Annotated in this window: 44 protein-coding genes; 16 read left to right on the top strand and 28 right to left on the bottom strand. The window is 40.8% G+C overall.

From position 1 onward, the window contains the following. Nucleotides 1-271 precede the first annotated feature (271 nt). The 4 genes from KI659_RS17015 to KI659_RS17000 all read right to left on the bottom strand — a co-directional run bounded on the left by KI659_RS17015 (nucleotide 272) and on the right by KI659_RS17000 (nucleotide 1,392). On the bottom strand, nucleotides 272-514 hold the full coding sequence (locus tag KI659_RS17015; RefSeq protein ID WP_213946580.1) for a hypothetical protein: 243 nt from the start codon (nucleotides 512-514) through the stop codon (nucleotides 272-274). A 101-nt stretch (nucleotides 515-615) separates the two neighbouring features. Continuing rightward, a complete protein-coding gene (locus KI659_RS17010) occupies nucleotides 616-813 on the bottom strand; it encodes a helix-turn-helix domain-containing protein (RefSeq protein WP_213946579.1) in 198 nt (65 codons plus the stop codon). A gap of 60 nt (nucleotides 814-873) precedes the next feature. Further along, complete coding sequence (locus KI659_RS17005) at nucleotides 874-1,074, bottom strand: helix-turn-helix domain-containing protein (protein WP_213946578.1); 201 nt, start codon at nucleotides 1,072-1,074, stop codon at nucleotides 874-876. 42 nt (nucleotides 1,075-1,116) lie between these two features. After that, entirely contained in the window at nucleotides 1,117-1,392 is a 276-nt protein-coding gene (locus KI659_RS17000) for a helix-turn-helix domain-containing protein (RefSeq protein WP_213946577.1), read from the bottom strand. A 782-nt stretch (nucleotides 1,393-2,174) separates the two neighbouring features. Between KI659_RS17000 and KI659_RS16995 the strand changes: the two genes are divergently transcribed. From KI659_RS16995 to KI659_RS16980, 4 genes are all read left to right on the top strand, one after another. Further along, on the top strand, nucleotides 2,175-2,423 hold the full coding sequence (locus tag KI659_RS16995) for a hypothetical protein (protein ID WP_213946576.1): 249 nt from the start codon (nucleotides 2,175-2,177) through the stop codon (nucleotides 2,421-2,423). A 50-nt stretch (nucleotides 2,424-2,473) separates the two neighbouring features. Next, nucleotides 2,474-4,075, top strand: a complete 1,602-nt coding sequence (locus tag KI659_RS16990; RefSeq protein ID WP_213946575.1) for a TlpA family protein disulfide reductase — start codon at nucleotides 2,474-2,476, stop codon at nucleotides 4,073-4,075. A gap of 91 nt (nucleotides 4,076-4,166) precedes the next feature. After that, complete coding sequence (locus KI659_RS16985) at nucleotides 4,167-7,391, top strand: SusC/RagA family TonB-linked outer membrane protein (protein ID WP_213946574.1); 3,225 nt, start codon at nucleotides 4,167-4,169, stop codon at nucleotides 7,389-7,391. A gap of 144 nt (nucleotides 7,392-7,535) precedes the next feature. Next, nucleotides 7,536-8,882: a RagB/SusD family nutrient uptake outer membrane protein gene (locus tag KI659_RS16980; protein ID WP_213946573.1), complete on the top strand. Its 1,347-nt coding sequence runs from the start codon at nucleotides 7,536-7,538 to the stop codon at nucleotides 8,880-8,882. A 240-nt stretch (nucleotides 8,883-9,122) separates the two neighbouring features. On the opposite strand, the gene KI659_RS16975 is transcribed toward KI659_RS16980, so the two are convergent. Both KI659_RS16975 and KI659_RS16970 read right to left on the bottom strand, forming a co-directional pair. Continuing rightward, nucleotides 9,123-9,374, bottom strand: a complete 252-nt coding sequence (locus KI659_RS16975; protein WP_213946572.1) for a DUF6520 family protein — start codon at nucleotides 9,372-9,374, stop codon at nucleotides 9,123-9,125. Nucleotides 9,375-9,722: 348 nt separating this feature from the next. Then, entirely contained in the window at nucleotides 9,723-10,172 is a 450-nt protein-coding gene (locus KI659_RS16970; RefSeq protein WP_213946571.1) for a MauE/DoxX family redox-associated membrane protein, read from the bottom strand. Between the two features lie 309 nt (nucleotides 10,173-10,481). Between KI659_RS16970 and KI659_RS16965 the strand changes: the two genes are divergently transcribed. Then, nucleotides 10,482-11,111 (top strand): cyclic nucleotide-binding domain-containing protein, encoded by a 630-nt coding sequence (locus tag KI659_RS16965; RefSeq protein ID WP_213946570.1) that lies wholly within the window; start codon nucleotides 10,482-10,484, stop codon nucleotides 11,109-11,111. Between the two features lie 365 nt (nucleotides 11,112-11,476). On the opposite strand, the gene KI659_RS16960 is transcribed toward KI659_RS16965, so the two are convergent. The 5 genes from KI659_RS16960 to KI659_RS16940 all read right to left on the bottom strand — a co-directional run bounded on the left by KI659_RS16960 (nucleotide 11,477) and on the right by KI659_RS16940 (nucleotide 20,078). Then, nucleotides 11,477-12,718 carry an ROK family transcriptional regulator gene (locus KI659_RS16960; protein WP_213946569.1) on the bottom strand — a complete coding sequence of 414 codons (1,242 nt, stop codon included), beginning with the start codon at nucleotides 12,716-12,718 and terminating at the stop codon, nucleotides 11,477-11,479. Between the two features lie 88 nt (nucleotides 12,719-12,806). Then, nucleotides 12,807-14,192: a Gfo/Idh/MocA family protein gene (locus KI659_RS16955; protein WP_213946568.1), complete on the bottom strand. Its 1,386-nt coding sequence runs from the start codon at nucleotides 14,190-14,192 to the stop codon at nucleotides 12,807-12,809. Nucleotides 14,193-14,202: 10 nt separating this feature from the next. Continuing rightward, nucleotides 14,203-15,027 (bottom strand): endonuclease/exonuclease/phosphatase family protein, encoded by an 825-nt coding sequence (locus KI659_RS16950; RefSeq protein ID WP_246535454.1) that lies wholly within the window; start codon nucleotides 15,025-15,027, stop codon nucleotides 14,203-14,205. A gap of 263 nt (nucleotides 15,028-15,290) precedes the next feature. Beyond that, complete coding sequence (locus KI659_RS16945) at nucleotides 15,291-16,937, bottom strand: RagB/SusD family nutrient uptake outer membrane protein (protein WP_213946567.1); 1,647 nt, start codon at nucleotides 16,935-16,937, stop codon at nucleotides 15,291-15,293. Nucleotides 16,938-16,940: 3 nt separating this feature from the next. Continuing rightward, nucleotides 16,941-20,078, bottom strand: coding sequence for a SusC/RagA family TonB-linked outer membrane protein (locus tag KI659_RS16940; protein ID WP_213946566.1), 3,138 nt, complete (start codon nucleotides 20,076-20,078; stop codon nucleotides 16,941-16,943). A gap of 801 nt (nucleotides 20,079-20,879) precedes the next feature. Between KI659_RS16940 and KI659_RS16935 the strand changes: the two genes are divergently transcribed. The 7 genes from KI659_RS16935 to KI659_RS16905 all read left to right on the top strand — a co-directional run bounded on the left by KI659_RS16935 (nucleotide 20,880) and on the right by KI659_RS16905 (nucleotide 25,207). After that, on the top strand, nucleotides 20,880-21,629 hold the full coding sequence (locus tag KI659_RS16935) for a hypothetical protein (RefSeq protein ID WP_213946565.1): 750 nt from the start codon (nucleotides 20,880-20,882) through the stop codon (nucleotides 21,627-21,629). Continuing rightward, a complete protein-coding gene (locus KI659_RS16930; RefSeq protein ID WP_213946564.1) occupies nucleotides 21,629-22,075 on the top strand; it encodes a DUF5675 family protein in 447 nt (148 codons plus the stop codon). Before KI659_RS16935 ends, KI659_RS16930 begins: the two co-directional genes overlap by 1 nt. Further along, entirely contained in the window at nucleotides 22,063-22,293 is a 231-nt protein-coding gene (locus tag KI659_RS16925; RefSeq protein WP_213946563.1) for a hypothetical protein, read from the top strand. The genes KI659_RS16930 and KI659_RS16925 overlap by 13 nt, the downstream gene beginning before the upstream one ends. Nucleotides 22,294-22,429: 136 nt before the next feature. Next, nucleotides 22,430-22,642 (top strand): hypothetical protein, encoded by a 213-nt coding sequence (locus KI659_RS16920; protein ID WP_213946562.1) that lies wholly within the window; start codon nucleotides 22,430-22,432, stop codon nucleotides 22,640-22,642. Nucleotides 22,643-22,829: 187 nt separating this feature from the next. After that, a complete protein-coding gene (locus KI659_RS16915; RefSeq protein ID WP_213946584.1) occupies nucleotides 22,830-23,075 on the top strand; it encodes a hypothetical protein in 246 nt (81 codons plus the stop codon). 328 nt (nucleotides 23,076-23,403) lie between these two features. Beyond that, nucleotides 23,404-24,483 carry a histidine kinase gene (locus tag KI659_RS16910; RefSeq protein ID WP_213946561.1) on the top strand — a complete coding sequence of 360 codons (1,080 nt, stop codon included), beginning with the start codon at nucleotides 23,404-23,406 and terminating at the stop codon, nucleotides 24,481-24,483. Further along, on the top strand, nucleotides 24,476-25,207 hold the full coding sequence (locus tag KI659_RS16905) for a LytR/AlgR family response regulator transcription factor (protein ID WP_213946560.1): 732 nt from the start codon (nucleotides 24,476-24,478) through the stop codon (nucleotides 25,205-25,207). Before KI659_RS16910 ends, KI659_RS16905 begins: the two co-directional genes overlap by 8 nt. 385 nt (nucleotides 25,208-25,592) lie before the next feature. Here the strand turns inward: KI659_RS16905 and KI659_RS16900 are convergent, their stop codons facing one another. The 17 genes from KI659_RS16900 to KI659_RS16820 all read right to left on the bottom strand — a co-directional run bounded on the left by KI659_RS16900 (nucleotide 25,593) and on the right by KI659_RS16820 (nucleotide 48,402). Further along, nucleotides 25,593-28,292: a thiopeptide-type bacteriocin biosynthesis protein gene (locus KI659_RS16900; RefSeq protein WP_213946559.1), complete on the bottom strand. Its 2,700-nt coding sequence runs from the start codon at nucleotides 28,290-28,292 to the stop codon at nucleotides 25,593-25,595. A 1,023-nt stretch (nucleotides 28,293-29,315) separates the two neighbouring features. Next, entirely contained in the window at nucleotides 29,316-30,434 is a 1,119-nt protein-coding gene (locus KI659_RS16895; protein ID WP_213946558.1) for an MraY family glycosyltransferase, read from the bottom strand. Between the two features lie 438 nt (nucleotides 30,435-30,872). Continuing rightward, nucleotides 30,873-32,108: a glycosyltransferase family 4 protein gene (locus tag KI659_RS16890; protein WP_213946557.1), complete on the bottom strand. Its 1,236-nt coding sequence runs from the start codon at nucleotides 32,106-32,108 to the stop codon at nucleotides 30,873-30,875. A gap of 4 nt (nucleotides 32,109-32,112) precedes the next feature. Then, nucleotides 32,113-33,207: a glycosyltransferase gene (locus KI659_RS16885; RefSeq protein WP_213946556.1), complete on the bottom strand. Its 1,095-nt coding sequence runs from the start codon at nucleotides 33,205-33,207 to the stop codon at nucleotides 32,113-32,115. Next, nucleotides 33,204-34,283: a non-hydrolyzing UDP-N-acetylglucosamine 2-epimerase gene (wecB, locus tag KI659_RS16880; RefSeq protein WP_246535453.1), complete on the bottom strand. Its 1,080-nt coding sequence runs from the start codon at nucleotides 34,281-34,283 to the stop codon at nucleotides 33,204-33,206. Before wecB ends, KI659_RS16885 begins: the two co-directional genes overlap by 4 nt. A gap of 7 nt (nucleotides 34,284-34,290) precedes the next feature. Beyond that, nucleotides 34,291-35,358 carry a glycosyltransferase family protein gene (locus KI659_RS16875; protein ID WP_213946555.1) on the bottom strand — a complete coding sequence of 356 codons (1,068 nt, stop codon included), beginning with the start codon at nucleotides 35,356-35,358 and terminating at the stop codon, nucleotides 34,291-34,293. Then, nucleotides 35,351-36,259 carry a hypothetical protein gene (locus KI659_RS16870; protein ID WP_213946554.1) on the bottom strand — a complete coding sequence of 303 codons (909 nt, stop codon included), beginning with the start codon at nucleotides 36,257-36,259 and terminating at the stop codon, nucleotides 35,351-35,353. The genes KI659_RS16875 and KI659_RS16870 overlap by 8 nt, the downstream gene beginning before the upstream one ends. 257 nt (nucleotides 36,260-36,516) lie before the next feature. Further along, nucleotides 36,517-37,668 carry a glycosyltransferase gene (locus KI659_RS16865; RefSeq protein ID WP_213946553.1) on the bottom strand — a complete coding sequence of 384 codons (1,152 nt, stop codon included), beginning with the start codon at nucleotides 37,666-37,668 and terminating at the stop codon, nucleotides 36,517-36,519. Next, the gene (locus tag KI659_RS16860; protein ID WP_213946552.1) at nucleotides 37,665-39,098 is read right to left on the bottom strand and encodes an oligosaccharide flippase family protein; all 1,434 of its coding nucleotides are present in this window, start codon (nucleotides 39,096-39,098) and stop codon (nucleotides 37,665-37,667) included. Before KI659_RS16860 ends, KI659_RS16865 begins: the two co-directional genes overlap by 4 nt. A 5-nt stretch (nucleotides 39,099-39,103) precedes the next feature. Further along, nucleotides 39,104-40,228 (bottom strand): TDP-N-acetylfucosamine:lipid II N-acetylfucosaminyltransferase, encoded by a 1,125-nt coding sequence (locus KI659_RS16855; protein WP_213946551.1) that lies wholly within the window; start codon nucleotides 40,226-40,228, stop codon nucleotides 39,104-39,106. Continuing rightward, complete coding sequence (gene rffA / locus KI659_RS16850) at nucleotides 40,218-41,363, bottom strand: dTDP-4-amino-4,6-dideoxygalactose transaminase (protein ID WP_213946581.1); 1,146 nt, start codon at nucleotides 41,361-41,363, stop codon at nucleotides 40,218-40,220. The genes KI659_RS16855 and rffA overlap by 11 nt, the downstream gene beginning before the upstream one ends. Then, nucleotides 41,360-42,064 carry a GNAT family N-acetyltransferase gene (locus tag KI659_RS18695; RefSeq protein WP_213946550.1) on the bottom strand — a complete coding sequence of 235 codons (705 nt, stop codon included), beginning with the start codon at nucleotides 42,062-42,064 and terminating at the stop codon, nucleotides 41,360-41,362. Before KI659_RS18695 ends, rffA begins: the two co-directional genes overlap by 4 nt. A 3-nt stretch (nucleotides 42,065-42,067) precedes the next feature. Then, nucleotides 42,068-43,036, bottom strand: coding sequence for a Gfo/Idh/MocA family protein (locus KI659_RS16840; protein ID WP_213946549.1), 969 nt, complete (start codon nucleotides 43,034-43,036; stop codon nucleotides 42,068-42,070). A 1-nt stretch (nucleotide 43,037) separates the two neighbouring features. Beyond that, a complete protein-coding gene (locus tag KI659_RS16835; RefSeq protein ID WP_213946548.1) occupies nucleotides 43,038-43,610 on the bottom strand; it encodes an acyltransferase in 573 nt (190 codons plus the stop codon). After that, nucleotides 43,603-44,733: a DegT/DnrJ/EryC1/StrS family aminotransferase gene (locus tag KI659_RS16830; RefSeq protein WP_213946547.1), complete on the bottom strand. Its 1,131-nt coding sequence runs from the start codon at nucleotides 44,731-44,733 to the stop codon at nucleotides 43,603-43,605. Before KI659_RS16830 ends, KI659_RS16835 begins: the two co-directional genes overlap by 8 nt. Beyond that, on the bottom strand, nucleotides 44,693-45,766 hold the full coding sequence (locus KI659_RS16825; RefSeq protein ID WP_213946546.1) for a Wzz/FepE/Etk N-terminal domain-containing protein: 1,074 nt from the start codon (nucleotides 45,764-45,766) through the stop codon (nucleotides 44,693-44,695). Before KI659_RS16825 ends, KI659_RS16830 begins: the two co-directional genes overlap by 41 nt. A gap of 5 nt (nucleotides 45,767-45,771) precedes the next feature. After that, the gene (locus KI659_RS16820) at nucleotides 45,772-48,402 is read right to left on the bottom strand and encodes an SLBB domain-containing protein (protein WP_213946545.1); all 2,631 of its coding nucleotides are present in this window, start codon (nucleotides 48,400-48,402) and stop codon (nucleotides 45,772-45,774) included. Nucleotides 48,403-49,550: 1,148 nt separating this feature from the next. Here KI659_RS16820 and KI659_RS16815 point away from each other — a divergent pair. The 4 genes from KI659_RS16815 (at nucleotide 49,551) to KI659_RS16800 (ending at nucleotide 56,478) form a co-directional block, all read left to right on the top strand. Continuing rightward, complete coding sequence (locus KI659_RS16815; RefSeq protein ID WP_213946544.1) at nucleotides 49,551-50,198, top strand: hypothetical protein; 648 nt, start codon at nucleotides 49,551-49,553, stop codon at nucleotides 50,196-50,198. A gap of 153 nt (nucleotides 50,199-50,351) precedes the next feature. After that, the gene (locus tag KI659_RS16810; protein ID WP_213946543.1) at nucleotides 50,352-52,076 is read left to right on the top strand and encodes a capsule assembly Wzi family protein; all 1,725 of its coding nucleotides are present in this window, start codon (nucleotides 50,352-50,354) and stop codon (nucleotides 52,074-52,076) included. Between the two features lie 1,170 nt (nucleotides 52,077-53,246). Beyond that, the gene (locus tag KI659_RS16805; protein WP_213946542.1) at nucleotides 53,247-54,923 is read left to right on the top strand and encodes a capsule assembly Wzi family protein; all 1,677 of its coding nucleotides are present in this window, start codon (nucleotides 53,247-53,249) and stop codon (nucleotides 54,921-54,923) included. Nucleotides 54,924-55,374: 451 nt separating this feature from the next. Further along, nucleotides 55,375-56,478 (top strand): DegT/DnrJ/EryC1/StrS family aminotransferase, encoded by a 1,104-nt coding sequence (locus tag KI659_RS16800; RefSeq protein WP_213946541.1) that lies wholly within the window; start codon nucleotides 55,375-55,377, stop codon nucleotides 56,476-56,478. The last annotated feature ends 568 nt before the right edge of the window (nucleotides 56,479-57,046 follow it).

The raw sequence follows: 57,046 nt of genomic DNA, 5'->3' as shown, positions 1-57,046 counted from the left end.
ATGCTTGGCTTTACAAGCCGCACGAAAACTTAGTTGTTAGCCGTAGTTTTTAAAAAAGTAAAAACACATTCCAAATCTTACTCAAGATTAGCTAATTTCTTCCACCTCTACAATACCCTGATTAGGGTATTTTAAGCTAATCAAAGTTTAAAGCGAAGTAAACTATTTTATTGATCTCGTTCCTCCAAAGAAAAGTTTGCCATATAAACCCACTTGTGAGAAAAAAGTACACCGATGGGATAGCAATCCCGTATGCAGATAGTTAATTAAATTATATTAATTCCTGCCTAAATTTTTGAACTCTAACTTCCAGGTTTAAAGCTTGCTGAACGAAGTCCTTAATATTTATGTCGGAGTCGCGTGAGTATTCAATCTGAAAAAGCCTTGTCTGACTCGATAATTCGCCAGCCTTTTCTTTCCAATTTATATGATTCTCCCTTTTAAGATTGTCCACCTCATCCATTAAATCATGAAGGTGATTAATTTCCTTTTCGGCTTTCTGTCTTTTGTCCATTCAGTTTATATAATGTTTTCTCTTCTTACCAAAATACATGGGATTATTTCCATCTACCCATAACCGCATTTTTGAAAAAATGGGAGGGAATTTATTCAGGATTATTTTAAATCAAAATCCAACAACTCTTTCGGATGAACTTTTAATGCATAGGCAATTTTTGAAAGATGACTTATGCTAGTGTTGACTTCTCCTCTTTCAATTCTGCCTATTTGGCTGAGGGTAAAACCAGTGAATTCAACAAGATCCTCCTGAGAAATTTTCTTGGATTTTCTCAATTCTGCAATCCTATTTCCCACTTGATCGATAAATTTCTGGTCCCTACATGCCATTCGTTGCTCATGGTAGTAGTCAATAGCTCATTCCTTTGTCGAAACCAAAAGTTCTCTTACATCAACATTTAGAAATCTCGCAATTTTAAAAAGATCCGGAATTGAAGGCTGCTTAGTATTTGTGCACCAATTGGAAACAGTAGGCTCTTTAACCCCCATATATTCAGCTAGTTTCTTATTTGAACTTTTTTGCTGTACAATAACCTCCTTTATGCGATTGTAATCCATATCCCAATTTTACCTGACATATATGCCATTAGTACTTATCAATTAAGGCTTTTTCGGAGATTTTTTCTTTTTTGAGAGCTCTTCCCAAAACCCTGTGTCAGGAATTAAATCACGCGGCGAGCAATTCATTTCAAAAGCTAATCGATTGACATGATTCAAGTTATACTTGCTGTTAGAGTTGGGGCTCTCTATTTGACCAATAAAGCTCTTATCACATTCTAAAAATGAGGCAACATCTGCTTGAGAGAACCCTTTAGATTCCCTAACTCTCTTAACCTGCTCGATTACAGCTAATTCGAATTTAGATTTTTTTGCCATTACTATTTGCAATTACTAAATTCTTTATTAGATTTACGCTTAGTTATTACTAAGCAAAATTTCTTCCTTTAATTGCATAAGGAAAATATTTCTTAGTATTGCGATCCTTTAAATAGAAGCATCGCACTTATTGTCTCGAAACAGAAACCTAGGAAATTTCTAATGTACACGAGAAAATGAGTGAAGTTGCTCACGCCATTGGCGTGGGCTCACTTATTCGTGTACGGGTTCTTCCTAGGTACCTTGTTTCGATTGAGCTGAGTCCCACGCCTCTTTTTATGCCTGGTACTCAATCTCTCAAGACACTATTATATATAGAGTACCATGGGACAGCAACATATCACATATCCTCCTCTGCGTTACGGGTCAATGATGAACCCGTCCAACTGCTGCGCTGTCTCCTTTCATCAATCCATTAAGCAACTACAAAGAAACCTGATCAAATCCCCGGATTGAGGCTCCGCTTCACTGCGCCGGTTACATGGCTTCGCCGATTATGGTTTACTTGGCTTCGCCGTTTAAATGGCTTCGCCGTTTACTGGCTCCGCCGGTTAAGGGTTAACGTTTCACAGTTGTACTCACAGGCCTGAACACTGAACTTTGAACCCTGAATCTTTAAACCATAACCTTTCCCCGCAGGGGAAAAAATAAGCCATAAACCAAAACGCCATTTGATCAAAAAAAGAATGCGTCAATTCTTAATGGAACACCCATGCCTAAACCATAAGCCTTAAACTTTAACCGTCCGCGCTAGCGGACAATAAACCATAAACTATAAACCGATGAAAAGTATCAAAAAATTTCTTGATGGCATATTGTGGCTGCTGGTAGGGGATAGGCCCCTAGTGAAGGAGGAAAGTAAATATACCTACGTCCCCGACCCCAAACCCAAGCCCCTCACCAGAGAACAACAGGAAGCGGTCCTCCTCTGCAAAGCCATCGGCGTCATCCTCAAAGAAGAAGGTGAAAAGAACAAACTTAAAGTAGAGCTCCACATCCGCCCACTACCCGACAAACCCCCAAACCCCTAGCCCCACGGATCTTTCCGTCTTCTGTCTTCCGTCTTTAAACAATCAATACAATGAAAAAAAGAACAATCTTTTTCTTCCTGGGATTACTATGTCTTTTGGGGAGAGTCGAAATAGTAGCAGGGCAAGAAGTTGCCAATCATCCCCAAGCCCCCTCCGACCGAATGGAGGGGGCCCCGGTGGTGGTATATGGCGAAATCAGGCCAAGAATGCCCTTCGACCATTTTACAATCAAATACTGGGAGGCACCCCTTGACCTGGTGAGCAACTCCCCCCAACTGCACTTCCAGAAAATAAAAGCCAAATCCGGAAGCCTGAAGAAAGGCAATCCCTACAGCTACTACTTCGAAGTGCATATCCCAGCTGAAAGCTTTGGCTACCTTACTATAGGAAATGAACATGTCACCTTCCTAGATCATCTCCCCGTCCTGTCTGGAGATAGCCTGCAGCTCCAAGTCAATGAACTCTTCGGAAGGACGGTATTCTCCGGCCCACAAGGAGATTATGCCCAACTCCACGCCTCTCTACAAATAGCAAAGGACAGGGAGCTATTTGATAGGGAAACAGTAGTCCACACACGGGACTATACCAATATGTTTCCTCAAGAAGGAGAATACCAGGAATTTCTAAAAGCCCAAGAGATGGGATTCGGCCGAAAGGTAAAGCTGTGGCTCATTGATACCGAGGAGTACTTCCTAAACCAAAAAGAAGAAAACCATAAACTTCTTAAAGGTTTACCCCAGTATGCCACTGAAGCAATTGAGACCTCTTCAGTTGACTCTTTTAGAAAGCAGATGCTAATGGATGACTTCTTAAGCCGCGAGTGGTGGAGCCACTACCAGCTTTGGCAGTCCCTGTTGAGATATGCTGAAAACCAAGACAGCCTTCTCTCCTCCATGAGGGAATACGAAGAAGAGATTCTAAGACAGCAAGTTCCCATTTCTCCAATCTTTATAAGCAGCTTTCAATTGGATTATTTTTTCGAAAAGGCAAGGTTTCACGCCCACCTATATGACCGCTCAGTTGCCGAAGCAATCTCATTACTGTATGAAGGGGATACTAGAGATAAATTATTGGCCAAATACCTCTTCCGGAATTATACAGGGGCTACCATTACCGAGGCAGAAGCAACGAATATAACAGCGACCATCCAGGATCCCCTCCTCAAGAGCCAAGTCAATGATTACATCTTGAAATTCAAACCGGGGTCCGAGTTGGCAGAATTCAAATTTGAGGACAGGTCCGGAAACCAGGTTGAAATAGATGATTACCAAGGTAAACTGGTACTGATCAACAGCTGGTTTACGGGTTGCTCGGCCAGTTCAAGCTTCTATCAAAACATCCTCAAGCAAGTGGAAGATAAATATGCCGACAATCCCGATGTCGCTCTTTTATCCATATCCATAGACCCCAGCAAGGAAGCATGGGACAAAGGGGTGGAAAGTGGGAAATACAGTTCCGAAGCTTGGGACGAACTCTATTCGGGCAACGACCGTGACAAGCACCCCTTCTTCCTACACTATGGTATTCAGGACTTCCCCCGGCAAATGATCATCGGCCCCGACGGCCGCATCATCAAAGCCCGAGGCATAGGCTGGGATCCCAAACAGATTATCCAAACCATTGACCAAGCCCTTATCAATAGCATGGAATGAGGCTTTCATTAAAGTTAACCTAACTACACAATCTGTGTAAATCCGTGAAATCTGTGGTGAAATTAATGCAACCCAATATAAACAAATCAATATGAAAAAGCATCTACTACTGTCACTATTCCTAGTGACATGGGCCCTAGCTGCCCAAGGACAAAACCCAGGAGATCAGCACCTCCTGCGAGGACGAGTGCTGGCAGGCTCTCAGGGACATGGCCTCCCAGGGGCCTATATCACACTTGAAGGATCCGAACGAAGAGCTGTTACGGATGCAGAAGGGGAGTTTAACCTTAGAGCTACAGCAGGCGACTATATTCTTATAGTCAACTTCTTGGGATACGAAGAATACTCCCTAGAGATCAGCCTGCCTTATGCGGAAAGGTTGGACATCGTGCTCCAAGAGAGTGACTTGAGCATGGATGCAGTCGATGTCGTATCCACCGGATACCAGCAGCTTCCAAAAGAGCGGGCAACAGGTTCTTTTGTCCAGGTAGACAACGAGCTGGTCAATCGCCGGATAAGCACCAATCTCATCGATAGACTGGAAGATGTCACACCCGGACTGATATTTAACCGTTCCGGCCAAAGTTCAGACGCACTCAGCATCCGGGGACGAAGCACCATCTTTGCCAACACCCAACCCTTAATCGTAATTGATAACTTCCCTTATGACGGACCACTGGAAAACATTAACCCCAATGATGTGGAATCAATCACCGTCTTACGAGATGCCGCAGCGGCTTCAATTTGGGGTGCAAGAGCGGGGAATGGTGTCATAGTGATCACCACCAAAAGAGGGAATTTTAAAAAAGGTCCCCAGGTATCCCTGAATGCCAATGTTACTACTGCAGAACGACCAGACCTCTTTTACCAACAGCGGATGTCTTCGCCTGATTTTGTGGATATGGAGGAATTATTATTCGGAAGGGGCTTTTACAACACGGCAGAAAATTCGGTCAACCGGACTCCCCTGAGTCCAGTGGTGGAAACGCTCATTGGTAGAAGGGATGGCCTGATCAGCGAGGCAGATGCTGCAAGAAAGTTGGATGAATTTAGGGCCTTCGACAACAGAAGAGACTATATGGACCATCTTTACCAAACTGAAATCCGACAGCAATACTCGGCAAATGTAAGAGGAGGAGGGGAAAATCAGCGATATGCCCTTTCAATCGGCAATGATCGCAATTCGGAATCATTGGTGGGCAATTACCTGAACAGGCTTACCGTAAGTGCTACCCAGGATTTATCCATGCTCAAAGGAAAGTTAAACCTTTCCACAGGGGTGTATTACGCAGAAACAGATAGAGAATCAGGAAATGAGGGATTTGGAAGCTTAAGATATTCAGGCTCTGTCCCCAATACCTACAGCAGGCTGGTTGATCCAGCGGGCAACCCCCTACCCATAGTATCAGATTATAGGGAATCATTTAAGCGCAATGCCCAGGAATTGGGGCTGCTGGACTGGTCCTTGGTACCGCTTCAGGAAATCAATGAGATAAGCAATAGAAGAAAAGCAAAAGACATCAGACTGAATACCAATCTCTCCTATAACATCAACTCAGATCTTAAGGTAGAAACCTTGTACCAATATTGGCAAAACAGTACCAACAGGGAGGAATATTTTTCAGAAAACAGCTATCTCGCACGTAACCTGATCAACCGCTACACGCAACGGGATGATTTGGGTAATCTCAGCTATCCTATTCCCGTAGGTGGCATCCTAAACGCCGGCAATACCTTAGGCGAAAGTCATAATGTGAGAACCCAGATTCACTATACCAAAGCTTGGGGAGATAAACATGATTTGGTAGCCCTAGGGGGATTTGAAGTAAAAACACTCAGAACTTCAGGATTTGCTACCCGGTATTATGGGGTGAGTGAAGAAACCGGCATGAACAGTCCTGTAGACTATATGACCCTGTTTCCCCAATTCATTAACCAAAACAGCCGCTTGAGAATCCCTTACATCGGGACCATATCGGGTACTGCCGACCACTTTATAAGCCAATACGCAAATGCGTCCTACACCTACGACCGGAGATATACCCTTTCGGGTAGCGCAAGGCGGGATGCTTCCAACCTATTTGGTGTCAACGCTAACCAGCGGGCTGTCCCTCTTTGGTCGATAGGAGGTGCCTGGCTGATAAGTGAAGAGGACTTCTATGGCGCTAGCTGGCTACCCTACCTGAAACTGCGGATGACATATGGTGAAAACGGAAATGTCGATAAAAGCATTTCAGCATTGACCACCTCCATTATCCAGCTCACCAGTCAACTCACAGGTCTAAGAGTTGGGACATTGATGAACCCCCCAAACCCAGACCTTCGCTGGGAGCGAATCAAAATATTGAACATGGGACTTGACTTTGACGCCTTTGACGGAGGATTAAGCGGCAGTCTTGAAGCTTATGGCAAAGATGGGGTAGATCTCATAGGGGCAGTACCGGTGGCACCATCAAATGGAATTACCCAGTTCCGGGGAAACTTTGCCTCCACATCCACCAAGGGGTTTGATTTTAATGTACGCTACCTACCTGTGAGAGGCAACTTCACTTGGGCTATTGATTACTTCCACTCCCATGTAAATGAAAAAGTAATAGGTTATGAAGCGGAAGTCACCCCACAGGTTTACCTCAATCAAGGAATTGGAAACCTCTCTGGCCAGATCCCCGCACCACGGGAAGGAAAGCCATTATACGCCGTATATAGCCTTCCATCTGCAGGACTTGATCCACAAACCGGCGATCCCAGGGGATTTTTGGATGGAGAAATCAGCACCAACTATACCTCAATTATCAATACCGCAACCCTGGACGACCTGATCTATCATGGCCCAGGCAGGCCCACTCACTTTGGGGCATTTAGAAATACTTTCTCTTACGGAGGTCTCAGCCTCTCCATGAATATCAGCTATCGAATGGGTTATTTCTATAGAAGAAGCTCCATCAGATACGATGATCCCTTGCTGGGAAGGGTTGGCCATGGCGATTTTGCAGACAGGTGGCAGCAGCCAGGAGATGAACTTGTGACCACAGTGCCTTCCCTACCTGCCGCTAGAAACATACAACGGGACAATTTCTATGGAAGCAGCTCGGATTTGGTAGAGCGTGGGGATCATATCAGATTTCAGGATGTGAATATAACTTATCGCATGGATAGAAATACAATTCCACGACTCCCTTTTAGAGGAGCTGAAATCTACGGCTACCTCAATAATCTGGGAATGATCTGGAAGGCCAGTGATGATCCCTTGGATCCAGACTTCAGAACCATGCGCCCTCTGAGAAGCATGACATTAGGACTAAGAATAGACATTTAAGACATGCCCTTCCTGCCGACTTTCTTCATAAGGTTTAGTTACACGGTTCTGGCGGGAGGGGCTACCCTAACCCTCGCAGCGCTCCGTGCCCAGCGCCCAGTGCTCCGTGCTCAACAGATTCAAACCATTAAAAACGTTAAAATCATGAAAATAACTTTTAAAATACTCTATATAACAATCTTTGCAGCAATCACGCTTAGCTGTCAGAACCTCCTCGACGAAAAACCAGACCGATCCCTCGTCGTCCCCACCAAACTATCCGAACTCCAAGCCATGCTGGACAATACCAACCAGGTGATGAACAGAGAAGCCGGTTTGCCAGAATTATCAGCCGACCATGTCTACTTGCCAGAAAGCCTGTTTCCACAAATATTGGTAGAAGAAGTCAACAGCCATTTTTGGAGAGAAGACATTTTGGAAAGTATGGAGGCTGGTGAATGGGGCTTGGCCTACTCCCAGATCTTTTATGCGAACATAGTTTTGAAAGAACTCGAGAATTTTAATGACAGTGAAAAGGCAAGCGCTGACTGGCGAAATGTAAAAGGCAGTGCGCTCTTTTATAGAGCTTATGCCTATTTCACATTGGCAAGAACCTATGCTCTCCCTTACCCAACTACTGGCGCTGAAGGGATTGCTGGTCTTCCGCTTCGAACGGCCCCTGAAGTATCAAATGACATCTCGAGGTCTGATCTTGCCTCCACTTTCAATCTGATTACAAATGACCTTAATGAAGCCGCCACACTCTTGTTTGATCGAGCCGCCTACCCTACCCGCCCATCCAAATGGGCTGCTTATGGCATGCTCTCCAGGGTACATTTGTATATGGGGAATTATGCTCAGGTGATTGAAAGCAGTAATCAATGCCTTACTATAGGTAACACCCTGATGGATTACAAGGATTATGAAGGAGCTACGGGAATGCCATTTTCATTATTCAATGAAGAAACGATCTTCTATAGCGAAATGGTTACCTACTTATACCAACTCTTTTGGGGATCCACAATTTCAGAAAGCTTTTACGCAAAATACTCAGAAGGAGACCTGCGCAGAGATTTATTTTTCAACCTGAGAGAGGACCGAATAGAATTTGTAGGAAGCTATAGCGGGACAATGCCCCTATTCAGCGGAATAGCTGTAGACGAAGTAATTCTGAACCGGGCAGAAGCTTACGCTTGGCTGGGAGATGAAGCAGCCGCCCTTGCGGATTTAAACAGCCTGTTGGAAAAACGATTTGATGATTTATTCACCCCGATAGAAGCTGAAGAAGATGTGATTTCAAGGGTATTGGAAGAGCGCGAAAAGCAGTTGTTATTGAGGGGGCTGAGATGGGGTGACATCAAAAGGCTTAATACCCTTGAAAACCAGGGAATAGTCATCACTCGGGAAAGAGAAGGTATTACGCACGAACTGGCCCCCGGCAGCAACCGATATGCATTCCCCATCCCCGATATAGAAATCAGCCAATCCGGCATCCCCCAAAACCCCCGCTAAAAACTCAAAAAGGGCCCTGATCAGGAGCCCTTTTCTTTTTTTTCCAATTGTCACATTCCGACATCCGACATCCGACTTCGGACAACGGACATCCGTCATCCGTCTCCGACTTCGCACTAATCCCAAGCCAAAAGCTATCGAACCAACCACATCCTACAATCTCAACACATCTCTCTCTGTGTCCTTTGTGCCTCTGCGGTTAGACTCTCACCCGACATCTGGCATCGGACATCCGACAAATCACGGCCTCGAATAAACCCCTGGCCGCTCAGTGCCAAGAATTATATCATCATTCTCATCAAACTCAGCCGTACACACATTTGACATGGTAGTACAGTTGTAACTTACTCCCTCGGGAATTTCTTCCCAGGTACCATTGCTCAATTGCCCCTTAAGGACACCCTGTCTTTCCTGTGGCATATTAAACGCAAATGCCATCGATGCCGCCAGCGCCAATCCAAGAGCTGGAAGCGATTTAATTAGATTTTTCATAATTTTTATTAAAGTTGTAACAGCAGCTTACCTGCTGTTGGGTTAAATAATTGCCAATGCATTATCATCATGCACCAACCTACTCTACTACTACCCAATACCCGGCACAGTGAGCTTCTGACCCTCACTTTCAGAAGAGGTATTGAATTTTCTTTCTCTATCTCCATTGTCCGTTGTGCGAACGTCTCCGACTTCGTACTACCCCATCCACCACTCTCCCGTGACTGACCTTAGGTAGAACCCTGTCGGCCGACAGGCGGGAATGACAACAATGACAACAGCCACGGGGAGGCGAAGCCGACCCACGGGCGGACAACAATGACAACCACGCCCCCATTATGCAAATAATCACCTGCTGGGCGCGGACGCTACACCCGACATCCGACACCTGTCACCCGACAGCATTACACCAACTCCGGCAAAACCCCAAAACACCACATTAAACACCAAGTGTTCGCCCCAGCTCAATGAATCAATCACTCCCCCACAACTACACGGTACCCTGTCAAATACCCCCATCATCACTGCAAGAATATACCCCGTAAAAGACGTCATCAAAACTAAACTGAACCAAAACCCTATATACCTAAACTTGGGAATCAGCAATAAAACCACAGCTCCAAACTCAAATATTGGCAAACCATATAACAACCCCTCAGCCATCCAGAGAGGAAAAACCTGGTTTTCTAATGCAAGCCGCGTCTTTTCAAAATCCAGCAACTTACTAATAGCCGTGTAAAGAAACATACCTGATAAAAGCATGACCAAAACCTCGGAAATTATTTGATACCTCCTCATAGCATTCTGCATTTATTTATGACTAAATTAGCATTACACACTGTCAATGAGAAGGTTGAACCACAATTATCAAAAAATCCAATCAACTATGGACCAAATGAGACAAAATAAGTCCCCCACCCAACTCTGGCACCAAATTCACAGTTTTTTTAAAGTTGTTAGTTTTGCGAATGTCTCCGACTTCGCACTAGTCCCATTAATCAACTAACATCGCAACACATTCCACTCTGTGGCCTTTAGGTCTCCGCAGTTAAATTTTTCATCCACATTCAACACCACATCGGGCATCTGACATCTGACATCAACATTATGACATCAATCTATCACTTTTTGGAATTCTTAAGAACCGAAGCCGGTCATAAGGTAACCTGCCTGACAGGCCAATATAGAGGAACACTTATAAATTCATTTGAGACTATCCAGATATCCTCAAAAAGCGTAATCAAACATAGCAACGACATTGAAAATTATATCAGGATAATTTATAAGGGATATGGAGCGGTGTACGCGAATAACAAGCTGAAAAGAATTTACCATCCCGGGGAAGTCATTCAGGATTTGGCTTCATTCAAAAAACAGGAGAGATCTTCACTTACAATCGAAAGTCGTACAAAAATGACCTATGGGCAGATGACTTACGACCAATACCAGGCTTTGACTTCCACTGAATCTATATACTTGGGCTTCTTTTCCGAATTGCATCAGTACATGCGTAGGATTGACCGTTCTTGGATTGAGGTTTTATCAGTAGAGGAAAAAAACCGATATAAATTCTTCCTATACCAATACCCCAATTTAATCCAGCTACTATCTGTTCAAGAAATAGCTGACTTGCTCCACATCAAATATGGCTCACTCAAAAGATACCGCCAACAACTTTCCGCCACCCCATCCCTACCACCCCACACCCCCAAACTCTACTCCACCCTCTGCTTCTAACTCACCCCCTCCGTTGTGCGAATGTCTTCAGACTTCGCACTACCCCTCACCCATAACGAAACCCCTTTGCAAGCGAAGCTCTGCAAAGCCCAACGTACCAGTTCCCGTTAAAGAACCCTCAGCGTAAAACCTGACTGACTTGAGGTAGAACAATGACAACTGATTCCGCGAAGCGGAAGGGACAACCAGTCCCGGTGACCTTAGGGAACTCGGGACGGACAACCCTGCCGGCCGGACGTAGGGAGGCGGGCACGTCATTACTTACGTGAGTTACCTCCTGCTGGGCGCGGGCTCTGCACCCGACTTCCGACATCGGGCATCAAACATCCGACATCGGGCATCCGACATCGGGCATCCAACATCCCTCACCCCAAATAACTATCAAAGGCCTCCTCCATAAACACAGATATCGCTCCCAACATCCTTGCCTCCCGGCCCAATGTCGAGACCTCAATCTTCGTCTCCATCCGGATCTGTGGCATACTGTAAATATTCAGAGCCTGATGAATTGATGGTAAAATTAAGCCTCCGGCCTCCGCAATTTTACCTCCTATTATAATATGCTCAGGGTTCAAAAGCTGAATCAATACAGCTATCCCCCTACCCATGTAGGTACCCACGATGTTTAAAATACTTATAGCATGTTGGTCACCTCGAAGTGCAGATTGGATGATCAGGTCGGGATCGATACCGTCTAGGTTATTTGCTATTTCAGCATTCATAATGGACTTCTTGCCCTGCTCAAAACCTTCTCGCGCAAAATCAACCATCGCCATTCCGGAGGCTACCGTCTCCAAACAGCCTTGCTTACCACACACACATAACCGCCCACCTTCATTTTCCATGGTGATATGACCAAACTCCCCCGAAAAACCTGAAAACCCTTTGTAAATCTTGCCTTCTAGTACCATCCCCAAACCTATACCCCAGTCATTGTAGATTCCTAAAATAGAGCTGCTTCCAGCTCGGGAACCAAATTTATACTCAGCCAATGTCATCGCTTTGGCATCATTCTCAAAAACTACCTGTTTGTTGAATTTTGCCTCTAAGGTGGATTTGAGGGAGGTGTGGGAAAGCTTGCCGAAATATGAATAATTTATCCCCTTTTTGGAATCCACCAATCCAGGCATAGTAACCCCTATTCCCAATAACTTGTCCTGGTTGATTTGACTATCATCTAAAAACTTTTGTCCCAGCTCATATATTGCCTGGATATTTTCCTCCTGCCCGTTAAACTTTATTTTGAAGGTCTCTACTTCAGAGATTCTTTGATGATTGTTATTAAAAATTGCCATTTGGGTTTTATTCTGGCCTACATTTATAGCCAAAATAAAAATAGAATTATCTTTCAGTCCATATAAATCCGGCTTCCTACCTCCACTGGATTCGTCTTTTCCTTTTCTTTCAATCAACTCCTCGGTCAGCATCTCGTTGATCAGGTTGGTGATGGTAGGCAAGCTCGCTTGAAGCTCCTGACAAATATCCATAGCCGTTTTGTAACCATGGGTATAAATGGTTTTTATGACCTTGATTTTCTGCTGAACCCTTTTCCTATCTGTTCCCTTTAACCCTGAAGCCCTTCCTGAGGATGGCAATAAATTAATCATATAAAAGTTTTTAAAACGACTGCAAGTTAAATAAAGAAAGCCCCTTGCCGATAACATCAGCAAAGGGTTTTACTACAAACAACTATAACTAAACCCGAATATCCATAATCTTTCCTGTTTTGCGGCTCTCCTCAGCCATAAATCCCATCATATGGGACTCTATACTGTCTGAAATTGTAGAAGTCAACAAAGTGGAGTCCTGTTTGGAAACTGCCTGCACAAAATCCCTCATCAGCAACCAATCACCTCCACCGTGACCGCTGTTTCTATAATTTTCCACATCCTCGGCTTTTGGTACCAAGGTGGTTTTTTCTCCAGTTCGGAAATCCGAAACGACCAGCTCCTTCATGTCCCCTACCATATCGCCCATTGAACCCATTACTCTGGTGCGGCGTCCTGCATAGGAAGTGAAGGCCTGCATGGAAAAATTGGCCGTGATCCCCTCATCAAATTGTATACTGGTAACATAATGATCGGGCTGGTCATTTTCCATTCTATATACACACCGTCCATAATTTGTAGTCTTCAATTTCTCCAGAATTTCATCTCCATGATTTTCTTTGTTTTCGGATAAATTAAATACAAATGTAGACCTCCTGCCCTTATGATATATTTTTAATGCGGAATATGGGCAGTCTTGTTCTACCGCACAACCATCCGTACACCTTGCCGTGCTTCCCTCAGGGGCATTTTCCTTTTTGAACCACTTAAGGTCTCCCATAGCAGCAATTTTCTTACTCGGCTTATCGATGATCCATTTCATAATATCCAAATCATGACAGGATTTGGCCAAAATTATTGGAGTCGTTTCCTTGCTGTTGTGCCAATTGCCACGAACATAGCTGTGAGCCATATGAACATGCTCTATCGGTTCAAAATGCTGTATGCTAATCACTTCTCCAATTGCCCTATCGGCAATCAATTCCTTCATTTTTACGAAATAAGGAGCATATCTAAGTACGTGGCAAACCGCAACGATATTACCGTTCTTTTCTGCCAACTCCAAAATATCCAAGCACTCCTGAACAGTAGGTGCAATAGGCTTCTCTAACAGGATATCATACCCCATTTCCAGGGCCTTCATACAAGGTGCATAATGGAGATCATCAGGAGTACTGATAATCACGGCATCAGCAAACTTTGGCTGGTCAAAAACATGTTCCCATGTAGTGAAAGTTTTATCAGAATCAATGTTATGCTTTTTCACATAGCTTTCTCTCCGCTGCTCATGCGGCTCGGCCACACCGACTATATTCATTTGTTGAGGAAAATTATGGGCAAAATTTCCATAAACATTTCCTCTTCCTCCCGCTCCAATCGTAATTGCAGTTACAGGTTTATCCGGATCTGCCATTTTACCCGATGGATAAATATATTCATATTTATTCTCTGCTATCTTGGCGTAATTATTAAAACTTAAGGTTGTGGCGCCCAAGGTTAATCCCAAGGCTTTGATTAAATCTCTTCTTTTCATAATTAAGTAGTTAATAGGTAAGGGAAGCAAAAACAGGACGGTGATCGGAGGCATACTCTTCAGGTATTACCCGATGCTCTACCACCTCGATGCCGGCATCTTTGGTAAACATGATGAAATCAATTGTACGGTTCGGGTTCTTCTCCGGAATGGTGTAGCCGCAATTATGTCTACATGTTCTCTCAAAATAACCCTCAAGATAATTGATTCCCTCACTATCTGGCAAAGCATTAAAGTCTCCGGCGAGAATCACAGGAATTTCTGAATCCCGATACAAGCCTGCCACCTCCTTCGATTGATGAAGATTATTCTCTTTGTTGGAATAATCTAAATGAGTACTCGCAAACCAAAATGGTTGACCCTCCACATCTACCTTAATTTGCAAAACAGCTCTTCGCTCAGAGTTTACGCCTTCCATATTAGAAATAGCATGTTTGGAAGATTCCTCAATTGGAAACCTGGATAATATAGCATTGCCATACTCACCCCCCTGATGATCTATAGACTTTTCAAAATAATGATACATGCCGGTGAGTTCACCCAAAGCAGCAGCTTGGTCCAAATCTACACCCGATCTTTCTGTTTTCACATCCACCTCCTGCAAAGCCACCAGATCAGCATCCGATTCCTTGATCACTCTTGCTATAGCTTCCAAATCAATCAGTCCCGGCTGGGAAGGAGGATTTGCATGGTGGATGTTATAGGTCAATACCTTTAATTTGGCTTCTTTATTCTCAGTTTCCTCTTGTATTTCCTGACCCTGCTCGGCATCCTGCGTCTCGCTGCAGCCAAACATTAACAAGCCAAACAAAGAAAGCATCATCAAATTTTTCATGTCGTAATCTGTTTTTTCATTAAAATTATTATTCCCATTTCCAGCTGCGCAAACGCCCCCGACATCTGACATCCGACATCCGACACCTGACATCCGACATTCTCCGCGAAGAAAACTCTGTGTGACTCAGTGCCTAGCTCTTTTTAAACTCTGTGACCAATTTTTTCCGCGTCGAGGAACTTAGCGCGACTTATTTCTAAACTTAGTGCGACTTAGTGACCAATTTTAATCCCCGAGCCCTTAGTGACCATATTTAGATCCATCTACCACCCCGGGTTCTGCCCCAACACCGGATTCCGCTCCAGCTGAACCAAAGGCACCGGCCATAGGTAGTTTTTAGGATCCTCAAATCTCCGGTTTGTCAAGGCTACCACATAGCCATCTGAATCTACCTGTACATTAGCCACTTCGTCTTGTGCCAATACCAAATCTCTTCTCACCCCCTTGGTATCCTCAGCTAGCAAATCTCCCTGTCTCCACCGCTTTATATCAAAGTACCGCTGACCTTCCAATGCAAGCTCCACTCTTCTTTCCCTCCTGATTTCTTCTCTCAAATCCAATTGGTTGGCCTGAAGCTCGGAAATTACCATCGGTCTCATTCCCACTCTCTCCCGAAGTAAATTGATGCTGATATCCAAGTCCGATTGAGTAAGGCTTCCCAGCTCCAACTTGGCCTCTGCGTAGGTCAATAGTACTTCTGCATACCTCAACACATGAATATCATTTACATCCTGCGTTACTTGATGTACCGTGGATGGCTCTACATACTTGGTGAAATAATAACCGGTTACGGTTACTGACCCCCTTCGGTCTGAACGGAACTTGGGAGCCGTATAAACCGACGGATCGTCATTGTCTGGGTTTCCGTCAAATCTTCCTCCCCAGGGTGATCCAGGTGCCAATATGGTCTGACTCATCCTTGGATCCCTGTTTTCAAAGATCGCCTCATAGCTTTCCTCACTATATAAAGGTGAACGGTCTATAGGTAAGCCGTCAATACAGAGATAGGAATCCACCAAAGATTTGGTAGGGTTGAATCTGGCATTTTGATCAGGCACTTGAATTTCCCTACTTAAATTATGTCTGTTGATCTCCTCAAGGTGAAGTCTGGCAATCATCGTTTCCCGATTATTGCCTCTAGCCTGCCTGCCACTATAGGTAAATAAATCATTGTAGCTCGTAGAGGGATCTCCATTACTATACAGTTCATAGAGTCCCAAATTCATAACCTCTTGAGAAGCCACCTCTGCCACATCATAAAAGCCATTATATAGAGCGACTCTAGCCTTGAGTCCCAATGCGGCTCCTTTTCTTATTCTTCCCAGATCGTTTCCACTTGGAATTTCCGCTGGAAGAATGTCCGCAGCTTCCTGAAGTTCCGTAAGCACAAATTCCACAACCTGCTCTTTTGGATCCCTTCCACCGTACAACTCATCAATATCCAGCACCGTAGTGACCAAGGGAACATCACCAAACAGTTCGCTTAGATAGCTATAGAGATAGGCTCTGATTACCCTTACCTCAGCGGCTAATATTTCCCTTCTTTCAGGAACAGCCACAAAGGCTTGTTCATAATTTTCAAGGAAATTGTTGCATTGTCTAATTCCAGCATACATGTTTCTCCACTCATTGTTAAGCGTAGCTAGATCGTGGTTGAAATTCCCACTCCCTATCTGCAAATAAGCAGTAGTGGATGGCCAGAGAGTATTGTCACCTATATTTTCAAAATCGACCGTGTTTTTTGCTTTAATATTGCCATAAATCGCATTTACCGCTAGAATCAATTGGTCTTCATTCTCCCAAAATGTTTCATCCACTATGGCATCCAAAGGCACTCTGTCCAAATAATCTTCCGAACAAGAAGTAAGGCTCAAAGCCACTATCACCGAAGTATATATAAATTTTTTCATCACTTATTTCAAATTGAAGTTTACTCCTAAAATGAAGGTCTTGACCTGAGGATAAAAACCTCCACTACTCACAGGGGTCTCAGGATCATAGGCATAAAAGAAATTAGTTCTGGTCAACAGATTATCACCGGAAGCATACACCCGCATCGAATTGATTCTAAGACGGGAAAGAAGATTTGAAGGTAGGGTATATCCTATCTGTAAATTCTTTAGCCTCAAATAAGAAGCATCCTCTAGCCAAAAAGTGGATAATCGCTGATTATAAGACTGTTGATAAGTCAATCTCGGGTAAGAAGCGTTTGGATTTTCTGGTGTCCATCTATCCAAATGGATATGTTGGGGCATTGACCCCTCATTGATCAGCGCATGCCTACCCGGACCGTTGATAAGTCCATTTGCCTTTCCTACACCCTGAATAAAGAGGCTGATGTCAAACCCTCTCCATCCGGCCTCTAACTGCAAGCCGTAGGTGTATCTCGGAATTGGACTGCCGATTACCGTTCTATCGGTATCTAAAGAGATTTCTCCATCCCCATCCAAATCTCTGTATATAATATCCCCAGGCTGAACGGGATCCCCAGGTATGGTAGGGAAATTTGGAGTATAAACCCCCGTTTCTTCATTAAAATCAAAATCAGAAGGTTGGGCAATCCTGTCAGCTACCAAACCATAGAAAGCATCTATAGGATGACCCAATAGTCTTACTTGGTCGCCGAATGTGGGTGGTACTCCACCTAAACTTACAACCTCATTTCTCACATCGGACAAGTTAAAACTCACCCCATAGCGAAATTCCCTAATCTGGTCCCTCCAGGATACACCCAATTCCCAACCTTCATTTCTCACCATCCCGGCATTCTGGGGTGGATAGCCTGTGCCCAATACATCTGGTAATGGCACCACCAATAAGATATCACGGGTATTGTTAATATAATAGTCTGCAATTATTCCTAACCGCCCATTGAGGGTTTGAAAATCCAGGCCTATATTCATCTTTTCCATGGTCTCCCAAGTCAAAAGTGAGTTGGGTACCCCGGTTTCTCGATAACCTATTGTATAATTACCTCCTATTGGGAAAGTATTGTTGACCGGTCCATAAGTGGATAGATATGCAAAGTCACTGCCCACACGGTCATTGCCCTGAGTACCATAACTTGCCCTAATTTTACCGGATTCAATTACATTGCGGAGATTATCAAAAAAGCTTTCCTCTGAAAATATCCACCCCACAGAGGCAGAGGTAAACATGTTCCATCTTACATCGGGAGAAAACCTGGAAGAACCGTCATATCTGAAGTTCACCTCAGCCAAATACTTGTTATTCAACCCATAATTAACCCTTCCAAATAAGGATTGAAGGGCATTTTGGGAAGCATTGCCCGTATTTAACTGGTTTTCAGTACCAAGGTTAATGTGACCTACCTCCTGGCTCACCAAATGCGTCCTGCTTGCCGTAAAGTTATCTCCTATAAATTCCTCTTGGGAAGCTCCAGCCAAGATTTTAATATCATGAATATCATTGAAAGTCTTATCATATTCAGCCGTTGCAATAAATGTCTGATAAGTACTTACATAATCCCTAGAGTCGATCCTATTGATCGGATTGGTTTGGTAGATAAGTGACCCGTCATCCGGACTGAAATAGTCAACTGTTTTCGTAAAGATATTCCGCTTTGAATTGGAGCTTATTAGACCATATTGCCCACGCACGCTGAATCCATCAAACAACTCTAAGCGGGCACTGACATTTCCGGTAAATTCTTGTGAGGAAAAATCATTGGTCCCACCATCTGTTACCACTGCCACAGGGTTGGATTGTCCTCCTATATATCCCCAGCCTCCCGTGGTAAACCGTACCGGAACTAGGGGAAGTATTTGATTGGCCGCGTATATCGGACCCGAAGCCGCCCCAATTCCAAAAGAAGAACCTGAGTAACTTCTGTCTACATAACCTAGATTTACATCGATATCCAATTTATCAATTACTTGGGTGTTGACCCTTAGCCTTACATTGTTTCTTTCTGCTTTATAATTATCACCTGTCACCAGTCCGCCCTCTTGGAGATTGCCATAAGAAAGGTAATAGCTCATATTTTCCCCTCCTCCATTAATTGATACGTTATGGTTTTGCTGGGGAGCACTGCTGCGAAGAATTTCATTCATCCAGTTCGTATTGGCAAAGTAATTAGGGTCTTCACCGCTACGCGCAATATTGATATCACCTTGTGTATAGGTAGGATTTCTTCCCACATTCAATTGGCTCTCATTTAAAAGCTCCATGTATTCTGGAGAACCTAAAAGTTCGGGTACTGCGGTTGGTGTCTGCATTCCCATATATCCCGAGTAGGACACCGTAGGAGAGTCACCCTTTTTTCCCCTTTTCGTAGTCACTAAGATTACTCCATTGGCACCCCTTACACCATATATGGCCGAAGAGGCGGCATCTTTCAGCACCGATATGCTTTCTACATCATCAGGGTTCAGTATATTAAGATTCCCACCTGGTACCCCATCAATTACTACCAAAGGATTGGCATCTCCAAGAGTACCGATTCCACGGATGCGGATTTCATTTCCCCTTTGGCCTGGTTGGGCACTGGTGTTTCTTACAGTTACTCCAGGCATCTGCCCCTGCAGCGCCTCGCCAATTGTAGTAATGGGCCTGCTTCGCATCTCATTGGCTCCAATAGTACTTACCGCCCCGGTAAGGTTGATCCTCTTTTGCTCGCCATATCCCACTACCACTACTTCGTCTAATTGCCTGGAATCAGTAGCTAGAAAAATATCAAGATTGGTTTCCTCTGTAAGAACTACTTCTTGAGTAGTGTAGCCCATTGCCCTTATGATAAGAGTCTCACCAGGCTGAGCATCAATTTCGAAACTGCCATCAATTTCGGTTACGGTTCCGTTTTGGGTACCCTTTATATTAACGGTAACGCCTGGAATTGTTTCATTTGAATCTCCATCAAACACCCTTCCGGTGTAAGGAGCCTGTTGAATAAGGCCATTGATTTCATAAAATGGGAGCCTGGCATCTTTAGCCTGGACGTTGGGTACACTGGTGCAAAGCAAAACTGCACACCCTAAGGGCAGCAACCTCTGCAACCTCAATGTACGCCTGCTGGATACAAGTAGGTTCATAATAAAATGGATTGTTTTGATGATATAAATGCATATTAAAATTGGCTTTCTTTTGACAGCAATCGACCTAATTCCCTGCTTGATCCGAGATACAATTCTCAAATCATATCACCAAGTTATGCAAACGTTTTATAAATCAAAACAAAACTTTTATAAGATTTTTAAAAATGTTATTCTCATTATTTAAAATATATCAAAATGTTAACAATCCATGCCCAATGTTTTCAAAATGTTAACTATTTCACTATCTCATTACGATTATCCCATTACCTCCTAAATCAATACCCAATCTCCGCAAACACATTCGCCAAAAAACCTTTCAGCTCTCGTGACATTTTTCCCGACCTGGAAAGATTTTCTAAATTCTCATCGTACCCCACGCCTAACGAAAATCCTTTTCAAGCGAAGCTTACGAAGATCAACGTACATGTTCCCGTTAAAGAACCCTCAGCCCAAAACGTGACTGACCTTAAGCAGAACCCTGCCGGCCGGACGTAGGCAGGCGGGCACGTTAATACTTACGTAAGTTACTTCCTGCTGGGAGCGTAATAAACATCCGACACCGGTCATCCGACATCCAACATCCGACACCCGACATCGGGCATCCCCCTACCAGTCCCTTATCATCCCCCCATCATCCCTGGGGTATCCCCAGAGATAGTGCGACCCCAGCCCCTCCCATTTTACACATTTTCCATATTTTCCACAGAATACATAGATTCCACATATTCCACTTTCAATTTGATTATCAGACATTTAGGCTAATATTTGGGCATGTTAAACAAATAAAACCATAGCTAAATGGCAAGACAATCGAGTTTCATTAAATTGGAAGGTACCATCGGAGATGTTACTTTTTACAAATCAAAAACAGGCTATAAAGCCAGGCAAAAAGGCGGAGTATCAAGAGACCGCATAATGAACGATGCCCAGTTTGAACGGACCCGGGAAAACATCGCCGAATTCACGCAGGCAGCCAGAGCAGGCAAAATCCTTAAAGATGCCTTTAGGGAAATTACCCTAAGAGCCCGAGACATCCGGACCCACAACAGAATCTATTCACAGGCCCTTAAAGTCCTGAAGACAGATAGCTTCTCCAATAGAGGAGAGCGAAAAGTTGAGAATGGTGATATCAGTCTGTTCGAAGGCTTTCAATTCAGCAATAATTCAATGATGGAAGCCACAGTCTATTGCCCTTACAGCATTGACAACGGAGATACCTCGGTAGACATTCAATTTGGATCCTTTGTACCAAGAAAGTATCTGGCCTTCCCATCAGGCTCTACCCATTTTAAATTCTTCGTGGTGGGAGTAGGTGTAGATTTCGAGCAGGGTGAATCAAGAACTGAAATGCAGATTACAGACGCATTTCCACTGGATAACGATGAGCTGCCGGCCTTCAATGTCGAAGTATCAAAAGTTGTCGATATGGGCAACCATCAGTTTTATGCATTGGGTATCGAATTCCTTCAAGAGGTCAACGATAAGCTTTACACCCTGAACAACGGTGCGCACAATGCGGCTAAAATGATCTTAACCCAAACTACCTAATGAAGATCCATCTTGAAAGAGAGTATTGGCCCGGCGGCACCAACGGCACTATGACGATTGAAGACTTTAAACTCTGTCATACCATTGAGCTGCCTTGGAAGCGGAATGAAAAAGAATTTTCATGTATTCCAGAAGGAGTGTACGTATTGGAAAAAAGGTTTTCAGATCGGCATGGGTGGCATATAGCCTTGAAAGACGTCCCTGGCCGTAGCCTGATCCTAATCCATTGTGCCAATAATGCCGGAAAAGAGCTCAAAGGCTGTATAGCTCCGGTTACCAAACTGAAAGGTGAGGGAATTGGGCTGCAATCTAGACATGCCTTTGAAAAGTTAAAGGAAATGATCTATTCTGTGATCGATGGTGGTGAGGAGGTAATTCTGGAGATAAGGAGCTATCCAGATGCTGCTCTTAACCTCGTGCAATACGAACGATCATGGATGGATTAAATATGTCTATGATGATTGGAGGGGTGGTAACACTCCTCCTTTCTACCCTTTCCTATTTCCTGCACCTGATGATTTTGGACATTAGGCTCATGCGGGTAGAACAAAGGGAACTGCGCGACCTATGTATTGTACTAAAAACAGAACAGCAGATCATCAAAGAATGGCTAGCCGACGACCGCCTCAAGATGACCGAAAGAATCCGTCATCCCCCATCGTAACAAGTTGCCGGTTGTGCGAACGTCTCCGACTTCGCACGAAACATATACTACTTTCAGTCATCATCCGACATCCGTCATCCGACATCGGTCATCGGTCATCGGTCATCCAACATCCGACATCTAACCAAATCAACCCATGTACAAAGAAATCAAAAATAGAATCGAATCCCCAACTCCTCCATTTTTCAAAAAATTGCAAAAAGGAGGCCTCATATTGATTGCGGTAGGCACAGCCATCATGAGTGCTCCGGTAGCCATACCATTGGCAATTGTCAATCTCGGAGGGTATATCCTCACAGCCGGGACCATAATCACCGCTGTAAGCCAAGTCGCCAAAGAAGATAAATGACCAATTCAATTGGGCCTATCACGTCATCGGTCTTTCGTCCTGTCAATCAAAAGAAAAAAAGACATCTGGAATAATTGCAGATAATTAAATAAAAAATATTTTGAATTTAATCATTAAGTATTATATTGTACTTGTAACTAAACATAAAATTTAACCTTATGAAAGAAACCTACTTCACATTTTCTTATTGCACAACTATGTACTGACAAGATATTCCATCGTGGCCAACAGGAGAAGAGCTGTAGTTTATGCTCAGGATATTATGACCATGACTGGCAGAAGCCGAAGTTATGCATATAAGGTGCTTAGAGAGATTAAAGTATACTACAATAAACCCAAAAGTCATCTAGTGACCATTGAGGAATATGTAGGCTTTCACGGCATCCCTGCGCAAAAAGTATTGGAATATCTTTACGAGGTTATTGCTGATTAAACAAAAAAGTGCAGGATCCCAGCCCTGCACTTTTGTTTGTTTGGGCGCCAGCCCAACCCGGATCTTTATCCGGTTCTCAGCATAGTCAATGACCCATCCTGTGGATTCACATGGTTATTGATTTCTTTTTGGAACTAATTCCTGTTTATCCAGTAACTGTAGTTGTCGTGCATTCTTGAAAAATACTCCAGAACAAACTCTCATGGAATTTTGAAGAAGGCATAGTGAAAGGAAATGTCCTGCAAGTTCTTTCTACTCTTATGGCAGAAAAGGTTTCTAAATCTTTTAGCTGTATCATAATGTCTTTTTTTATTTCAAATTACCAGCTATGAAAATGGAAAGCAATGCAGAAAACTTAGATAACGAGATAATCCCCTTATCTGACATTATTAATCAGTTGATTGTCAAAAAATGGTATTTTCACTTGATTGGTTGGAGCTTGAAAATTTTCTTTGGAGAGTTTTCAATGCAGTTTGTTGCAAATCCTTTCGAAATGGATTACATCTTGATTAATCTCATTTTTGTTATAGTCTTATTTTATGTAAGTGGGATAGGCGGTGCTTTTATCTATATGCAGAAGGATAAGGATAATTTGGATCACTTAATTTCTTTTACACTTCTCCTGATGGGAATGTATATTTCAAAGTACCTCTTTACACACTGGAGCGGGGTCACCAACTATTCGTTAATAGAACTTTGGGTTCATGAGACCTGGCGTTTCTTCTTATTCTCTTGCTTGGGGCTTGGGATGGCATTCTACAGCAATATGATAGAAGCAATGGCTAATCTTCGTGCTCAGGAAAGTTACTGGAAAAAAGTAGTGAATGGGGTAGAAAGAAGATCACAGGAGCTCGCCTTAAATCCTCATTTTGTAGGTAATGTCTTTAACTCACTCTGCACAGACATTTACCCCCACTCTAAAGAAGTATTTTATGCTATGGGAAGATTATCACAAATGCTGAAATACATATTCTACCATGAGGGGCCACAGCTTATCCAAACAGAAATAAGCCATTTGGAAACCTTCTTGAAATTCCAGCAAAGAAGATTCAAAGACACCCTCAACCTGGAGTTCAACAATGCAGTTGATTATATCCTTATGGCTGACTGTTATATCCCGAAGCTGATGATTACTGGGCTGGTAGAGAATGTATTTAAATACGGAATAGTCAATAATCCAGAGTTTCCAGCATCAATACAAATCTCAAGTTATTCTTCTTCTGGCAAAAAAACCCTTGCAATTTTAATCCGAAATGAAATCGTGGACAAACCTGATGTCATATCCCACGGGATAGGTGACCATTTTTTAATGGAAATACTCAAACATGATTTTGGAGAAAATTTTACTTTTGAAAAAAGCGTAAGTGACAATGTTTTCAACTTAAAATTAGAACTATTTTATGACTGAATTCAAATACAATGTGGCAATAATTGATGACGAACAGCATGTATTGGATTTAGTTAAAATGCTTATTTCCGATATGGAAGGATTCAAACTAAAATTGGCAACCACTGATCCAGAGAAATTTATTTTAGGAATGAATTCAGGTGTCATCGATATTGGAATTTTGGATGTTCGGATGCCCAAATATTCCGGATCTGAATTGGCGGCAATAGTTATGGCCACGAAATGCCCAATCATTTTCATCAGTGGCACCGAAGTGAAGGCAAAGGAAATTATTCCAACCGAGCCTGTGGATTTTTTGGAAAAACCTATAATGCCAGATCGATTGGAAATCGCATTGAGAAAAGCTGTTAAGCGTATTACCGGTATCACGGGCAGTCGCCATAATATATCTCCGCTTCCTTCCGATGAAGTAATCTATTTATCCCACAGTGGAAAATTAGTGAAAATTAGAATCCAGGATATCCAAAGCATACATGCCGGCCAGGACTTTAATGATTTATACACCGAAAAATCAAAGTACAGCATTACAGGCTCATTGGCAAATCTGGAAGATCGCCTGAAAAACTATGACATCATTAGAGTTCACAACTCCTACTTAGTAAACACCTCCAACGTTATAACTATTAAACCCAACCTGCTCACTCTAAAAAACGGCCAAGAGATCCCCATCAGCCGAAAATACAAAACCCTCTTCCTCAAAACCCTCAAACCCAAGATCCTCTAATCCTTTCTACAATTCACAGTCGTCACAGTTGTGCGAATGTCTCCGACTTCGCACAACTACCATTTTGATCCGCGTCGGAAAACCTTCGTACGACTTCATTATTTAAACTTTGTGACCCCATTTTTTCCGCGTCCTGGAACTTCGTGCGACTTCATTTTTTAAACTTTGTGCGACTTAGTGACCAATTTTACTCCGCGAAGAGGCCTTTCCCGATCCGCGAAAAGCTCCTCGGGACAAGTGTGCAACTTCTTTTTAAACTTAGTGTCCTTGGTGGCCAATTTATCTCCGCTATAAAGCTTTGTGTTGGTGGCCCATTATTTTCCGCTTAGAAGCAAAAAAAGGCTCCCCATTACAGAGAGCCCCTACTTGCAAATCAACTAATTCACTAATCCTCTAAATACCCAGCTATCACTGGTATATTAATAAACTCATTAACTTTCTTAAAAATCCCACTCCATATCAAATGCTCAACAGCCTGGGGATTCTCCGGAAATATCCTATTTATAAACATATGGATATGGTTTTCAATCAGCGTAAACACTTTCTCTTCTTGATCCCAATATTCATGCTGCTCAATCAGCCTCATATAATGGGCGATTAAGGATTCAAATCTCTCAGGTATTATTTTATCAGCTACAAAATCTCTGTAGAACTCAGACTGCCGCACCCTATCGAGCTTTCCATGCTTTCCAATTACCTCACTTTGGTAGCGCCTTTTCCACTCCAGTGCACGTCCACTCTTTGTGATCAATTCACTTCCCAGCCCCACAAGTAATGTAAACAACTCCTCATAATTGCAATTAAACATGCTGGGTTTGTCACCTATCCCAGCTGCATATTGGGATTCTAAATAGAAAATGCTTTCGGAGATATGCCTAGTGCCATGACCATATTTTATTGGCTCGGGAAAATAATCCTGCAATTCGACTGACTTTACCATCGGCAATTTACTTAATAAATGTAAAAACTGTTGGGAGCAATCATTTTTCGCCTCTTTACCTACTTTTATCCTTAACTTGATATGATAACAATCATCCTCAAAGGCCAAGTAATACCATTTGCTAATTCTATCAGAACCTTCCTCCCTCTCAATTAGATCAAGCCAGGTGTCCTGCAGAAAAAATATTACATCATCCGGAAGCATTCGGATTTTAAAGGAAAGCCAGTCTGGGTCCGGCTTTCCTTTGGGGTTAAAAAACAACTTTACGCTACTATAATTGAAATCCTTTTGGGAAAGACTGGTACTAAATTGTGGATATAAAGACTGCCCATTACTATTCTGAAATGACTCATTGTGGATCCACTGACAATCTCTTACAATCATGCTCCCCTTTTTCCTGACCTCATGATAAAAGATTTCCATCGATTTTCTACACCTCGTGTCAATCAATAGCTCCTGATCACCATCTCCTATTAGTACCCTATCGGGCATATTATACTTCTTCATTACCTCCAAAAATGTTTTATGTGTTAAGGTGTCCCTTTCCTGTATGAGCCAGGAGGCTGGGCTGAGAATTAAATTTCTCCAATTGAGCTGGGGCAAATATGGGGTATCTACACTAGGTTTGTAAGTATCCGTCACCAGCCGAGCTCTATCCTGATGGGCAATCTCCCACATTAATCGACCTAATGGGTGGGTAATATGCCTAGGATCGACAGCATGTTGAATGATAGGAATGATCTCTTTTTTCATGTCCTTCCAATACAGGACCACCCTTCCATCACTTATACCAATAAAAATGGAATGAAGCGGTATGGAATTTTGGCCAAACACATTATCAGTCACATGAATGGAGTACTGAACACAATTGATGTGGGAAGCCAAACTATTTACGAGGGGAGACTCGTCAAATTTAACATCAGCATAGATAATTGAGCTATTAGACAGAGAGCTGCTTGCAATGCCTTTGTAAAATTGTAACTTGTCATCATCAAGGGTAAATCTTCCACCCAATGCCAAAGTTCTTCCACAAGTGACATTGTCTAATACTAGAGAATCATGGGGACCAAGTCGATATAAAACAGTTGTTTCCGGAGCAATGGCCAGGCTCTTCTTTTTTAATTTCTTGCTTAGGTCCACCGTAGCTCCAGGCTTCGCCGTTTTGATAAAAGAAGAAAGATGTGCAAAACCCTTAGGCTTTATTTCTTGTTGATAATTCCACTTTTTGGATTTAAAGTGAGCGCTCAGTTCAGTGTATGGTTTCATCACTTCCGAAAGTGCTACAAAGCGATCATCATGTTCCTGGTAAAATGATTGCTTAAAACTTTCTGTATAAAGTGATTTCGGCTTATATACCAAATTCCCTATTTCATCATTAAGCATTGATAAACTTTGCTGAACCGTATAAGATTGGCTGAGTCGGTGGGAAAGATGAAGATCTACCATATTTCCCTCATCCAAATGTTGCTTGACATCCACGTTTATGAAATCATCATTAACAAATGATTTACATTTGGAGGTAGACCTCTGCTTAAGGATAATAAGTTTGGATGCAATTACACTTTTCCATAATTGGCGAATTATTCTGAGGGGCACATTGGCAAACCACTTCTTAAACTCCTGAAAATCTAAATAAGCATGTTGGTGAAGGTACTGAACGACCTTTTGGAATACGGGATTACTATCCAACCTGTTTTCCTTCCACTTATAGGTTTTTCTATCCTTTGACCAAAAGTAGACATGATTTCCCACTAGGGAGGCGCTGGAATTAATTGAGTACTTTCCTTTATACAACCTCTCTTTGGAAAGAGCATTTATTTTATTGTTTAGAAGAATTTCCTCATTATGGGATATAACAAAGTTAGTCTTCACTTCACTAAATGCAGATACTTCTCCAAAGCTCCCCAGCCCCACCCCGGCCCAAAGACCAAATGGGACAGGCCTATACCGCCCTCGAAGAAGATATTTATGAAGAGTCAATAATTCCTTGTTGCTAAGTTTCTCATAGGGAACATCTTTAATCCTGGCATAGAAATCAGGAGAGGATAAGTGGATTAACTTCAACAACTTTGGGTAATTCGCCTGCACTTCTGTTTTCTCACTCGGGTCAAAAGCCAGGCTAGGCAATCGGTACACAAAATCCATAACAATTGGGGTTAAAATGAAACATACCCAATTCTATATATTTCTCACCCTCCCATCAATACCCCCACACCATTCTCCCCTTACCTGACATGATTTATCCGTTGGTTGACAACATATGGACTTTCATGATTCTAGCCCTCATCCCTAATCCAAAATCTATTATCTACTACGTAGCTCAGTAAATAAAGGATAACCCGAGAAGCACCAGGCAAATTTCACGGGGCAGTTCTTTGTTGGTCGAGTAGATTGGGGCGAGATCTCGGACGTGCACTGTGCACGGAGCACTGGGCACAGCGCTGAGAACGTGAACAATCCATGCTGCTCTGAATGACATGAAGAAAGAAGGCAGGAATCCACTTTGAGGCTGACTGACACTACATCACCCGCCCCCCCCTCTCAGAGCTCAGCGCACAGGGCTTCCGGGCATGCACTTCGCGCGNAGGCAGGAATCCACTTTGAGGCTGACTGACACTACATCACCCGCCCCCCCCTCTCAGAGCTCAGCGCACAGGGCTTCCGGGCATGCACTTCGCGCGGAGCACTGGGCACTGCGCGGGATGAAAGTGGGTAACGGGAAGATGACAGGATTGCAGCATTGAAGTGAACACCACATGAATTGCCGAATCCCCTCTCAGCGCTCAGCGCTCAGAGCTCACGGGCGTGCACTGCGCACCGAGCACTGGGCACTGCGCGGGATGAAAGTGGTCAACGGGAAGATAGCAGGATTATACCATTGAAGTGAACACTTTGCGGAATCCTCTCTCAGCGCTCAGTGCACAGAGCTCAGCGCTTGGAACGTGAACACTCCATCCTGCTTTGAATAACATGAAGGAAGAAGGCAGGAATCCACTCTTGAGGCTGACACTACATCACCCGCGAATCCCCTCTCAGCGCTCAGGGCACAGTGCGCAGCACATAAACGGATTCCATATGTCCGATAAGCGCCAAGCATAAGTCACGAGCGTCGTTTTGGGACGGTTGAATGGGGCAGTAATGAAAAGCAAAAAATTTATACGAAGCTTCCTAAAAAAACATTCTCATTAAAATATCCAGCTTTTTCCTATTCAGCTTCATAGGCTTGACTTTTCGCTTGAGATTATTAAATAGGACCGCCATTATTAAGGATATGCCCAGCAGAAAGATCATCATAGCCGGCCAATTGAGATAAAAAGAGAGCTGATAACCAATGAAGATCAGTACCGCACTGGCGCAGGAAAGAACCAGACTAGTTTTTAAATGTGTATAACCAAGGTCTATCAATATATGGTGTATGTGGTTTCTGTCCGCCAAAAGGATGTTTTTCCCTTGGAAGTATCTTACAACCATCACCCTCAAGGTATCAAAAATAGGAACCGCCAAAATCAATAGTAAAAAAGGAGGCAAGTTATAACATGGCAAATTCATTCCCCCACATTCCAAAGTTAGAGCCTTTAGGGAAAGAAATGCCAACAGAAATCCAATTACCAAGGAGCCGGTATCCCCCATAAAGATCTTTTTTGAAAGAGATTTAGAAAAATTAAAGCGGATGTAAGCCAACAGCATTCCTATGAGAATCATGCAGGTTAATATATAGAAGTAATTACCAGCCTGATTGAATAGAAAGGCAAGAGCTCCAAGCATTACAATCCCCAAAAAAGCTGCAAGACCATCAACCCCATCAATCAGGTTGAATGCATTTATAAACCCAACCATAAAAAAGAAAATTAAAGGAATGGATATGTAAGGAGGGATTGCATATATCCCAATAAAGCCATGCAAATTCAGTTGATAAAAATCAGGACTCATCATAACCATGCTGACAGCTATCAGTTGCCCGATAAATTTGGCCCTTGCAGAAGAGGCCATCAGATCATCCTTAAGTCCAACTACAAACAATAACGTAACAGCCGGGATAACAAAGGTACTTGGGGCCGTAGGAAAAAAGTTTTTCAAAAAAGAGTAGCAGATAATAAAGCAGATAAAAAAAGCTACTCCCCCAAAAGACGGCGTTATGATATGGTGCGATGACCTATGATCCGGCTTCACCACCAACTCCTTCTCCCTTGCCACCCAAACAATTTTGGGGATCATGTAGTAAGTGATCAGCATCGGCACAACCAGGAACAAACCAACCTGAATGAAAAAAGGTAAAGCACTAAGCATAGATAAATTTGATAATTTCAACCTGTATTAAGAATTCAAGTTAATGAGAATCCGTAAAGATCTAACAATAAAAACCTATCTGCAATACCTCGTTTAAGGTAGTTTATCATGAACCTTTTAGTATCTCTCAAGGATTAATCTATTGGTAGATGCTCTTTATTCGCATTTTGAAATTTAACCTTTCAAACGGAGCGACCGATAGAATATACATGCGAGTAAAGGCAAACCTTTTTTAAAAATAGCACTATTTAACCCAAAACAGGCGGCACAAAACGAACCGTTAAATCCAAGCCCTAATAAATCAAAAGAATTAAACACTTTAACCCTGTAAAATACAAATCGCCTTCAGAAAAAAGTTCTGAAGGCGATTCGCAATATTTCATGGCATCCTAAATTCAGTTACTACAACCGAGAGAAACTCCTACAACTCAAATGTAATTAAGCCAAGGAGGTTTTTTTTAAGTCGCCATTTAAAGAATGTAGCAGCTTGAAAGCCAATTTGCCCCTATCAAATTCTTTCGCAAGCTCAAAGGCCCCGTTCTGAAGTTCAGAATAATTTAATTCATCATTATGGATAAGCTGCAAAACCCTAATAAAATCAGATTCACTTTCCGGCTCGAATGTTATACCAGCTTGATATTTATTAATTAATTCTTTTGCCTCCCCTTTTACACCCAGCAGAATGGGAGTTTTAAGAGCCGCATTTTCAAAAATTTTCGATGGTATAGCTCCTTCAAATAAGGGGTCATTCTTTAGATTGACCAAAGCCCAATCGGATAATTTAATATATTCAAATACACTCTCCTTAGGAACTGAGTCTATAAAGGTAATTCTTGAAATACCCAAATCACTGGCTAATTGAATTAGATTATCCTTCTCAGCACCATTGCCTATAAAAAGAAACCTAATATTTAAATCATTAACCTTGGCAATTGTCTTAATTATGAAGTCTAAGGCATGAGCTTGGCCATGAGTGCCTATATAGGAAATTAGCTTTTCATTATCTTTTAATCCAATACTCTTTTTTAAGGCCGATTTATCCTGGATATCCTCTGGCAGATTTTCAAAAGAAAAACCATTCCTAATTAGAATTATCTTATCTGCATCAATTCCTCTTTCTATAATATTATCCCTGATACCCTTTGTAACAGCAATTATTTGTGAAGAATTTTTATAAAAAAACATTTCACACTTTTCAAATACTCTGAACATGAAATTTTTATTGTAATTGTTCAGAACTATTATGCTTTCCGGCCAAAGATCCCTGACTTCAAAAACCCAGGGTTTTCGCTTAAATATGGAAAGAAAAAAGCCAGAAAAGGTAACAAAAAATTGAGGAGAGGTTATAATAATCTTATCTATTTTCCTCACAAATAGTCCTGCTATAAATCCAGTGACAGAAAATGATATGAAGTCAAGGAATCTTTTAAAAATTCCTTTATTTTCAAAAATTAAAGACCAGACTCTAATAACTTTAATACCATCAATTTCTTCCTTCTGGTACAGTTTATTCTTGTATCCTGGAAATATTTCGCCTTTAGGAAAGTTGGGAAAGCAAGTTATTACAGTTACATCCACCCCCGCATTGACCCAAGCTTTACAATGTTCATAGGTCCTTGTGGCTGGAGCATTTAGTTCCGGAGGGAAATTGTCAGTCAAAAATAATATCTTCATGAATTTAGCTTGCTAACACTTCTTCGTAATGCTTAACCATCAAATCAACATTGGATTCCCAATTATAATACTGTTGAACTCTATTAAGGCCTTTGGAAATATATTCCTCCCTCAATGGCTTATTTTCGATCAACTTTAATATGCCTATTGCTAATGCATTCACATCACCCCTCTTTACAATCAGCCCACATTCTCCATAATTGATTACTTCTTTAAACCCGCTAACATCTGATACGATCACGGGCGTCCCACAGGCCATTGCTTCTACTACAGATACGCCAAAGCTTTCACTATCCAAAATGGAAGGGAAAATTTCCAAATCGAAATCATTGTGTAATGAAATAACCTCCTCTTGAGAGACTTGACCATAGAATTTTACTCTCTTCGTTAAACCAAGTTTTTGGGTCAATTCTATCAAATCATCCATTCTACTCCCTTTTCCTACAATATGTAAAGATAGGTCAACTGAAATCTGCTTGATTACTTGAGCAAAAGATTCAATTAAGATATCAATGCCATATTTGTCTTCAAGTGCTTTTATAACTCCCAAACTTACTTGTTTTTTGCTATAATCTTTGGAAGAAACAAACGCAGGCCTAAATTGGCTTTGATCTACTCCAAAAGGGGTAACAAAAATGTCTTTTTCCGTATATTTTTTCCCCTCGAGCTTCATAGTTTCACTCGTAGAAAAAATTCTACAAGCTGAAGCTAATACCTTTTTAAGATAAAATTTATGCAAGAAAGACTTTTTCGGAAAATCAAAAACGTCACTCCCCCAAATAGATATAAGAAACCTATTATGATTAAGTAACATTCCCAAGGCTCCATAACTAGTAGCGAAATGTGAATGGACTATATCCGGTTGAATTTCCTTTACTTTCTCTTTTAAAAAAGGTAAAGCTTTAAAATACCCAATTTTCTTAAACAGCCCATTCCTACTGGCTTCTTCACCAAAATTTAATTGAGTAACTTTGTGATTAATTACGGGGTTCCCCGATCCTAAACCAAAAAGATATATATCATGACCAAGTTTCGAAAGAGAGTTTACCCACTTAACAGTGTGTACAGAAAAAGGATCACTTAAAATCAAAATTTTCATGAAGCATACTCCTGAATCAGGGTTACTATTTTTTCAGCCGCTTGACCATCCCCATAAAGAGGTTTCCCATCAGTCAATTTTTTGTCAAATACCTCATTGAACATTTTCAACATCAATTCTTCATTGGCGCCTATCAGAAAATTATATCCATTATTGACAAGTTCAACCCATTCAGTTTCATCTCTCATGGTAAGGCAGTATTTCTCCAAGAAAAAGGCTTCTTTTTGAAGTCCTCCACTATCAGTCATCACTAATCTACTATTTTGAATTAGACCTAGCATGTCCAAATAGCCAACAGGTTCGATAATCTCAAAATTAATTTCAATATTGAGTTCTTTAATTATATTCCGTGTTCTAGGGTGAAGTGGAACAAGAATATTAACTGACTTCGATATTTCATTTAACCCTTTAATAATATTACGTAACCTATCAAGATTGTCTGTATTTTCGGCTCGATGAAGGGTACAAAGAACAAAAGGTTGATTCTTGTATCTTTCTAAGATTGGAGAACCCCAATTAACCAATTGACTAAAATATAGAGTAGTATCATACATAACGTCACCCACATTGAAAGTCTTTAGGTCAAGATGATCATACCCTTCATTTTGAAGATTTTTCATCGCTGTTTCAGTAGGGCAAAAAAGCAAGCTGCTTACACGATCAGTGAGAATCCTATTAATCTCCTCAGGCATGTTCATATTGAATGACCTTAATCCAGCTTCTATATGAATAACTTTAATATGAAGTTTGGAAGCTGCTAAGGCTCCTGCCAATGTGGAATTCGTGTCACCATAAACCAAAAGGTAGTTAGGTTTCTCCTGTAAAATAATCTCCTCTATTCCCTCGAGCATTCTTCCAGTCATTGATCCGTGTTTAAGACCATGTATATCAAGATTATATTTAGGCACCGGTATGGATAACTCATCAAAGAAAATCTGACTCATTTTATCATCAAAGTGCTGCCCTGTATGAATAATTACTTCCTCAATGCCTTCCACATTTTGTATGGCTCGAGATACAGCGGATGCTTTAATAAACTGGGGCCTAGCGCCTATAACAGTAAGAATTTTAATCATAATATATTCAATTTTTAAGACAATTTTTTACTTTTTCTGCTCTATTAGACCAATGATGCAATTTTGAGATAGATTTAAGATTTTTGATTTTATCACTATATGTAAGCTTAATCTCTTTTAATAAAACAGGTAACTCATCAGCACTTTTAATTACCCAACCTATACCATTATCTTTTACGAATTGGGAAACAAGGGTTCCTTCATTTGTAATAATGGGAATATGATTCCCTATAGCCTCAAAAATTTTCATTGGCATTGCAAAACTCAAATATAAATTGGGTTTCCAAATTAATAAGAAGATATCATTATTTTTATAGATATTATTTAATTCAAGCCCCGAAGAATGATATAAATTGATATTTTCATTCTCATCCCATTTATATATATCTTTCATAATCTCCCACTCATCAATTCTACAAACTATATTAAGGGGGTACTTGAAAGACGAAAACATTTGAAGATCATATAATGGAGGTTTTATTCCTCCAACATACATGCACTTAATTGGTTCTGAAAGCGTTCTCTCCTCAGAATATATAATTGAGTGTCCTGGAGGAAGGGCCTCAATCTTTTTATTATGCAAATATCCTGGTAGATAGCTTTTCATTAATAAACTAGGGAGAAAAATAACATCTACGAAATAATTATAGAAAACTAAATCAAGCTTATAAAAAAATATAGCCATACTCCTTTTAAAAAAACCAGTTTCGTTCCTATATTGATCAAATTTCCAGTGCATATCCCTATAAAACAAACCTATTGGAATACTATTTTTTTTAACTAATCTAAATATTTTATACTCTAATAAAGGGAAGGTAGGGATGTGACTTTTATCCGTTAGCATTTGAGGCATAGTAGAAGACTCAGAATAAAAAAAATCAAATTTAACTCCCTTATTAATTTCACCTTCCAATTCTCTTAATAATAGATTTCTTTCCTTTTGAGACCCCGAAATTAAAAATACTTCGTAACCAATGTCTTTAAACGCCTCAATCATTTTTAGAGGTCTAATCTGACTGGCTGAGAATCTTTTAGTATCTATGGAAAAAGGAACATGGAAAATTAACCTAGACATTTTGTTGAATGGATTTAGCCTCATCAATGAGAAAATAGGAAGTCATAAGAATTATTAATCTCGGATCAGTAAAAAATGCTGTGGGAAAAGCAATTACTAAGCCAATAAGAAAGGTAAAAACTATCATAAGATAATGCTTCGGGTACTGGGATCTTTGCCAGAGCACTTTTATAACAAATATAATTATCGCCAATACAAATAATATCCCAACGAAAAATCCATAAATAAAAAAAATATACAAATACTCATTATCCATAGCACCAGATAAAGTCCCAAAGAAATCTTTACCATAACCAATTAGTAATAATAAGGGGGTAGAGGTTGCCAATGACCAAACATAGGTCGTTCTTCCAACCCTAACTTGATAAGAATTTCTTTCCAGACCTAACTCAATCAATGAATACAAATACCGTAATTCATCTAAAAAAATTATAAATATCGAAGATGCACCAAATAATAACAAAATAAAAACTACTAAACTTGTTCGACGTTCCTTCACAGTTCCATTGACTATAGAGTAAAAAATAATGAAAATAGTACCAAGAGTTATCGCAATAAATGAAGTTTGGGATTGCGCAAGTAAAATTCCTATTAAAGCAAGAAACACACTGAAAATATTACGGAATTTATTTACATCAGTATAAATCAACAGGTAAAGAAAAAAAACATAAAATAAAGCCAAAATTGAACCGTGTTGACCAGGACCACTACTAAGGCCCATTGCGCGGGAACTTAACCCAAGTGATCGCTCAATGTGAGCGGCAGAGCCATAAATATTAGCAAAAAAACTACCTGGGCCTAGATGCAGAAATTGAGAAAAACTTACAAGTACATCAATAATTAGATATATAAAAAATATAGTCGCTAATTCGTTAATTTTGAACCGTACCCCAGCTATCAAAATTAAAGTTAAAGGAAAGAATCTAATTACTTCAATATAATCACGTAAACTAAAGCTAAAAAGATACAAAGACCTTAAAAAATTACATAACCAAAGATATACTATTAAGCTTAGGATAATTTTTAAAAAATCTGATACAATAAATTGTTTGTTAAATAGGATATACAGAGAAAGTATTGAAATAATTAATAAATGATACACTTCAAAGAACCTGATTGGAATTATCAGACAAAGAAGAATTATAGCAATCCGCATACTTAATCTTTTATAGTCTCAGTATATGCTATATTTTGAATAGATTCCAACAAGACATGATCAAACTTTTCTTTAGATAAATCTTTGGCGGCTATTTCTAAATTTTGCTTAAACAAATTATAATTTTCACTTTCTAACTTTAGAATAGCTTTGGAGAGATCTTTGGGCTCAAAAGTTTCTGAAACCACACCTATCCCATATTGATTAACTAATTTAGACATTACCGGCGAAGGCCCAATTACCATTGGAAGCCTTGCCTGAATAAATTCAAAAAACTTATTCGGTAGGGCATTCATAGTATTAAAGTTGGTGGGTGGCAGAGAATAAATAGCATAATCGAAAGAACTAATATATTCTACTATTTCTGAATAAGCTACTGGTTTAATTAGATGGACATTTTTAATCTTTTTAATTAATTCCTCTAATTTTACAAAATAGGGAGAAGAATTTGGAAGAAGCATCAAATAAAGCTCATATCTATCATCTAGGCCCCTAAACGTCTCAACCATAAGTTCAATTTTCCTATTTGGATTAGGCACTCCATGATGTATAAACTTCTTGACGTCGGTGATCCTCTTATTATTATGATCTGCAGAATAATACTTTGTCGCATTAGGAATCACAAGAGAGTCTATACCATATACTTCCTTACACTTATCAGCTATAACCTGATTAACATTAATCACTAAAGAGAAATTATTTAAATAATCCTGATAAATCTTGTTATAAAATTCACCATAAATACCCCTCCACTTCTCGTCATCATCAAACTGCTTAGGGTGATATTCATGAGCATTAAAAATAAGTTTAAACTTTTTACTCGAATCAATAAAATATGGTATAAATTTAGGAGTATGAATTAATACAATATCAGGAGAATTTTCTTTTATTATTTTATCAATTTTCAATTTCGTAGTCCAAAACTTCCTAATTAAATGTCTACCAAAAATTAAGGCCGAAATTTTATTAATAACCTTTTCAAATAATTTATAATCAATAAGATCACTATGAATAAATTTAACGGTGGAATCATGGGGTTTAGTTGATCCAATTGCTACCAACTCAAAAGTATCTTTCAAACAATCAATTTCTCTGATATATCTTGGACCATTATGTAGTGGACTATTGGACACTATTAAGATTTTCTTTTTCATATAATGGCTTTATACTTCTCTACTACTTTTGAACTTATAAGCTTTATTTCTTTAAACTCTACTAATCCCCCAATTATGATAATAGACATGCCAGATATAAATACTCCTAATTTTTGAATTAAATTTAAATTTAAATAATAGCCGAGATAGCCAATGATAAATACAGCAACAAAACTTAATATAAGCTTAGCAAAGTTATGGGGTACAAAATATAGCTTCTGACTAACTGCCATATACAAACCAAAAGTTACAGCATATCCTAAGAAGGTTGAGATAGCGGCCCCAGAAATACCAAAAATGGGAATAAGGAAATAGTTAAGACCAACATTTAATAAGGCTCCAAAAATATTTAGGTAAATAAAATATGCGGTTTTCTTTCTTATTGCCATACCAGGAGTAAACATATACATATTAGCGAAAAATATGGCAGGAACTAAAAAGACAACGACTTGAGCACCAAATGCAAATTCTGGCGTGGTCAAAATTAAAAGAAGCTCTTTCGAAAAAACACTTAAAAACAAAAACATTATTATTCCTACAGAAATAAAATAACGGAAAATTCTAGAAATTTCACCAGGAGTTTCTGTTTTATTATAATTAGAATAAATTAATGGAGTTATAGCACCTTTAAAGCCCACCATAACTAGCCCAACAATACTAGCCAAACGGTATCCAATTCCATATAGCCCAACATCAGTTAATGTAAGATAATGATTAATCATAAACCTATCAATATAAACACTTAAAAATACCGCAATACTTGAAGGAATTAAGGGAATAGAGAACCTTAGCATCGGCTTCAAAACATTAAAGGCAAAGTCAAAAACAATAGTTTCCCTTAATTTATATATTCCAATTATACAACCTAAAAGACTCCCTATAATCAGCCCCAAATAGATCCCCCTAATACCCCAGCCTTTGAAATATGCTAAATAGATAGATATAAATGCTGAGACAATTGTAACCACCATACTAATTACAGCATAATCCTTACTTCGAAATTCCCACCGAAATTGATTTTGGAGCAGTCCGAATAATCCATATAGACATATGTAAATAGTATAAGTTTGAAATAGGTTAGACCATTGAACATCATCCAGTAAAAGCACAGTAATAAAATCAGCAAAGATCAGTGCTAATACAAAAAATAAAGAATAACTTAATAAAGAAAACCAAAATGCTGTCGAAGCAATCAATTTCTTTTTCCTTATATCTTTTTCCTCAGTATAAAACCTACCAACTGCCTGGCCAACTTCTAAAGCAACAGTCAAATTTACTAAATTTCCAAAATAAGTCAACAGATCAAACCCTCCATATTCAGTAGGAGTTAATACTTGAGTATATAATGGAAATAAAAAAAAAGCTAAACCCCGTGATAAAATTGATGGAATAGTATAAATTAAACTATCCTTTAAAAGAGACTTAAGCATTAAAATTATAAAGAATAAAGGTTGTAATAACAATCATTCACAACCCTATCGTTAAATAAAGATAAGATTAAGGCTCTATTTTGCTTTATTTCCTCTAATTTTAGGGGCACTAAAAAACTTTCACTATTAAATTCATCAATATCGAACACAATTATATCCCACCTCTTCAATTGTATATAGATTGAATTCTCTCTATTCAAAAACACCTTTACACCCTTATAAATCAATCCTAGTATGTTACCAAATCCTTGATGAATATTTGTATTAAATATAGCAAAACCTACTTCATCTAACTTTTTATAATAATCCTTCCTCGGCATAAAGTCTTTAATAATTTCAAATTGATTATTGAAAAGCATTTTACCTTCGGAAATAACTTTACTTATATACTGTTCATTACCATATGATAATGGGCATAAAAGTGTATTGGTGAGGTTAAGGGAAATAAGCTTTTGAAAAAGATCAATGTGGTTATTTTCTGGAGATCCAGTATGCCCAACCAGTATTTTATTCCCTAAAGATTTTATGCTAACATGCTCTGATTTATCAAAAAGCTCATCCACAGAAAGAAATTTAAAATCCACACGCTTATACCTCTGCTTAAAGGTAATACATGCTAGATCAAAATCTAAATCAAAGGGTGTTGCTATATATTCAATTTTTTTAAAAGATTCTTTATAATCCCAATAGTTAGGTTTACCTAGGACTGACTTAATGTATTCTCTAAACTTCCAATATAAAGATGTAGCTGGTTTATTTATTATTGTTTTTGTGATTTCTTGATAAATATTACCTCCAAAAAAACCGGAAACGTATAAATCTCCACTCCATAATACCCAAATAATTTTAGTATTAGTGTTTCTATGTTTATTTATAAAGTATCCTAAATAACTTTTATGGTAATGAATGATTACTCTTTCATAATCCGAAATCTTACCGATATTACTTTTAAAACTTTCGGAATTAAATGGAAAATGATTGCATATTGGATGGTTAATTTTTTCCTGTTTTGGTTCACAGCATACATACAAATTACCATCAAAGGGTAATTTTTCACTTCTATCTATTATCCAGTTTGAATATGGAGAATCAGGTAGAAAAATTAAATTTTTATACGATTTAGTCGACAATTAAACTTTCTTCGATAATCTTAACAATTTGATCTATTTGAAAAAACTCCAACTCATAATAAAGAGGAAGCCTTATTAGTCTCTCCGAAAACATATCAGCTAAAGGAAGATTACGACCATCATGCTTTTCAATATAAAATTTACTTGCATGTAAACTCAAATAATGAAATACTGCTAAAATTTGATTATCCTTTAAACTTCTAATTATTTTTTCTCTTTGACCTTCATCTTTACAAACCATATAAAACATATGTGCATTATTACTACCAAAGGAGGGAAGTGATTGTAAGTGAATCCCATTAGCCTTAGAAAACTCAGATAAAGCCTCATAATACCTATTCCATAAGCTTAACCTTTTTTCTTGAATATTTTGTAAATTTTCTAGTTGGGCATAAAGGAATGCCGATATAAGTTCTGATGGTAAAAAAGAAGACCCAACATCAACCCAACCATATTTATCTACTTCACCACGAAAAAATGCGGCTCTATCAGTCCCTTTTTCCCAGATAATTTCTGCCCTCTTAATAAATTTCTCATCATTTATGGCCAACATTCCCCCTTCACCTGAAATAATATTTTTGGTTTCATGAAAAGAAAAAGTTCCAAAATGACCTATTGTGCCTAAAGCCCTTCGCTTACCATTTTTTCCAATATAATAACTGTCAATCGCCTGGGCAGCATCTTCTATAACAAACAATCCATACTTATCAGCAACTTCCATAATCTTGCCCATATCGCAAGCAACTCCAGCGTAATGGACTGGCACAATTGCTTTGGTCTTGTTAGTAATTAAACTCTCAATACTCGACTCATCCATCCCAGGATGATCTGATCTACTATCAGCAAAAACTATCTTTGCCCCTCGCAATACAAAAGCATTCGCTGTAGAAACAAATGTATAAGATGGCATTATTATCTCATCGCCCGGCTGGATATTTATTAAAATAGCAGCCATTTCTAATGCATCAGTGCAGGATGTTGTTAGTAAGCATTTTTTGAAACCATATGCTTTCTCGAAAAATTGTTGACATTTTTGAGTATATTTTCCATTACCTGACAGTTTACCAGTATTAACTGCATCGTAAATATAATGTATCTCTTTACCTGTCAGATACGGTTTATTGAAGGGAATTATTTTTTCCAAAAATGATAAATGTTTGTAATGTTTTTAATTTTAAAATCATTGCGTTGATAAAGACCCATTGCTGGAAAATTATCCAACTGGGTGGTTACTTGAACTTTATTAATCCCTAAATAAGAAATTTTTGAGAGCACATAATTCAAGAGCTTATTCCCATACCCTTGGCCCCGGAAATTTTCATCAATTCCAACCAAAATTATATCTGCATACTGCTGGTCAATAACAGAAAACCCAATGAAGCCTACCATATCGGAATTATAATTAATAACCCAAACTTGAGAATTACTATCGCTTACGAGCTTTTCAATCCAAAGAGTATATAATTTATTATATACTCCATCTTGGAAATTTGGATCCTTATTAAATCTTGAATACAAGCCACTCTGTAACCCTAGTTTTAATAACTTTTCAAAATTATCAGTAATTGGATCAAATAATCTGATTTTAACTAAAGGAATATCACAGTTCGAATCTTTTTTATTATTCTCTCTTACAAGTACAACTTTTCGATCAACTAATGTAATTAATGAATCATCTAGTCTATCCTCTGAAAATATATAAATTAAATCAAAATTAGATGACTTTTTCAAGAAATCTGAGTCAGAAAGACTTTCCATTCTCCTAAGAATAAGTTTTCCAACAGTTAATCCTAAAAAATCAGAATCCCAATCTAATCTTTGAATAGTAGGCTTCACTTTTTACTTAAAATCAAAGGGGTGGTTGGTTAATTCTCCTTTAGCTAAAGGATGATATTCGCCTATCAGGCCAACGGGTTCTTTGTGCCTAATATCATGAACAATTTCGATAGAGTTCCTAGCTTCCTCCAATCCAAATCCTTGACCATCCAAAATATGTTCGTAGCTATGCGTATGAAGCTCTGTGAATCCATCACTAAATTCAATTTCCTCTCCTTCCATGGTAAGTGATCTAAAAGTTCTACCACCTCTAGCTTTGACAGCATCTGGTAAAGTATCGGAATTAATACTCAAAAACCATCTTACTCTAGCCTTCTCAAGTTGGAAATAACCCGCAGCCCGGTCATGAGTGTGAACATGGACCACATTTTCCTTGATTCCTCCAAAAATCCAAGTGAGCATATCATAAAAATGCACTCCAATATTAGTTGCTATTCCACCAGATTTAGTAACATCACCCTTCCATGATGTATAATACCAATGACCTCTTGAGGTTATATATGCTAAATCTATATCGTAAATTTTATCAGAGGGTCCTTCATCAATCTTCTTTTTCAAAGCAATAATAGATGGGTGTAGCCTCAATTGTAAAATATTAAAAACCCGCTTACCATGCTCCTTTTCTACTTCTTGTAAAGCATCGATATTCCAAGGGTTCAAGACCAAGGGCTTTTCACAAATGACATCGGCTCCAACTCTAAGGCCAAAACGTATATGGGAATCATGTAAATAATTTGGAGAACAAATACTTACATAATCTATTTTTTTATCACTCCTTTTAAGTTTTTCAACATGACGGTCAAACCTTTCAAATTCAGTGAAAAAATCAGCTTCAGGGAAATGTCCATCTATTACTCCAACGCTATCGAATTTATCATAAGCTGCTAAAAGGTTATTTCCTGTATCCTTAATAGCTTTCATATGTCTTGGAGCTATATATCCTGCAGCTCCTATTAGGGCAAAGTTTTTCATGTTATGCTTTTCTTACCTGATTATTTTCTAATATATATTTTTCTTGGCTTTCCTTACAGAAAGCTACTCCTTGCTGATCAAATTCAAGCCTGTGTCCATACTCACTCATCCAACCAATTTGCTTAGCTGGATTACCTACCATTAATGCATAAGCAGGTACGGTCTTAGTTATTACAGCTCCAGCACCAATAAAAGCATACGGTCCGATATCATGCCCACATACAATAGTTGCATTGGCTCCGATTGTTGCTCCTTTTCCTACATGTGTTCTGGAATATTCAGACCTGCGATTGACAGCACTTCTTGGATTGGTAACGTTGGTAAAAACCATAGACGGACCTAAAAATACATCATCTTCACAAGTTACGCCAGTGTATATAGATACGTTATTCTGAACTTTAACATTATTCCCTAGCTCAACTTCAGGCGAAACAACCACATTTTGACCAAAATTACAATTCTTGCCAATCTTACAATTGGACATAATATGCGTAAAGTGCCAAATCTTTGTACCTTCTCCTATACGACAACCTTCATCAATCACTGCCGTCTCATGGGCAAAATAATTATTCATCAAAAAAAGATTTTAAGGCGTTAATAATATAATCTTGCTCTTCCCCTTTCATTTCTGTATGAATGGGCAAAGAGAGAACTTTGCTACATAATTCCTCAGCGATTGGAAAATCTCCTAACTTGTAGCCAAATTCCAAATAGGCAGTCTGTTGGTGCAAGGGAACAGGGTAATAAACCATTGACGGCACGCCTTTCTCCTGCAGATAAGCTTTAAGCTCATCACGTTTTCCATTATTTACCTGAATCGTGTACTGATGAAATACATGGGTTGAATTTTTAGCCCTTACTGGTGTCTGAATATGAGGAAGGTTTGAAAAAGCTTTATCATACTTGTCAGCCACCTCATTTCTAGACTTCGAATAACGGTTGAGGTGTTTCAACTTAACTCGGAGAATTCCTGCCTGAAGCGTATCCAACCTAGAATTTACCCCAATACTATCATGGTAATATTTTTTCTTCTGTCCATGATTGGCAATCATTTGAAGTCTACCAGCTAATTCATCGTCGTTGGTAAACATAGCTCCTCCATCCCCAAAACAACCAAGGTTTTTGGAAGGGAAAAAAGAGGTGGTCCCCACATCACCCATCGTACCCGCTTTTGCCACTCTTCCATCTGAAAAAGTATAATCTGCTCCAATGGCTTGAGCAGTATCTTCTATAACCTTCAAACCGTGTTTACTGGCAAATTCTAAAATTGCTTCCATATTAGAACATTGACCATATAAATGAACTGGCACGATTCCGACGGTTTTAGAGGTAAGACTGCTTTCTAATTGATCTACCCGCAGTTCAAAAGTATCAGGAGTGACATCAATAAAAACAGGCTTTAGCCCAAGCAGAGCTATCACCTCCACGGTTGCCACATAAGTAAATGTTGGGACAATAACTTCTTCACCAGGTTGAAAACCTAACGCCATCATAGCTATCTGAAGCGCATCAGTCCCATTTGCGCAGGGAATCACATGCTTGACTTGATTAAACTCCGCTAGTTCTTTTGCAAAGTCCTTCACTTGAGGGCCATTAATAAAGGCCGTTTGATCTATAACTTCCTGGATTGCATCATTTACCTCGTCCCTGATTTTCTCATACTGTGACTTTAGATCTACCATTTGGATCTTTTTCATAAAACTCATTAAATATTAACGGAAATAAAATATAGATAACAGCAATTATAAACCCTGTAAGCACAAAAATCATTGTTAATATAACAGATTTTGGTTTTGTTTGAGGTGCAGGCAGTTGAACTCTTTCAAGCACCTTAAATAAAACTCCCCGCTCTTTCGATTTAATTTTGGCCTGCTCAGTTTGTTCTGCAAGTAAGGAGTAGATCCTATTGGTTAAATTAAATTCTTGTACTAAAACTTCCTCTCTTATTTTTGAAACCTCTGAAAGAACATTTCTATTTCGATCTCTAAAACTAGCCAAGTCATGCTGAGCTTGCAAGTAATTTTTTCTGGCTTCCTCTTTCCGCTCTTCTACAAATTCTAAATTTCTTACCTCTTTCTGGGTTTGATAAGCATCTAAATATTCTTTCAAATACTGTATTGATTTTTGAACTATCTGAGCAGAAATAGATGCATCTGGTGATTCTACCGATACAGTTGTTATTTGAGTGCCTCTGTCCATATCTATAGAAACCCTCGACCTTAACCAGCTTGTATAACGACTATCCAAAGAATTAAGATAGGTTATATTGTTTTCAACCCTGCTTCCCCTTTCATGGTTCGTAGATGACTTTCTAAGTAAAGAAGGTATACCAATTGTATATTTTTTTATAGTTTGGATCGTACTTGGTTTATAAACCTCATGAATATATTCTCTTACAAAAATACTATCAGCTCCAACAAGTATTTTGGAGTCTAGTATATATAATGAAAAATCATTGGAGCTTAGTATTTCGGGATATACCTGTGATGACAGCATATTATCGTGCGAATTTAACCCTCCTAGATTTAACCCCGGAATATTTCCCAATTGATTCATTAAACCTCTTGAATCTGTTGCACTTTCAATCAGTATTTTCGAACTGGCAGTATATTCCTTACCCGTAAATGCATTGATTATTATTGATATAATAAAAAATATCGCAACAGTATTAATAACTACCCATTTATTACTAATTAAGCGAGATATTATTTCTTTTAGAGAAAGTTCCATCTTAATTAATTTAAGTTATTTAAGACTTGGGTTACTACCAAAGCCATTGTGGCTAGTCCCGTTCCGATTGCCACCCATGCCTGAGGAGGCATGGGTGGCCTCTCAGGTTTCTCCGGTACAATTATCTCTGCCCCAGGTTCAATATTAGGATAGAACTTTAATCCCAAAAATGACCTAGTCCGCTGAACATCCCCATTGGCATATACAACATAGGCCCGAGATCTCCTTGAGCTTTCAGTGTACCCCCCCGCCCTCGAAATGTAGTTTCTAAAGCTTCTGTTATTATCATACCTAGCAGTAGTCGGGTATAGCACCTCTCCCCTCATTCTAACCGTTTGAAGTTCTTTAGGGATGCTCAACACGTCTCCCTCCTGAAGAATTAGATCATACTTTGATCTCGGGTTCTGAATGATTTTCTCAAGCTCAATTCCTACCAATTCGGTTTCTCTTATAGTAAGTTTCACAGAGCTCGTGTCCGCTCCGTCCAAAGCAGCATACCTGTCCTCAATAAATCCAAGATTGGCATCTTTTTCTTCTTCTCTTCTTTTATCCCTCTCTTCTCTAAGAACCTCGACGCGCTTTTCAAGTCTCTTAAGCAATTCCATCTCGGTTTCAGAATTGTCCACATTGTCTCCTCTATCAATGTGGTCCAATAAGGATTGAAGATTTTTCAGTTTGCGTTCCTCTTCTTCCAATGTTTTATAAAACTCTGTCCTACGAATCAATGTGGCCCCTTTAGGATAGGCAAACTGATTCATTCCCCCTGCTCTTTTCAACACATCCGATATACGCTCATCCGTTTTACCCAATGCAAAATCCCCAGGATATAAAACTTCTCCTTCTACTTTTACTACTTTCTCCCTTTGGAAGCCCGGGCTTTTTCTAATGAAGACATGATCAAAAGGCTCCAAGGTAATTCCGGCGTCCTCTGGTCTTACATTTAAATCTTTATCAATTTCAATGGTAATGATTTCAGCAATCTTTCCAGTAGGATCATTTTTTACTCTTCTGGCGATCTCAATAAAAGAATTGGTGGCTGACTCTTTGAACCCTCTGGATTTAACCACCAAGTCACCCACCGTCATATTATCTGCGTATTGATAAACACCTGTTCGGTTTACCTCTCCAGATACCTGCACATAATATTCTTCCTTGATGTCGTAGATTGAGGCCACATTTAAAATATCCTCTCTTCTTAAGGTAACATCACCGATCGATCCATCCATTACATGCTCCAGGTCAATTGACAGGATCTCCTGTCTAAAGTTTTCCTTAGTTCTATATAGTGTGGCTCTGTTAGTGAAAGCATCGCCTCTCAAGCCCCCAGCCTTCTCGATCAGGTCTTTAAGGGTAAGGCCTTCAGTCAATGCAAACTCTCCCGGGCGGAACACGGCTCCAGAAACCTGAACCCTATTTTCGTACCTTTCCAGAATCTCACCCACTTTATAAACATCACCGTCACGGGGAGTGAAGGTGGCATAAAAATCCGATCCTATATCATCCACTTGCATTTCGGATCCAGTCGATCTTCTTACAGTCACCCTATTTTGAAACGCCCTATCCGAAAAGCCTCCTGCAAACTCAATTAGGTCTTCCAGTGATTCATCAGGCTTTATTTCAAAAAGTCCAGGTCTACGGACCGGACCGTCAATTTCTACTCGTCTGCGCACTGGTTGCACAATAACTACATCATTGTCCCGCAACATTATGTTGGAATCCTGTCCGCCTCTTACCAAGAAGTCATAGATATCCACTTCACCGATCATCTTACTGTCTCTATAAACCTGCACATGCCTGAATGAACCATTCTCATTAGGCCCACCAGCTGCAAAAAGGCCATTAAATACAGAGGCAAATGAGGGCAAGGTATAAGTACCCGGCTTTCTGAGTTCACCTACCATGGAGACTTTAATGGTGCGGATGTTACCCAACCTGATTTGTAGGAAAGTATTGGGGTTTGATCCCCTCAGTCCACTATATATATTGGATAAGGAATTTGTCAACCTGGAAGTGGCTGCCTCCACGGAAAGCCCACCCACCTGAACCGGTCCTACATTGGGAATAAAAACCCTTCCTTCTGGATTGACAGTTAAATCATATTCCTGTTGGGATGCCCCATACACATCAATTAAAAGCTGATCCCCCGCTCCTATGGTGTAATTTTGCGGTGTGGGGATGTTCATGCTGGGGTTGAATGTCAATTCCCTGTTATGAAACAAGGTGTAGCCGAAAATCTTTTTCTGCTTGGGGGTGAGGTCATAATAAGGGTCTGAGCGGCGGAGCGAGTCAAATATGGCCTCCAACTCATCTACTTCCCCTTCCACTGTTCTACTGTCTCGGCCTTGCATTCTCCTATCACCCCGTTGTTGCTGGGCTTGATCCCCTCTTCTACCGGATCTCAATTCCTGAATTCTTTGGCGGAGTTTACTAACTTCCTGCGGAGGCATGCCGCGTTCTTGGGCCATTTGAGGGATCTGCTGCTCGCTGATGCCCTGCTGCTCTGCCCTCTTGATGAGCTGCTCTATCTGCGCATCGGAAAGGTTATCTACTTTGACGTTTTGAATATCCTGTAAGGACTGGGCATAGGCAATTACACTTACTAAAAAGAATAAGAGGAATAATGATAATTGTTTCATTTACTATTTATAGAGAAAACAGAAATGGATTTCTGTAGTTATTTACCTGTTACTTAAAGCCTATCCCGCCAAGTTTGACGATTAAGCTACCTGTACGGACCTATTATAAAACCAACCGCAAAGAAAAGAAAGAAATCGCAAAGGATGTTAATACTTTAGTTTTATTAACTATTTCTAAATTGCCTTATCACTTACGTCCAAATTAACCGCAGAACTTGTCCCGAGTAGCGGAGCGTATCGGGAGGCGCAGAGGTCTCTGAGAAAAAGGCTAGAATTAATGAAAGGAATCAACTTTGTGAAACTTCTTTTTAAACTTTGTGCGACCCTGCCTTTGCCGGCAGGCAGGTTGGTGACCTATTTAAATCCGCGAAGAGGACTTAGTGCCCTTCTTTTTAAACTTTGTGCCCTTGGTGGCCAATTTCTTTCCGCGAAGAAGCTTTGTGCGACTTCTTTTTAAACTTGGTGCCCTTTGTGGCCAATTGTTCACGTCATCACACAGCTTCGCCCCGTCGGTCACAGCGGGGGGCTGCCCTAGCAAGGTTAACGGTTCAAGCTAAAAAGTAGTATCGGGGAGTGGTTGCGCAGTAAAATTCCTGCAAATTTAAGCATAGATATCCTAAAATGCAGGTTTGAAGCGGTTTATTTGCATACCTGAGAAACTGGCTCACAGCTAATTGCTTATCAGCTTAGCATTTAGCATCTTCATATACTGAAAAAAGCCGTTTGAAGGAAACCCAACCCTTTAGCCACAAAGACCCAAAGGCGCTAAGAAAAATTAATTGAAAGTGAGTTAGCCACAAAGACCCAGAGGCGCTAAGAAAAATTTGCTGAAAGTTTGTTAGCCACGAAGACCCAAAGGCGCTAAGAACCAGTTTATCAATCTTTGCGTCTTCGCGACTTAGTGGCAAATCCACTTCTGGCTAAACTTAGCGCCCTCGCGCCTTAGTGGCAAAATCCCTCTTCCCTAAAAACTTTGCGTCTCCGCGCCTTAGTGGCCAATCCATTTGTGGCCAAAACCCCTCTTCCCAAAAAACTTTGTGTCTTCGCGCCTTAGTGGCCCCCCCGTGGTTAAATCCCTTTTTACCCACACGTAATACCTAATTATTCCTATATTTGTCGGTATTATTTATCTAAGTACCTGAATCAAAATGAAATCACTCAAGTTTTTGGCCTTCGGCCTGCTTATAACGGCATTTTTCTCCTGCCAGCAAGAGTTATTGGAAGAACAGACCATTTATTCAAACGACTTTACCACAGGCAATCTTGAAGAATTTATCACCCAACGGGGCATAGACTTTTATAATGGGGATTCGGTATTGGGGTTTTTCAACAATGAGGGCTTCAGCGTTAAATTGAGAAATCTGCCCTCCCATAATATGGTTAGAGTCACGATTGATTTATATTTGCACGATTCCTGGGATGGGAATTCCCAGGATCCGGGCGGACCTGATATCTGGAGGATGTTTTTGGATGAACAGGAGGTGTTGAACACCACCTTTTCCAATTCCCCTTGCGAAAGCGCTTATTGCCTTTATCAATCCTATCCTGAGAATTACGTGAGACAGTTTGTCCCCAAAACCGGGGCGGTAAGAGGCAATCTGCCGGGCAGGTGCCAATATGCGGGCATTCCCAATTGGACCAGCCATTACCGCATCAGCAAACTCATCTCCCACAACAACAGCACCCTCACCATCTCCTGCCTGGACGAACTGGTCCAGTGGAACGCCGAGGACCAAAGGTGTGATGAGAGCTGGTCGGTGAATAAAATCGAAGTAAGTGTACTGAATATAAGGTAGTAAAAAATTTCTCGCGGCGGCGCAAAGTAAAAAAACGCAAAGGCCGCAACGTAATTCCTGAGACAACATTCTAAAGATGTCTTACATTTCAAGAAATAATTACCTGTGGCAACCTCTTTCAGTGCTAACGTAAAGGTATTTTATCATTAATAAATGAAAAAAAACAAAACATATAAAGCAGAAATTTCTCCGCGAAGAGGGACTCTGAGAAACTCTGTGAAGAGAACTCTGCGAAACTCTGCCTGCCCGCCGTGGTGGGTGAACCTTTTTATTTTCATCATTTTTCCGCTTTCTCTCCAAGCCCAAACCCTCCCCGTAGGCTTCCCTGTCTTGGAAGAGAGTTTACGAAGGGCCCAATTATTAGGTGAACTGGACTCCACCGTCTCGTTTACCCTCCGCCCCTTAAACCCCAGGCAGCTCACCTCCTACTCCGACACCTATCAGGTCGGGAATTTGGTCAGTGATGACACCCTGCCAAAGAGCAAAATGCAATACCGCTTCTGGAAAGAAAGAGGCCGGGTGCAGTTACTTCCCTTCCACCAAGCCATAGAGTTCAACACCCACCATCCCTACCCCCAGGTCAATGGCCCCATGGTAGTCAACCGTGGTTTTCAGTCTTACAGCAGTGTTGGGGCTTATGCCGAAGTGGGCCCACTAAGCATACAATTTCAGCCGGAGCATATTTGGGCGCAGAATAGGCCTTATGATCTACGAGGATCAAAAAGTGTTTATACTGAATACCTTGAAAGGCGGGGAGAAAATTCTTACTCTACTTTTCTATTAGGACAAAGTAGCATCCGTTTAAATGCCGGAGCTTTTTCAATTGGAGCTTCCAATGAAAACATCTGGTGGGGACCAGGACAGTTTAACAGCCTAATGTTTACCAACAACGCTTTCGGTTTTCAACATTTAACTTTAAATACCCGAAAACCGGCAAAAACATTCATTGGATCCTTTGAAGGTCAAATAGTTATAGGAAGACTTGAAGGGTCTGGACTTTCCCAAAGATTTATGCATAGTCTTGTTAACGATTGGCGGTATGTTAATGCAATTTTACTTACCTACCAACCAAAATGGATATCAGGCTTAACATTAGGTGGTACCAGAGTTTTCCAACAATATGATTCATTTAGAGGTGATTCTTTTGCGGACTATTTTCCAGTAATAAACCCATTTCAAAAAGTGGAAGCAGGATTTGATATGGATGCTGATGGAAGAGACCAGAAAGCTTCAGTTTTCTTGCGATATGCCATCCCTAAAGCTAAAACAGAAGTTTATTTTGAATATGGCCGCAGGGATCATGCTTATGACTGGAGGGAATTTGTCTCAAACCCTGAGCATGCTAGAGCCTATTTAATGGGTTTTACCAAGTTATTTAATCTTGAATCAGGAAACTTAATCCAAGTTCGGGGCGAAATGCTTCAGCAACAAGAGTCTATCAATATTTTGGCTAGATACCCAAATACCACTGGGGGAGGGAGTAACTGGGCAGGACATTCCCCTGTACGACATGGATTCACTCATTTTGGACAGATGGTAGGCCCAGGTATTGGCCCCAGCAGCAATATTCAAACCCTTGAAACTGCGTGGATCAGCGGAAATAGAAAATTAGGAGTTCGCCTGGATAGGTTAAACAGGCATCAGGATATATATGTAAAGAACTTCAATGACGCCACCCAGAATGGTCGCTGGGTGGATCTGAATCTGGGCTTGTTGGCTGATTGGCAGTTTGGCCGCCTGTTCGTGAGCTCGCAGTGGTTTTTCATCAATTCGCTGAATTACCAATGGAGGCTCGACCCCAGCAGCACCGCCGAGTTCCCGAAAGGCATGGACGTGATCAACTTCCAAAGCACGATACGAGCGGCGTATGTGTTTTAGGTGGGAATTGAAAATGAGGAATTAGGAATGGGGAATGGGGTTCCTTCATTTCATTCTTAATTCTTAATTATTAATTCTTAATTCAAATTAGTCACGAAGTAGCACAATGAAGAATGGGAAATGAGGAATGGGGACTTGTGAATTGAAAATGAGGAATGGAGACTGGGGACTGAGGAATGGGATGGCTCCAGTTCATTCTTAATTCCTAATTATCAATTCTTAATTAAAATGGTCACGAAGTAGCACAATGAGAAAGGGGCACTGAGGAATGGGGAATTGTGAAATGAAAATGAGGAATGGAGAATGGGGAATGGGGAATGGGGTTGCTCCATTTCATTCTTAATTCCTAATTATCAATTCTTAATTAAAATGGTCACGAAGTAGCACAATGAGAAATGGGAAATGAGGAATGGGGAATTGTGAAATGAAAATGAGGAATGGAGACTGGGGACTGAGGAATGGGATGGCTCCAGTTCATTCTTAATACTTAATTATTAATTCTTAATTCAATTTAGTCACGAAGTAGCACAATGAGAAAGGGGCACTGAGGAATGGGGAATTGTGAAATGAAAATGAGGAATGGAGACTGGGGACTGAGGAATGGGATGGCTCCAGTTCATTCTTAATTCCTAATTATCAATTCTTCATTCAAATTGGTCACGAAGTAGCACAATGAAGAATGGGAAATGGAGAATTAAAAATGAGGAATGAGGAATGAGGTTGCTCCAGTTCATTCTTAATTCTTAATTATTAATTCTTAATTCAAATTAGTCACGAAGTAGCACAATGAAAAATGGGAAATTGAGAATTGAAAATGAGGAATGGGGAATGGGGATTGAGGAATGGGATTGCTCCAGTTCATTCTTAATTCCTAATTATCAATTCTTAATTCAAATTGGTCACGAAGTAGCACAATGAAGAATGGGAAATTGAGAATTGAAAATGAGGAATGGGGAATGGGGAATGAGGAATGGGGTGGCTCCAGTTCATTCTTAATTCCTAATTATCAATTCTTAATTCAAATTTGGCAACCTTCAGTTTTAAACCTTAACCCATAAACATGCCGAAGGCATAATAAACGGATGCGTAAACAGGCTGAAACCAGAATAAGGCTGGATGCAAGAAACACATAGTACTTTGTACCTAGTACTTAGTACAACTAGATAGATTATGAAAAAATTACTATACCTATTTTTATTCGGACTACTCCCAATAGTAAGCTGGAGCCAAACCACCCCCATGGGCACCCCGCTCATGGAGGAATATATGAGGAGGCAGCAGCTGTTGGGCAACCTTGATCCAAGCGTGTCTTTCAATATCAGGCCCCTGTACCCAAGGCAGGCCTTTGGATTTGAAAATGCCGTGGACCTGGACTCCACCTTTACCTCCACCGAGTCCGAATACCACAAACCCCTTGGCACAAAAGGCCGGATGATCATGATGCCGGCGGTGGTTCGCAGCCAGTTCAATTCCAATTATGCTTTTGGCAACAATGATGGCCCAATGATTCCCAATCGAGGCCTGCAAACGCATGCCACCGTAGGAATATATGCGGAATATGGAAGGTTCAGCCTGCAGGTACAGCCTGATCTGATCCATGCCCAAAACAGGGAGTACCAGGGCTTTCCGGAAGAACACTGGGGCAGCACTTGGCAGGAATACTATGATTTCCTCAACATGATCGACCAGCCCGAGCGCTACGGCAACGGGCCTTACACAATGTTCTTCCTTGGCCAATCGAGCTTGAGGTTCAATATGGAACATCTATCCATCGGGATTTCTTCCGAAAGCCTCTGGTGGGGGCCTTCCAAAAGGCACTCCCTGATGATGAGCAACAATGCACCGGGTTTTCTCCACCTGACCCTCAACACCCGCAAGCCCATCGAAACCAACATTGGTTCTTTTGAAGGGCAAGTTATAGCAGGGCGATTGGAGTCATCAGGCTTTCTGCCACCTAATCATTTGCTTTCAGAACGATACCAGATGCTCTATCACCCCAAGCGGGATGATGAATGGAGATATCTGGCAGGCATTATCCTGTCCTACCAGCCCAAATGGGTGAAAGGCCTCTCCTTGGGGTACAGCAGCGTGTCACAGATGTACTGGAATGATATGGACAGGTTTGGCGACTTCCTCCCTATATTCAATGGCGACAAAAGAGCAAGATCAGTAAGCAGCCCTGCGGTAGACCGCCGCCAGCAGATGAGCACGGGTTTCTTCCGCTGGATGATGCCTGAAGGCCATTTTGAATTCTATGGGGAATACGGCAGCAATGGGAACAGCAAAAGGTTAAGAGAATTTATCGTCAATCCGGATGAGGGAAGGGCATTTACCTTGGGGTTTGTCAACCTGCACCCCCTGAGCAAAAAAGACCAGTTTCTGCAGGTCCACATGGAAATGACCCTCACCGGGCAGACGGTTCGCCGGGGCATCCGCGAAATGAACAGCTGGTATATCCACCCCCATGTGCGCCACGGCTATACGCATCATGGGCAGGTGCTCGGCGCAGGCAACGGCACCGGATCCAACACCTTCTTTGGTGAGTTGAGCTGGATCAAAAACTTCAACCGCATAGGCTTCCAGTTAGAGCATATCACTTATAACAATGACTTTTACTACAAGCGCTTTGAGATCATCAAGGACTTCAGGAGAAAATATGTGGACATCGTACCTTCCCTGGTGGCCGACTGGAGGTTTGGGAATGTATTGCTTTCCTCCAGGTTCCAATACGTGAATACCCTGAACTACAAATGGTACCTCGAAAACGACCCCGACTTCTACATGACCCCCGGATTGGACAGAAAGAACTTCGTAGCGAACGTGGGAGTGGCTTATATATTTAAATAACCCCACCCGTCACCTCAAGGCACTTTGTTTTGCAAACACACCCAATACTACGACGATATGATTTCTCGCGGCGGCGCTGCGAAAATCGCTGCGATCGCTGCGAGAACTTTTATTCGTCATTTGTAGTGAAGCGAAGCGGAATCGAGAGGTCTGGATACGTAATTAAATGGTCGCTAAGGCCACCAAGTTTAAAAGAAGGGCACAAAGACCTCTTCGCGGCAAGAAAGGATTCACGCTGCGGCACAGCAGAAAAAGGCGCCACGGGCGCACCGGCCTCGACTCGGAGTGAAATGGGGCCACAATGTGCACTAAGTAAAAGATTGGCGCAAAGGGATGAGGAATTAAAAACAGGGAATGGCAGAAAAGTGAGCTCAGAAGCCCAAAAAGCCCCTGCTGGCAACCAACCCGTGGCGAAGCTCCTTAATCCGTTAATCCCATCAACCATTAAACCATGATCAAATTCCTCGATCTCCAAAAAGTCAACCAGCCCTATGCCAATCAAATGGCAGAGGTGGCCGCACGGATAATTGGATCAGAGAATTATCTGCAGGGAGAGTCTACGCATAAATTCGAAAAAGAACTCTCAGCCTATATCGGTTCTTCATACGCCATTGGCGTTGGAAATGGGCTGGATGCATTAAGGCTGATTTTGAAAGGTTATATAGAATTGGGACAGTTGCAGGAAGGCGATGAGATCATCGTGCCGGCCAACACCTACATTGCCACCATACTAGCCATCACATCCAATGGCCTTAAACCCGTGTTGGCTGAACCCCATCCCCTGACTTTCAACCTGGATTTGGAGAAGCTGGAAGGACATATCACGGCACGAACCAAGGCCATCATGGTTGTGCACCTTTATGGGCAGGCTTGTTGGGGTCCTGAGATAGAGCAGCTCAAAACCAAGTATGGTTTGAAGATCATCGAGGACAATGCCCAGGCCATAGGCGCTGAATGGGAAGGCACAAAAACGGGGGCCTTGGGGGATGCTGCGGCCTTCAGTTTTTACCCTACCAAAAACCTCGGTGCCCTAGGTGATGCAGGAGCTGTTGCCACAAATGATAAAAAGCTGGCCTCCACTATAAGAGCATTGGCCAATTATGGGAGTCCTGAGAAAAATGTACACGTTTATAAAGGCTACAACAGCCGAATGGATGAACTGCAGGCCGCTTTTTTGTCGCTCAAACTAGCAGATCTGGACAAGGCCAACCAAAAGAGGAGGGAAATTGCCACCACTTATATCAAGCATTTGTCTCCTACCCCCTTAACTGTCCAAAGTCTACCTTCCCAACCCCAGACGCATGTTTGGCATTTGTTTGTGGTGCTCCATCCGGAAAGAGACAGGTTGAGAAGATTATTGCTGGACAAAGGCATCGAAACCGCCATCCACTACCCCACCCCTCCGCATTGGCAGCCTGCATTGAGTGAGTACAAGCATATCAGTTTACCCATCACGGAGAAAATTCACCAGCAGGCCCTTAGTTTACCTTTGCATCCGGAGTTGACCAAAGAGGAGATCGAAATGGTCATTTCTGGCGTAAAGAAGTTGATTTAAAGGTTGAATGTACCTGCGGTACCGTTTAAGGGATTAAGGATGAAGCTTGCCAATCTCCACCCATTTCTTCCGCGTCCAGGCTCTGTGTAATCCGAGTAATCTGTGTTTTTTTCTGAGAAAATCTAACCGCAAAGACACCAAGGGGTGCAAAGCAAATTTTTTTTCTTTGCGATTCTTCAAAAACTTTGCGGTGAACCTTTTATTCTCTCTGTACCTTTGTTTCCAATTTTATTAAAGGGGGAATTAGCTTCGTGAGTGACCCCATTTCTTCCGCGTCCAGGCTCTGTGTAATCCGAGTAATTTGTGTTTCTTTCTAAGAAAATCTAACCGCAAAGACACCAAGGGGTGCAAAGCAAATTTTTTTTCTTTGCGATTCTTCAAAAACTTTGCGGTGAACCTTTTATTCTCTCTGTACCTTTGTTTCCAATTTTATTAAAGGGGGAATTAGCTTCGTGAGTGACCCCATTTCTTCCGCGTCCAGGCTCTGTGTAATCCGAGTAATCTGTGTTTCTTTCTAAGAAAATCTAACCGCAAAGACGCCAAGGGACCCAAAGCAAATTTTTTTTTC

This window comes from Litoribacter ruber, from assembly GCF_018449405.1.
Taxonomy (GTDB): domain Bacteria; phylum Bacteroidota; class Bacteroidia; order Cytophagales; family Cyclobacteriaceae; genus Litoribacter; species Litoribacter ruber.
This window is presented reverse-complemented; position numbering and strand designations above follow the sequence as displayed.

What these genes read in the sequence shown, in the direction of transcription:
- KI659_RS17015 (WP_213946580.1), bottom strand. Translation starts at nt 514, where the DNA reads ATGGACAAAAGACAGAAAGCCGAAAAGGAAATTAATCACCTTCATGAT.
- KI659_RS17005 (WP_213946578.1), bottom strand. Translation starts at nt 1,074, where the DNA reads ATGGATTACAATCGCATAAAGGAGGTTATTGTACAGCAAAAAAGTTCA.
- KI659_RS17000 (WP_213946577.1), bottom strand. Translation starts at nt 1,392, where the DNA reads ATGGCAAAAAAATCTAAATTCGAATTAGCTGTAATCGAGCAGGTTAAG.
- KI659_RS16995 (WP_213946576.1), top strand. Translation starts at nt 2,175, where the DNA reads ATGAAAAGTATCAAAAAATTTCTTGATGGCATATTGTGGCTGCTGGTA.
- KI659_RS16990 (WP_213946575.1), top strand. Translation starts at nt 2,474, where the DNA reads ATGAAAAAAAGAACAATCTTTTTCTTCCTGGGATTACTATGTCTTTTG.
- KI659_RS16985 (WP_213946574.1), top strand. Translation starts at nt 4,167, where the DNA reads ATGAAAAAGCATCTACTACTGTCACTATTCCTAGTGACATGGGCCCTA.
- KI659_RS16980 (WP_213946573.1), top strand. Translation starts at nt 7,536, where the DNA reads ATGAAAATAACTTTTAAAATACTCTATATAACAATCTTTGCAGCAATC.
- KI659_RS16975 (WP_213946572.1), bottom strand. Translation starts at nt 9,374, where the DNA reads ATGAAAAATCTAATTAAATCGCTTCCAGCTCTTGGATTGGCGCTGGCG.
- KI659_RS16970 (WP_213946571.1), bottom strand. Translation starts at nt 10,172, where the DNA reads ATGAGGAGGTATCAAATAATTTCCGAGGTTTTGGTCATGCTTTTATCA.
- KI659_RS16965 (WP_213946570.1), top strand. Translation starts at nt 10,482, where the DNA reads ATGACATCAATCTATCACTTTTTGGAATTCTTAAGAACCGAAGCCGGT.
- KI659_RS16960 (WP_213946569.1), bottom strand. Translation starts at nt 12,718, where the DNA reads ATGATTAATTTATTGCCATCCTCAGGAAGGGCTTCAGGGTTAAAGGGA.
- KI659_RS16955 (WP_213946568.1), bottom strand. Translation starts at nt 14,192, where the DNA reads ATGAAAAGAAGAGATTTAATCAAAGCCTTGGGATTAACCTTGGGCGCC.
- KI659_RS16950 (WP_246535454.1), bottom strand. Translation starts at nt 15,027, where the DNA reads ATGAAAAATTTGATGATGCTTTCTTTGTTTGGCTTGTTAATGTTTGGC.
- KI659_RS16945 (WP_213946567.1), bottom strand. Translation starts at nt 16,937, where the DNA reads ATGAAAAAATTTATATATACTTCGGTGATAGTGGCTTTGAGCCTTACT.
- KI659_RS16940 (WP_213946566.1), bottom strand. Translation starts at nt 20,078, where the DNA reads ATGAACCTACTTGTATCCAGCAGGCGTACATTGAGGTTGCAGAGGTTG.
- KI659_RS16935 (WP_213946565.1), top strand. Translation starts at nt 20,880, where the DNA reads ATGGCAAGACAATCGAGTTTCATTAAATTGGAAGGTACCATCGGAGAT.
- KI659_RS16930 (WP_213946564.1), top strand. Translation starts at nt 21,629, where the DNA reads ATGAAGATCCATCTTGAAAGAGAGTATTGGCCCGGCGGCACCAACGGC.
- KI659_RS16925 (WP_213946563.1), top strand. Translation starts at nt 22,063, where the DNA reads ATGGATGGATTAAATATGTCTATGATGATTGGAGGGGTGGTAACACTC.
- KI659_RS16920 (WP_213946562.1), top strand. Translation starts at nt 22,430, where the DNA reads ATGTACAAAGAAATCAAAAATAGAATCGAATCCCCAACTCCTCCATTT.
- KI659_RS16910 (WP_213946561.1), top strand. Translation starts at nt 23,404, where the DNA reads ATGAAAATGGAAAGCAATGCAGAAAACTTAGATAACGAGATAATCCCC.
- KI659_RS16905 (WP_213946560.1), top strand. Translation starts at nt 24,476, where the DNA reads ATGACTGAATTCAAATACAATGTGGCAATAATTGATGACGAACAGCAT.
- KI659_RS16900 (WP_213946559.1), bottom strand. Translation starts at nt 28,292, where the DNA reads ATGGATTTTGTGTACCGATTGCCTAGCCTGGCTTTTGACCCGAGTGAG.
- KI659_RS16895 (WP_213946558.1), bottom strand. Translation starts at nt 30,434, where the DNA reads ATGCTTAGTGCTTTACCTTTTTTCATTCAGGTTGGTTTGTTCCTGGTT.
- KI659_RS16890 (WP_213946557.1), bottom strand. Translation starts at nt 32,108, where the DNA reads ATGAAGATATTATTTTTGACTGACAATTTCCCTCCGGAACTAAATGCT.
- KI659_RS16885 (WP_213946556.1), bottom strand. Translation starts at nt 33,207, where the DNA reads ATGAAAATTTTGATTTTAAGTGATCCTTTTTCTGTACACACTGTTAAG.
- wecB (WP_246535453.1), bottom strand. Translation starts at nt 34,283, where the DNA reads ATGATTAAAATTCTTACTGTTATAGGCGCTAGGCCCCAGTTTATTAAA.
- KI659_RS16875 (WP_213946555.1), bottom strand. Translation starts at nt 35,358, where the DNA reads ATGTCTAGGTTAATTTTCCATGTTCCTTTTTCCATAGATACTAAAAGA.
- KI659_RS16865 (WP_213946553.1), bottom strand. Translation starts at nt 37,668, where the DNA reads ATGAAAAAGAAAATCTTAATAGTGTCCAATAGTCCACTACATAATGGT.
- KI659_RS16860 (WP_213946552.1), bottom strand. Translation starts at nt 39,098, where the DNA reads ATGCTTAAGTCTCTTTTAAAGGATAGTTTAATTTATACTATTCCATCA.
- KI659_RS16840 (WP_213946549.1), bottom strand. Translation starts at nt 43,036, where the DNA reads ATGAAAAACTTTGCCCTAATAGGAGCTGCAGGATATATAGCTCCAAGA.
- KI659_RS16835 (WP_213946548.1), bottom strand. Translation starts at nt 43,610, where the DNA reads ATGAATAATTATTTTGCCCATGAGACGGCAGTGATTGATGAAGGTTGT.
- KI659_RS16830 (WP_213946547.1), bottom strand. Translation starts at nt 44,733, where the DNA reads ATGAAAAAGATCCAAATGGTAGATCTAAAGTCACAGTATGAGAAAATC.
- KI659_RS16825 (WP_213946546.1), bottom strand. Translation starts at nt 45,766, where the DNA reads ATGGAACTTTCTCTAAAAGAAATAATATCTCGCTTAATTAGTAATAAA.
- KI659_RS16820 (WP_213946545.1), bottom strand. Translation starts at nt 48,402, where the DNA reads ATGAAACAATTATCATTATTCCTCTTATTCTTTTTAGTAAGTGTAATT.
- KI659_RS16815 (WP_213946544.1), top strand. Translation starts at nt 49,551, where the DNA reads ATGAAATCACTCAAGTTTTTGGCCTTCGGCCTGCTTATAACGGCATTT.
- KI659_RS16810 (WP_213946543.1), top strand. Translation starts at nt 50,352, where the DNA reads ATGAAAAAAAACAAAACATATAAAGCAGAAATTTCTCCGCGAAGAGGG.
- KI659_RS16805 (WP_213946542.1), top strand. Translation starts at nt 53,247, where the DNA reads ATGAAAAAATTACTATACCTATTTTTATTCGGACTACTCCCAATAGTA.
- KI659_RS16800 (WP_213946541.1), top strand. Translation starts at nt 55,375, where the DNA reads ATGATCAAATTCCTCGATCTCCAAAAAGTCAACCAGCCCTATGCCAAT.